This window comes from Pseudoalteromonas galatheae (assembly GCF_005886105.2).
Taxonomy (GTDB): Bacteria; Pseudomonadota; Gammaproteobacteria; order Enterobacterales; family Alteromonadaceae; genus Pseudoalteromonas; species Pseudoalteromonas galatheae.
Window position 1 is genome coordinate 3,895,001 of record NZ_PNCO02000001.1, and the last position, 57,671, is coordinate 3,952,671.

Sequence of the window (57,671 nt, forward strand, 5' to 3'; positions counted from 1 at the left end):
TTGACTGAATATGGGGGGACCATCCTCCAAGGCTAAATACTCCCAACTGACCGATAGTGAACCAGTACCGTGAGGGAAAGGCGAAAAGAACCCCTGTGAGGGGAGTGAAATAGAACCTGAAACCGTGTACGTACAAGCAGTAGGAGCCTACTTGTTGGGTGACTGCGTACCTTTTGTATAATGGGTCAGCGACTTATATTCTGTAGCGAGGTTAACCGTTTAGGGGAGCCGTAGCGAAAGCGAGTCTTAACTGGGCGCTTAAGTTGCAGGGTATAGACCCGAAACCCGGTGATCTAGCCATGGGCAGGTTGAAGGTTGAGTAACATCAACTGGAGGACCGAACCCACTAACGTTGAAAAGTTAGGGGATGACCTGTGGCTAGGAGTGAAAGGCTAATCAAACCGGGAGATAGCTGGTTCTCCCCGAAATCTATTTAGGTAGAGCCTCGGACGAATACTTACGGGGGTAGAGCACTGTTAAGGCTAGGGGGTCATCCCGACTTACCAACCCTTTGCAAACTCCGAATACCGTAAAGTACTATCCGGGAGACACACGGCGGGTGCTAACGTCCGTCGTGGAGAGGGAAACAACCCAGACCGTCAGCTAAGGTCCCAAAGTGTATGTTAAGTGGGAAACGATGTGGGAAGGCTAAAACAGCTAGGAGGTTGGCTTAGAAGCAGCCACCCTTTAAAGAAAGCGTAATAGCTCACTAGTCGAGTCGGCCTGCGCGGAAGATGTAACGGGGCTAAACATACCACCGAAGCTACGGCTGCGTACGTAAGTATGCGGGGTAGGGGAGCGTTCTGTAAGTGGCTGAAGGTGTGCCGGGAGGCATGCTGGACATATCAGAAGTGCGAATGCTGACATGAGTAACGACAAGAGGAGTGAAAAACTCCTCCGCCGGAAGACCAAGGGTTCCTATCCCATGTTAATCAGGGTAGGGTGAGTCGACCCCTAAGGCGAGGCTGAAGAGCGTAGTCGATGGGAAACGGGTTAATATTCCCGTACTTGGTATGAATGCGATGGGGGGACGGAGCAGGCTAGGCAAGCATGGCGTTGGTTGTCCATGTGAAAGGCTGTAGGCTGGTGACTTAGGAAAATCCGGGTTGCTAAGGCTGAGAGTCGAGACGAGCCACTAAGGTGGTGAAGTTGTTGATGCCCTACTTCCAGGAAAAGCCTCTAAGCTTCAGTTCATACTGAATCGTACCCTAAACCGACACAGGTGGTCAGGTAGAGAATACTAAGGCGCTTGAGAGAACTCGGGTGAAGGAACTAGGCAAAATTGTACCGTAACTTCGGGAGAAGGTACGCTCTTGTTTGTGAAAGACTTGCTCTGTAAGCAAACGAGAGCCGCAGTGACCAGGTGGCTGGGACTGTTTATTAAAAACACAGCACTGTGCAAAATCGTAAGATGACGTATACGGTGTGACACCTGCCCGGTGCCGGAAGGTTAATTGATGGGGTTAGCTTAGGCGAAGCTCTTGATCGAAGCCCCGGTAAACGGCGGCCGTAACTATAACGGTCCTAAGGTAGCGAAATTCCTTGTCGGGTAAGTTCCGACCTGCACGAATGGTGTAACCATGGCCACGCTGTCTCCACCCGAGACTCAGTGAAATTGAAATCGCAGTGAAGATGCTGTGTACCCGCGGCTAGACGGAAAGACCCCGTGAACCTTTACTACAGCTTGGCACTGAACATTGACCCTACATGTGTAGGATAGGTGGGAGGCTTTGAAGCAGGAACGCTAGTTTCTGTGGAGCCGACCTTGAAATACCACCCTTGTAGTGTTGATGTTCTAACTTAGGCCCCTGAACCGGGGTTGAGGACAGTGCCTGGTGGGTAGTTTGACTGGGGCGGTCTCCTCCCAAAGAGTAACGGAGGAGCACGAAGGTTTGCTAAGTACGGTCGGACATCGTACGGTTAGTGTAATGGTAGAAGCAAGCTTAACTGCGAGACAGACACGTCGAGCAGGTACGAAAGTAGGTCATAGTGATCCGGTGGTTCTGAATGGAAGGGCCATCGCTCAACGGATAAAAGGTACTCCGGGGATAACAGGCTGATACCGCCCAAGAGTTCATATCGACGGCGGTGTTTGGCACCTCGATGTCGGCTCATCACATCCTGGGGCTGAAGTCGGTCCCAAGGGTATGGCTGTTCGCCATTTAAAGTGGTACGCGAGCTGGGTTTAGAACGTCGTGAGACAGTTCGGTCCCTATCTGCCGTGGGCGTTTGAGAATTGAGAGGGGCTGCTCCTAGTACGAGAGGACCGGAGTGGACGAACCGCTGGTGTTCGGGTTGTGATGCCAATTGCATTGCCCGGTAGCTACGTTCGGAACTGATAACCGCTGAAAGCATCTAAGCGGGAAGCAGGCCTCGAGATGAGTTCTCACTTTGACTTAGAGTCAACTGAAGGGCCGTTGAAGACTACAACGTTGATAGGCGAGATGTGGAAGTGCTGTGAGGCATTAAGCTAACTCGTACTAATTACCCGAGAGGCTTAACCATACAACGCCAAAGTGGTTTATAAGCGACAGAAGTTAATAGACTGAAGTAGACAAAAGAATTTAATAAGCTTTTTCCAGATTTAAGAATTAAACAAGGTGACCAACCTCAGCGGTATCGCGAAATCGGTTCACCTTGCGCAAATGGAATGCTCGTGCGAGGCACGATGTCATTAGACATTTGCACCCAGATTTCCTGATGACCATAGCGTTTTGGAACCACCTGACCCCATGCCGAACTCAGAAGTGAAACAAAACAGCGTCGATGATAGTGTGGGCTTCCCATGTGAAAGTAGAACATCGTCAGGGCCTTATTAAAGAAACCCGTTGCAGCAATGCGACGGGTTTTTTGCTGTTTGGGGCATAGAGATTTGAGATATAAAACCTCGCGAGGTAAACTCGCTCCTACCACAGCATCAGCACTGACCAGTGTGGTCGGAGGTGGTTTACCCACCGAGCTGTTGGGCTCCCCAAACAAAGAGAGTAAAACATCCTAGTTCGTAGCGAGCCAGGGCCTTATTAAAGATCGCGAGGTGAACTCGCTCCTACCACCGCATCAGTACTGAGCTGCATGGTCGGAGGTGGTTTACCCGCCGAGCTATTAGGCTTCCCAAACAAAAAGAATAAAACATCCTTCTTCGTAGCGAGCTAGGGCCTTATTAAAGATCGCGAGGTGAACTCGCTCCTACCACCACATCAGCACTGAGCAGCGTGGTCGGAGGTGGTTTATCCGTCGAGCATTTAAAAGCATATTGTATCAGGTTAAGTCAGATTGATGTTGGGCGGCCTAGTTTATGTGGATGAGAGTTACGAATGTAGAATATTTTATTGAATAAAACAGGATAGTATTTAATTTAATGTTCTTGCTTTTAAGAGCTCATTACTATGTAAAGGTTTGTAGGTGTTGATGAGTGAGTGTTTTTTAATGATGCGGATATTCGCTCACTTTTTTAGTAGTTATTGAAACTTATTTATTTGGTGTAACTTTAAATAAATTGTTAATTTAATTTTGATTAGTTGATTTTTCAATTTGCGTATTTTCTTGGCTGTTAGAGTCGTTAGTTTTTAAAGTTAAAAAATAAAAAGAATACAACTTTAACATCTTTGTGATTTTTAAAATGCTTTTTTTCTTAAGTTTCCAATGTTTGATTTTAAATTCAATTTAACTGCATAGTTATTTTTTGTATAATGGGGAAAAATTATCTTGATTTTTCTATTGTAAAAAAATAGTTTGTTGATTGAGTTATAAATAATAATACTTATAAATGAAGGTATAAAGTAAGAGATGAAAAGAAGTAATCCAGTAATAAAGAGAACACCGGTGTTTTTTGCTGTCAGCTGCGCGCTTGCATCTATCTCGACAAGTGTACTTGCGGAGCAAGGCACTAACGTCGACGAAGTTGAGAAAATTCAGGTTACCGGGTCTCGTATACTGAGAGAAGGTGCGATAGCTCCTGCTCCGGTAACGGTAATTAGCGGTGAATCTTTACTATCGAGCGGTGTAACGAATATTGGTGAAGCGTTAAATGATTTGCCTGCACTTGCAAACACATACTCTCTAGCGAACGGCGGAAGACATATCGGTACTGCTGGATTGAGCATGCTAGATTTGCGTGGTATGGGTACTGCTAGAACCTTGGTACTTGTTGATGGTAAGCGTCACGTAGCAAGCAATCCTGGCTCTTCTGCAGTTGATGTAAACAATATTCCATCAAACTGGATTGAGCGTGTAGAAATCATTACTGGTGGCGCGTCTGCTGTATATGGTGCAGATGCTGTAACAGGTGTTGTTAACTTTATCTTGAAAAAAGACATCCAAGGGTTCGATCTAAGCGTATCTAAAGGTAGTGCTGAAGAAGGCCCTTATGAAAACGAAAAGTTCAGCCTGTCTTACGGTGTAGACTTTGATGGTGGTAAAGGTAATGTTGGTATCTCTGTTTCCCATGTGAAGCAAGATGGTATGACAGCTAAAGATAGGGCACAAACTCGCGCGCCTATCACTAGTGTGTCAAACCCAGCAGATAAAGATTATATAGACGAAAACGATAACTATGTTCACGATGGTGTACCTGATAGACTCACTATTCCTAATGGCGGTTGGTTTGACGATGCTAAAGAAGGTAACTTCTATTTAGTAGAAAATGACCAAGATGTTTGGTATATCTTTAACCCAGATGGCAGTGTCAGACCTCAAAAACTTGGTACAACTTACAGCGATTACGGGAAGTGCTCTGGTGACTGTGACATTCTTGATTTAACTCGTTATACAGAACTACAACCCACTTTTGAAAATACCAATGTAAATATCAAAGCCAACTACGATATTACGACTGATATTAACGCATATGCTTCCGCTAAATATGTTAAATCAGAAGCTGATTCCATTGGTCAACCATCGTTTTTTGAGTATGGAAATAGTCGTGGAACAGGTGCGTTCATTATCAAACGCGATAATGCTTATATCCATGAATCACTTGCTCAATTGATGGATAGTAAAGGTGTGGAACAATTTGCAATGCACCGCTTTATGGAAGATGCAGGGCGTCGATATGAGTTTAATGAGCGTGAAACAACCCGATTTGTAGTTGGTGCAACGGGCGTGGTTGCAGAAGATTGGGACTTCGATGTTTCGGCTGTATATGGTAAAACAGAGACAACTCAGACTAATGCTGGTAATACGATTAAAGCACGTGTTAAACAGTCTGCAGATGCAATTAAGCTAGCAAACGGTGACATTGTCTGTCGTGATGTGGAAGCTCGTGCCGCAGGATGTGTGCCGACGAGCCTCTTTGGTTATGGTGCCGTGAGCGACGAGGCTGCCGCTTGGTTCAATACCACAAGTATTAGTGAATCTACCATCAAGCAAACAGTGTTCAACGCTAACATCAGTAATAGCGCCATCTATGAACTACCTGCTGGCTATGTTGGGGTATCTTTTGGTGTTGAATATCGTAAAGAAGAAAGCGATTCTTTACCTGACGCCTTCGCGGCAACAGGTGCAACATTCTTGACTGCAATCCAAGAGGAGCATGGAGACTTTACGGTAAGAGAAGCATTTACAGAGATTTCGATTCCATTACTATCTGATGTATTGCTAGCTCAGGACTTATCATTTGATTTGGCCGCACGTTTTGCCGACTACTCAACGATTGGTGATACTTTAAGCTGGAAAGCAGGTATCAACTGGACTGTGACAGATGAGTTGCGTATCCGTGCTACGAAGTCTCGGGCTATGCGAGCGCCAAATATTTCAGAACTTTATGGCCCAGTCAGTGAAACGTTCTTTAGTAGCATTACGGATCCTTGTCAAAAGGGAGAAGTACAGGATGCAAACCGTAGAGCAAACTGTGATGCGCTAGGGATCCCTGTAGATTTTGATGCTATAGCGACAGTTTCTTCTATTCCAGGATTATCTGGTGGTAACCCTGAATTAAAAGAAGAAGAGTCAGATAGTGTTACTTATGGTGTAGTGTACACTCCAGAGGCGATAGAAGGTTTCACCGTAACACTAGATTACTGGAAAATAGAAATTGACGACGCAATCGATGCGGTAGCTGGACAAGATATTCTAGACAAGTGTGTTGATTCACTTACAGGTATAGATAACCAATTCTGTGCTTTGATCACCCGCGATGCTGAAGGTGAGCTAAGAAATATTCGCTCAATTACACAAAACGTAGCAAAGCAAAGTGCTGAAGGTGTTGATTTCGAATTTGGTTACGACTTTGATCTACTTGAAGGGCGTATGACAACTAGCTTGATCGGTACTTACCTAATTAGTAGAAAAGAGTATCCATTCCAAGTTGACCCGACTGACTTTATTCAAAATGCTGGCACTGAGGGTGAAGCTGAGTGGCAGGCAATGCTTTCTCTTGGTTACAAAGTAGGTAATTGGCAGTTCGGTTCAAAGACTCGCTACTTAGATGAAGTAAGTCGATATACCGAGCAAGAATTAAAGCTCAATCCAGATCCAAATAGTTTGATGGGCTATGGTACCTATTTCATCACAGATATTCGTGGTGGTTACAGTTTCGAGAATGGCATTACGCTTGAATTAGGTGTCGACAACGTATTTGACAGAGACTTGCCTGGTTACACCACAGGAACTGGTGTTGGAACTGCGAGTTACGATAACATTGGTCGCATGTACTACGGTGCAATCACTTATCAATTCTAATTTGAATGCCATTAAGGCTTAAATATATAGTGTGAACATAAAAGGGTATACATTGGTATGCCCTTTTCTACATTAAGCTATGTATGGTCAGTGGATCAGTTGAGATACTGGCAATCGTAGTGATCTTGAAAGATGCTATTTCTTCAGGTATTGCCCCGGCGGTTTGCCAAAGACTTTTTTAAATGCATTGCTAAATGCGGCGGTAGACTCAAAACCCAAATATTCAGCTGCTTGTTGCTGAGAATATCCATCTTTCAACAGCTCAATCGCTTTGATAGCTCTTAATTTTTGGCGCCAATCACTGAACCCCATCATAAAGCATTTATGAAATAGGCGGTTGAGTGTCCGGGTTGATGCGCCGACCTGTTCACTCCATGTTTCTAAACTTATTTTGCATCCTGGGTTATTGTGCAACTCCGTCACAATGGGCAAAATTCTTGCGTCTTGGGCACTTGGAATAAAAAAATGACAACTTGTAGCCGATGTTAGCCTATCAATAAAGACAGTAATAAATCGCTCTGTTTTTTCGTCTAAATGGTACTCTTCCTGCCAAGTACAGATCTCCAGTATAAATTGCTTCAGGAGTTCATCTACCGCGATTAGCTTCGCTTTATTCCCTAGCAACTCAGTATATTTATTGTCGATATAGACACTACGAAAATCTCCACCGTAGCGACAATACGTTTCATGTGGAAGGCCTGGGGGGAGCCACAAAGCTTGGTCGGGAGGGATCACGAAAGTGCCTTCAGGAGTCACAATTGTGATGACTCCATTACTTGTATATGCAAGCTGCCCCCACTCATGTTGGTGCCGCTGAACATGCTCCCACTCTGCTTTTTTTACCGCTCTTGGCAAGATTGGTCGGCCAAGTGTTGGTTTTAAGAAGCGTTTATATTTGGGCTGAATACGCCAAGGAGAAGTTGTCTGCTTTGATAAAGAACTTGGCATAATTATGTATATCAGAAATTAACGTATGACCATATTATAGCCATAACTTTTTAATAGTTGTGCTTTATGTGGAGATAATCATGAAGAATGCTTCTCAAGGATGGCAAAGTCCTTTTAATTTCTTAGTGCTCGCTACTGTAGTTATGGCCGTCACGTTTGCAGGTTGGATGGCCATGCTCAATAACTTTGCGATTGAAGCCGCAAACTTCAACGGCGCTAATATGGGAATGTTGCAATCCCTGCGTGAGATCCCCGGATTTTTAGCGTTTACAGCGGTATTTGTTTTATTGGTGTTAAAGGAGCAGACCTTCGCACTGATCAGTTTATGTTTGTTATCGCTTGGTGTCGCCATTACGGGCTTGTTGCCTACTATTTATGGTTTGTATGCAACCACAGTGTTAATGTCGATAGGTTTTCACTATTTTGAGACGTTGAACCAATCACTCAGCTTACAATGGTTTAATAAAGATGAAGCACCTGCCAAACTGGGTATCTTGCTCTCTATTAAATCCATTGCTTCTTTAATCACCTATGCGTTGATATGGTTGGGTTTTAGCTACTTCTCTGCAGATTATCAGTGGATGTATCTGCTTATTGGAGGGGTTGGCTTTATCATTGCGCTATTTATGTTTATCGGCTTTCCAACCTTTGAAATGCATACTACGCAACATAAAAAGCTTATTTTGAGAAAAGAGTACAGCCTATATTACGCCTTGATTTTCTTCTCAGGCGCGAGAAGACAAATATTTATGGTGTTTGCGGGTTTCTTAATGGTAGAAAAGTTTGGTTTTGATGTTGCACAGATCACCGCGCTTTACATGTTGAATCATTTGATAAACATATTTGTCGCTCCCAAGATTGGTAAAATGATTGGGCATATTGGTGAGCGTAAAACCCTGACAATCGAATATGCGGGACTAATTTTTGTATTTATTGGTTACGCATTGGTAGAGTCAGCAAGCTTTGCAGCCGCGCTTTATGTCATCGACCATCTGTTTTTTGCGATGGCTATTGCACTCAAAACTTATTTTCAAAAAATTGCTCGTCCAGAAGACATTGCTGCAACAGCTGGGGTTAGCTTTACCATTAACCATATTGCAGCAGTAGTGATCCCTGCAAGCTTTGGCTTAGTGTGGCTATACGATCAATCCTTAGTATTTTACTTTGGTGCTGCGCTTGCAGTGTGCTCATTGGTGTTGAGCCAATTTGTGAATACAGCAAATGTGCAGGAAAAGCTGGCTAAATCAGTGTGATGCTAGAGCATCACACGGAAGTGACGTTGCTGTTTAGATACTGCGACCACACCAAACAACACGCCCTGCAATGCCATGACTGTCGGCATTGTCAGCGGTGATCTCCCAGCTCGGGTAATCAGGGTTATCACTGATCACTTTGAGCTGAGAGTGCTTTTGTTGCACTCGTTTAGCCATTAGACCCTCTTCCGTTTGAACGATATAAACTGCATCTTTACTAGGCTGATTCTGTGAAAGGTCAACGAGTACCATGTCGCCGTCTAGCAACGTAGGCTGCATACTATCACCACGGATAGAGACAAAGGCGAGCTTCTCTGAATATACGCCAAGATGGGAGTTTAGCCAACGACGGTTGAGTGCAAATTGCTCGGTGACTTCCTCATGACCAATTACACTACCCATACCTGCACTAGCCTCAATATCAAGTTTAGGTATTAGGGTAAGCTCATCCTTAAACTGACCTTGTGGTTTATCTATGGGTTGCTCACCGGTAAGTAACCAGTTCAGATCAACGGCAAATAGGCTATAAAGGTGCTCAAGATATATCATTGAAGGGCGACTTAAGCCGCGACAAATACGGTAAATATGGGAAGGGGATTTACCTGTTAGCTGGGCAAATTGGCGCTTATTGCCGCCTGCAAATTGCTCTACTAAGGTTACAAATCGTCTTGAAAATGCCGTACTCATCTCTTAATTATTCTCTTTATAGCGCCTAAACCCGCAAGCATACTGAGCTAAGCCTTAACTGTACAGTCTCGCTGCATTAGTTGGGCATTTTATAAACGAGCATAATCGAGGATGAGAAATGAGCCTAAACAGAGGGGGTTATTTCATTAGACTAAGGTCGTAGAGAGTTGAGTTGTACGAAATTTGTCCATGCTGGTAGGCTAGAATCGCAAGTTAACATTTATTTAAACTCGGCACGACTTGCTTTAGCCGGCAAACAACATGGAAAAAGGTAATGAAATATACAAATTTATTAATTGCACTTCCGCTCTTGGGCGCGATGGAAGTTGCACTGGCGGTAGACTGTAGCAACTTAACGCAATGGCAATCACTGCAAGTATATACAGGTGGCGACGCAGTCACTTATCAATCAACTAAATACACCGCGAAATGGTGGACACAAAACCAAAATCCAGCGCAAAATTCCAATACTTATGATGTCTGGCAAGCCGATGGCAGTTGTGATCCGGTAACGCCATTGCCCCAAGTTTCGGTCACCTCTCCAAGCAGTAACGCACGAGTGTTAGTGGGTTCATCAGTTAGCCTAGCGGCGGCGGTAAGCCATCCGCAAAACACGGCGATCGACAGTGTTGAATTCTATCTCGATGGCACGCTGGTCGCCTCTGACAACAGTGCACCTTATGAAGTGATGTGGCAAGCGCAGGGACTAGGTAATCGCGCATTAACTGTCTATGCAACTGATGTGTCTGGGGCACGAGGTGAATCGAGTGCGGTGAACTTCAGTATCGTGTCTGACGAGGTTCCTCCTAGGGATCCTAATTTTAAAATTGTCGGCTACTTCCCAAGTTGGCAGGGTGCAGTGACTGATATTCAGTTTGATAAACTCACCCATATCAATTACTCATTTTTACTACCCAATGCTGATGGCACACTGAGACCGCTCGAAAATTTAAGCAAAATGACAGCGCTAGTAAATTCGGCTCATGCTAATAATGTGAAAGTGGGAATTGCCATTGGTGGCTGGAATGGCGGTGACGATAGTGCATTTGAGACATTCGCCAGCTCACAGCAAGGTAGAGCCCGCTTCGTGCAAGAGGTCATCGCGTTTGTAGAGCAGCATAATCTAGATGGTGTTGATATGGATTGGGAGTACCCAGATCCTGGCGCTTCGGCAAATAACTATGCATTACTGATGAAGGAACTAAGCGTTGAGTTACGCGCCAGAGGTAAATTCTTGACGGCAGCCGTGGTGGCGCTTGGCTATACCGGTGGTGGTGTGTTGGAATCTGTATTCCAAGATATCGACTTTTTAAATTTGATGGCGTACGACGCGAACAATACTGATCATGCGTCTATGCAATACGCCAAAGACTCAATTGCTTACTGGCAAGGCCGTGGGCTTAGTAAAGAAAAAACGGTATTAGGCGTACCATTTTATGCAAGACCTACTTGGAAAGCGTATCGCACCTTACTGCAAGAGAACCCTGCCAATGCCTGTCGTGATAGTGATGGTAGTAGCTACTACAATGGTATTCTGACGATCCGCGCAAAAACACAGTACGCTAAGCTCAATGCCGGTGGCATTATGAATTGGGAGTTATCCCATGACAGTAATGGCCCTGCGTCGCTATTAACGGCGAAATGGGAAGTCGCAAATGGTGTAACACCAAGCTATCAATGTCAGTAACGCTCAGTGATAATTTAGAACGGTGGCCACCCTACATAGGGTGACCACTCTTTGGTTATAGCGCTTTGAAACGAATAGCAACACCGCCGCCAGCAGCCAGTTTTAATGTGAGCTTGTCGGCACTTGTTACCTTTTTACGGTAAATATTCATTTCATACGGGTTTTGTTTCCATTCGGCTTTATCACCGTCCGCGTAGATTTGCGCTTCAAAGGTCTTGCCGGGCTCAAGGAAATCTAAAGTAACAGGAATTTCTCTCGCTTCCTCGTCAGTTACTGCGCCCAAGAACCAGTCATTACCACTATATTGTTTATGCTTGCGCTCCTTTCTGGCAAAGACAACATAATCACCTACTTCTCCTGCGAGTGCGATACTGTGTTCCCAGTCGGTGGGTACGTCTTTAATAAACTGAAAAGCGTCTGGCTTAGCGAGGTAGTTCTCTGGCAAATCGGCCGCCATTTGAATTGGACTATAAAGTACAACATAAAGCGCTAATTGTTTGGCGAGGGTGGTTTGTGGGCGGTTGGTTTTATCACCAAGGCCATTGAACCCCATGTCAAAAATACCCGGAGTAAAGTCCATAGGACCTGCTAACATGCGGGTAAAGGCAAGCATTGGTACATGCTCCGGTGGGTTTGGTGGCGTGCCCCATGCGTTGAACTCTTGCCCTCTTGCACCTTCTCTCGCGATCCAGTTTGGATAGGTACGACGCAGGCCGGTATCTTTGATTGGTTCATGTGTATTGATACTGATCTTGTGCTTGGCCGCAAGTTTGACATTGTCTAAGTACTCATTTGCCATAAATTGACCGTCGTGCCATTCGAATCTGGCATTGCCCTCGGCATCAATGCGTTTGATGTTGCCACCATCGGCTACGTAACCGGTTTTAACTTGGCGAACGCCTGCTTTTTCGTAGAGTGCGAAAGCCGCCTCCATTTGATTGCGATAGTTGCTGACGTTACCTGAAGTCTCGTGATGACCAATTAGGCGTGCACCTACTCTTTCTCCGTGCTTGGCTACTTCATCAATATTAAAGTCAGCATAGGCGTCGGTAAAGCTAAAGACATCACCGTTGAAGAACCAGTCGCCATCCCAGCCTATGTTCCAACCTTCAACTAATACTCCATCAAAGCCATTGTCAGCGGCAAAGCTCAAATATTCTTTAGTACGCCCTGTAGTCGCTCCATGCTTCTCGCCGCTGCCCCAGGTATTTTTGTTGATGTGCATGCCCCACCAAATGCCGATGTATTTACCCGGCTCAACCCAAGATACATCACCTAGCTTATTTGGTTCGTTGAGGTTTAAAATAAGGTGGGAGTTCAGCAAGTCGGTGGCTTCATCGCCTATTTGCAAGGTGCGCCAAGGTGTATTGAACTTACCATTGGTTTTGACTGCAACGCCATCTGACCAAGGTGTTAGATCGGCAACAAATGTTCCTGGGCGACGCTGGTTTAAGGTCATACCCGCATAGTCAATTAGGGCCGCTTCATGGACACTGATATGAACCCCGTCTTGATTCTTTAAGGTAAATGGGGTGTGCACATGTGGGGCATCGTGCAGTGGTGTGGTGTTGTATACATATTCATAGCGATTCCAGCCACGAGCAGGGATCCACCACGCGGTACTTTTATCACTTTGTGCAAAGGCGAATTCGGTTAATTCTCTGGTGATATAAAGCGCTTGATTTTGAGCAACCTCATAGCGAAAGCCGACACCGTCATCAAATACTTTTACACGCACAGTATATTGCGGCGACTTGTCTGTCTGCTTAGCAAAGGTGACAGCAAGCTCATTGTGCTTATCTTGGATCACTCGGGCTTCACCCCAAGGCTGTTGCCAACTGCTATCAACGCTATTACGCTGATGTGTGGTGATACTTAAGCCATCGCGCATCGATGCAGCTGTTGCGAAATCAAAACCAAGTTTAGACGGTTGAATAATGGTTTTGTCGTTAAAGCTGACTTGGTAGGTGGGCTGGCTATTATCATCACTCAAGGTAAAAGTGATTTTGCCATCTGGCGAACTCATAGCTAAAGATGCGGCAAAGCTCGTAGTCGTAAACAAGCTTAATCCGATCAGGGAAAGTGACATGGGGCGCATAGTTTTTCCTTCTTGTTGTCGGCACGAAAATTCGTGTTCTTTTGCACATAAGCTAAGCTTACTGTTGTATGCTAACGTTCACGTAAAAGTTGCATACGTATTCATGCTGTAAATGCGATGAATGTAATAATTATTCCGCTCGGTCTAGTGTAGACAAGCTAAGAAAAATAATAAGGATAGGTTGAACTGCTTATGCTAAACCTAACAATTTTTGGGCGTATTGCTGTTGTGATGGCAATGCTACAAGCCGGTCTAGTCAATGCCCTTGAAGTGCAAATAGTCGATGCTGATAAACAGCCGCTCGCGAATGCTGCAGTGTGGTTGCAAGGAGAAGGCTTTGATAACAAAAGAACGACGCTAGATTATAAGATGGAACAAAAGGATAAAGCGTTTGTGCCACATATTTTGATGGTGCAAGCAGGCACACAAGTCTCGTTTCCGAATTTAGATCCTATTCTCCATCACGTCTATTCGTTCTCTGCTGCAAAGCCGTTCGAGCTTAAGTTGTATCGCGATGACCCGAAACAGGTATTATTTGATCAAACTGGTGTGGTTGAGCTTGGCTGCAATATTCACGATTGGATGCTGGGTTATATCGTGGTTGTAGATAGCCCATTATTTGCGGTAACGAATAGTAGCGGTAAAGTATCGATCGACCTAGGTGCTCAGCAAGCCAGCGCACTAAAGCTGAATGTATGGCATGAAAGATTCGAAAATATAGACAGAATAGAACAGTATCCACTTTCCGTCGTGAACAACACTCAAGCAATTACCTATCAAATTAAGCAAACACTGGTTGCTCCACTTCAGGATTTCTCCGATGGCTTCGATGATTACTAAGTTGAGCGCCGCTCTGGCATTATTCGCGATAGGGCAAGCAGGTGCCGTCGAGGTTTCTGGGCAAGGGCAACTGCAAACGACTTGGCAGCATGATGATAATCGTAAAGCTTGGTATCAGCCTGGATGGGGCGTTACGCGTTTTGGGAAAGGGGAGTCAGACATTACGCTTAGTCGAGGCGCTATTGATTGGCGTGTAGATTTTGCCAGCGCTTGGTCTTTGCACGGGGTAACACAGTATGTGCCAGACCCAGATGACAAGCTCGGCTTTACAGAACTGTATTTGCAGTATCGAACACTGCCTAAAAATGGTCGCCGCTTTATTGTTCGAGCGGGCGGCTTTTATCCGAAGTTTTCTATTGAGAACCCAGATATTGGCTGGTCATCACCCTATACATACCAGTATTCGGCCATTAACGCTTGGATCGGTGAAGAAGTGCGGGTATTTGGAGGTGAAGTCGCGATTGAGCAGCCGCAGACGCGTCGTAGCCGCGGTCAGGGATTCAAAGCTGTGTTTGGTGTTTTTAAGGGTAATGATCCGGCTGGCACTTTACTGGCATGGCGAGGCTTTACCGTGCATGATAGGCAGTCGGTGTTTAACGAAAGTCTCCCCTTTGCTGCGGTAGAGTCGTTGAATACACCGCAGCTACAACATCAAGCACAGCATGTTGAACCGTTTTCTGAAGTAGATGGCCGATTTGGTTATTATCTTGGGTATCATCGCGACTTTTCAAACCGCAGTGAGATCAATGTTTATTGGTACGATAATAATGGCGATCCAAGTAAGATCAACTACCGAACTGGGCAGTATGCGTGGGACACTAAATTTATTAGTGCAGCTTGGCGTTACAAGTTAACCCCGCAGACGCATATACTCGCACAAGGCATGCTGGGTAATACCGCCATGGGTGTCAATCGCGGCGTTGATAATGACTTTAATAGTTGGTTTTTGTTACTCACACATCAACGTGATGAGTGGCGCTTTTCCATACGGGGGGAGCAGTTCAAAGTTATCGACAAAGATGATTGGCAGTTCGATCCAAACCAAAGTGATGGCCATGCACTGACCGCTACAGTTAAATATCAAATTAATAGCAATTGGTTGGTGGGCGGTGAATTTTTGAATCTGAAAACCACAGTTGCAAATCGCGAGGCCTTTAACGGAAAGCCTAAGCAAAGCGATAATGTGTGGCGACTCAGCGCGGAGTATCGTTTTAATTTATAACAATAAGCGTGACACCCAAGGTGTCACGCTTATCCATGCCATACGATGCGTTAATCCAGTAAGCGATTAATCCCGTTTAATGCTGCAACGCGATAGGCTTCGGCCATTGTTGGATAGTTAAAGGTAGTATTGATAAAGTACTCGATATTATTACCCATTCCTTTTTGTTCCATAATGGCTTGGCCGATATGGATGATCTCGGATGCACGTTCACCAAAGCAGTGAATACCTAATATTTCTTTGGTTTCTGCATGGAACAAAATTTTCAAGCTGCCGACTTCAGTGCCGGTGATCTGTGCACGAGCCAAATGTTTAAACTGGGCGCGGCCCACTTCATAGGGAATGCGCGCAGCGGTAAGCTCTTGCTCGGTTTTACCAACAGAGCTCATTTCGGGAATGGTGTAAATGCCGGTAGGGATATCAGTGATCAAACGATCATCACAGGCTCCATGCACAATCGCATTGGCCGCAATACGCCCTTGATCGAACGCTGCGCTTGCTAGGCTTGGATAGCCAATCACATCTCCTACTGCGAAAATATTATCCACTTCAGTTTGGTAGTGTTCGTTGACTTTAAGCTGGCCGCGGCTATCAGCCTTTAGACCTACACTTGCAAGGTTGAGTGTTTCGGTATTACCGGAGCGGCCATTGGCCCATAAAATGCAGTCTGCGCGTACTTTCTTGCCAGACTGTAGATGCACAATAACCCCTTTGTCATGAGTCTCTACTTTCGCAAACTCTTCGTTATGGCGAATAACAATGCCATTATTCCAAAAGTGGTAACTGAGTGCGTCAGAGATCTCGGCATCCATGAAGGCCAATAAGCGGTCGCGGGTGTTGATAAGGTCCACCTTTGCGCCCAGTCCTTTAAAGATTGAGGCATATTCACAGCCTATGACCCCTGCGCCGTATATCAATACGCGCTGAGGATTATGCTCAAGGCTTAAAATAGTGTCGCTGTCGTAGACGCGAGGATGGTTAAAATCAACGCCTGGTGGGCGGTATGGGCGCGAGCCTGTGGCTATTACAATGGTTTTGGCAGTGAGTAGCTCTTGTGAACCATCTTGATGGATGATTTGTACCGTATTTGCGTCAACGAAGCTGGCATCGCCTTGAAACAAGTGAATGCGGTTACGACCATAAAAGCTAGAACGTAATGTTGACTGTTTTGAGATCACATCACTAGCATGGTGCAAAATATCTTGAAAGGTATGGCGCTGCGGGCGCTCAGTAAAACGATAAAGTGGATTCGCTTTATACTCAATTAAACGACTGACAGAATGGCGAAGCGCTTTTGAGGGAATGGTGCCCCAGTGCACGCAGCCACCGCCAACTGCATGCTGGCGTTCGATAACCGCGACTTTCTTACCACTTTTAGAGAGGTTCATGGCGGCGCCTTCGCCGCCAGGTCCGGTGCCTATAATAATGGCATCGTATTGATAGGATTGTGGAACAGTTTCGGTTTTTTCTACAGCTTTTTTGCTCACGGCCTCACCCCTTTAGTTATTGAGGCCGCTGAACATTATGCCGTTTTCAGTAGCCTCGAATTTAGTGCAATCCAAGCTTGTTTTTGGCTTTCCCAAGCTTGTTCTAGCTCTTTATATTGTTGCATCAGTGCGGAATGTTCGCACTGTGCAAGTACTGCTTCTTTCTTCGCTTCGAGTACCTGTTTCTGCACAGTACAGTAGTTTTGAAGCTTTTTAAGAAGTAAATCATACTCTTGTTGTAACAATGTAAGCTTATCTTGCGCTAAAGGCAATTTTGCGAGACTGACTTTAGTCTTATTCAATAAGGTCTCCGCCTTAGCTTTTTCAATGCGTTCAACCGGGGTGCGTTTTAGCTTACTGGCAAGGCCCAGTGCTGCAAAAGTACGGATCAGCCATTTTGTTGGGTCGTAGTGATACCAGCGAATACCATTACGGTAGTCGCTCGCAAAAATATGATGGAAGTTATGATAGCCTTCACCGTAAGTGAATAGAGCTAGCAAGCCATTGTCTCGCGCGGTATTTTTTTCGGTGTAAGGACGACTACCCCAAATGTGCGCCAGTGAATTGATAAAGAAAGTAAAATGTTGACTGAGTACGAGTCTGAGTACGCCTGCAAGTAACAACATACCAAACACATTTCCGAGTAATAAACCTAGCACTAGCGGGATGCCGATATTTGTAAGTAACACCAATTTCATATAGTGCTTGTGTTGCCACATCACGATAGGGTTACGTTGTAAGTCTCTGGCGTTATTATAATCACCGTAAGTCTCGCCTTGATAATCTCTTAGCATCCAACCGATATGGCTATACCAGAAGCCTCGTGTTGCGGCGTACGGATCTTTTACTGGGTCATCGACTTGGCCGTGGTGCACACGGTGATCGCTACTCCAATGTAATATACTGTTTTGTAACGCGAATGCGCCACCCAACGCAAAAATAACTTGAATCACAGGATGGGCGTCATAGGCTTTATGCGCCCATAAGCGGTGATATCCAGCGGTGATCGACAGACCGGCGTAAAACATACAGGCAACAAAAGCTACCCAGTGGCTGGTGGTATAGCCGTATTCAAAGCCATACCAAGGCACCAAAGTGATCGCAGCTAAAAACGATAAGCTAAAGAACAGCACATTGGTCCATAAAATGGGTGGTTTTTTCATCAATTAATCTCAAAATCTAATTTCAGCGTACAACTGTACGCTAAAATAGTATTTCATTCTTGCTGCGTCAAGGTTTAGACTGCGGTTTATTATTCTTATTTTTCGAAGCGAATTGGGGAAAGTCCATGGCTGGTGTACGCGCTCAACAAAAACAGAAGACCCGTCAAGCGCTTATCGAAGCGGCATTTAATCAACTAAGTGCTGAGCATAGTTTCTCGAATTTAAGTCTGCGTGAAGTCGCAAGAGAGGCGGGTATCGCACCTACTTCTTTTTATCGTCATTTTAAGGATATGAACGAGCTCGGGCTGACTATGGTAGATGAAGCGGGTTTAACCTTGCGACAATTAATGCGCCAAGCAAGGCGTCGCATCGCTAAAGGTGGTAGCGTGATCAATACTTCTGTGCACACCTTTATGGAATTTATTGAGCAGTCGAGCAACCAATTTCGTTTATTACTGCGTGAACGTTCGGGTACTTCCCCTGCGTTTCGTGCCGCCGTAGCTAGAGAAATCAAACATTTTATCTTAGAGCTTGCTCATTACCTTGAAACAGAAACGGGAGTAGATACCCATCACGCCCACATGCAAGCTGAAGCAATGGTCACCTTAGTATTTAGCTCTGGTGCTGAGGCTTTGGATCAAGATCCCCCACAACGCGCTGAATTGACCGAGCGTTTGAAGTGGCAGTTGCGGTATATCGCAAAAGGTGCCTCTGGTTATGCAAAACATCCAGAACCAATAAAAAAATAGCCTAAATTGGCTATTTTTTTATTGGTAATTAAAATTCAAAATTATCCTGCTCATTTCATATCCTATCTGTGTTCACTCCTAATCTTGAAATATATTTTCTAAATCTGGTGTTTTTTTAATTTAAATTGCCAATAAATTGAGGTTTGAACTCTATTTTTGGGATAATTTATGCTTGATTGTCGCTTTTAAAGCATGTTAAAACATAACCAATTCATCAACAGGAACACTTAGCTCAATGAAAATGACTGCGCGTATTTCACTCCTTCTTAACCTCCTACTGGTAAACCAGAGGGGTGGGGTGTAATTGCGCAAATTGAGCGACATTTACTGTAGACACCCCGCACTTGCGGGGTTTTTTTTGGCTGAGGATAAGGGTATGCAAGATAAAGTCTGGATTTTCGATACAACATTAAGGGATGGTGAGCAGGCGTTAAAAGCCAGCTTAACAGAAGAAGATAAAATACAGCTGGCGCATACCATTAGTCGTCTCAATGTGGATGTCATGGAAGTGGGTTTTCCAGTATCAAGTCCGGCGGATTTTCGTGCGGTACAACGCATTGCCGCCGAGGTAAAAGGTCCAGCGATTTGTGGCCTTGCGCGTGCGGTTAGTAAAGATATCGACGCGTGTGGCGAAGCCCTTAAAGGCGCTGAGCAGCGCCGCATTCACACTTTTATTGCAACCAGTCCTCTGCACCTAGAACATAAGTTAAGAATGAGTCTAGATGATGCGACTAACATGGCGATTAAGGCCATTTCTCAAGCCAGAAAGTACACTGATGATGTTGAGTTTTCATGTGAAGATGCTGGCCGTACGCCACACGCTGATCTGTGTCGTATTGTCGAAGCGGCAATTAATGCCGGTGCATCTACGATTAACTTGCCTGATACCGTAGGTTACGTCACGCCAGACGAGTATGCAGCGATGATTTACCATATTCGTAATAATGTGCCTAACATCGACAAAGCCAGACTAAGCGTCCATTGTCACAATGATTTAGGGCTTGCGGTGGCAAACTCAATCGCGGCGGTACAAGCCGGTGCAAGACAAATCGAATGTACTATCAATGGTATTGGTGAGCGTGCTGGTAATTGCTCACTAGAAGAGGTGGCGATGATCATGAAGATGCGCCAAGACCACCTAAAAGTACATACCGATATTCGTAGCGAAGAGATTTATCGCGCGTCGCGCCAAGTTGCTAAAATCTGCAATATGCCGGTGCAGCCAAACAAGGCAATTGTGGGTGAAAATGCCTTTGCACATAGCTCGGGTATTCACCAAGACGGCGTCTTAAAAGCACAAAATACCTATGAAATCATGGCACCAGAAACCGTTGGCGTGCCGAGTAATCAGTTAAATATGACTTCACGCTCTGGTCGACATGTTATCGAGCATCGTCTTACCGAGCTTGGCTATCAGAAATCGGATTACGATATGGATAGCCTGTATGAAAGCTTCTTGGCGTTAGCCGATCAAAAGGGCACTGTTTACGACTATGACCTTGAAGCGATGATTTATTTCAACCAAATCAAAGATAAAGACGAGCGCTACCAATTACAGTTCGTTAATGCATCTTCTAACTCTCAATCTATCGCGAGCGCGACTGTGGGGATTGCCTTGAATGGTGAGCTTAAGCAAGAAGCGGCAACCGGTAACGGCCCTGTGGAAGCGGCGTTTGTAGCTATCGAGCGTATCACTGGCATGGCGGTGGAAGTGGTGGAATATAACCTTGATGCGACGGGTAAAGGAGCAAGTTCACTGGGCCAAGTCGATATTATTGCCAAATTTGATGGTAAGCAATATCACGGTGTGGGACTTGCAGCCGACATTGTCGAAGCGTCAGTGAGAGCCATGATCCGAGTATATAACCTAATTGATAGAGCACAAAAAGTGTCTAGCCTAAAACAACAAAGGAAAGCAGGATGAGTCAAACAAACTACAAAATCGCAGTACTAGCTGGAGATGGAATTGGTCCAGAAGTGATGCAAGCCGCCGAGCTGGTATTAGATAAAGTGGCGACTAAGTTCAACTTTGCTTTAGAAAAATCACCACAAGCGATTGGTGGTGCGGCTATAGACCAATTTGGTGAAGCTTTACCTGCGGCGACATTGGCCGCATGTGAAGCCGTTGATGCGATTCTATTTGGCTCTGTGGGTGGGCCTAAATGGGAGCATTTACCGCCAAATGAGCAACCAGAACGGGCATCTTTATTACCGCTTAGAAAGCACTTCCAGCTTTTTTGTAATTTGCGTCCTGCGCAGCTATTACCCGCATTGAGCGCAGCCTCTCCACTACGCAGTGACATTAGCCAGCAAGGTTTTGATATTTTATGCGTCCGTGAGCTTACTGGCGGGATTTATTTTGGCGAAAAAGGTCGCCAAGGTGAGGGCGAAAGCGAGGCGGCGTTTGATACGCAAACCTATTCGCGCAAAGAAATCGAACGCATTGCCCGTTTTGCTTTTGATGCCGCGAGACTTAGAAGCAATCATGTGACATCTGTAGACAAAGCCAACGTGCTGGCAACCAGTGTACTGTGGCGTGAAGTGGTCAATGAAGTCGCAAAAGAATACCCAGATGTGACGCTTGATCACATCTATATCGACAACGCTGCGATGCAGTTGGTAAAGCAACCAAGCCAGTTTGATGTCTTACTGTGCGACAACCTGTTCGGTGACATCCTTTCTGATGAATGTGCAATGATCACCGGTTCCATGGGGTTATTACCATCGGCAAGTCTAAATCAATCGGGTTTTGGCTTATATGAGCCAGCGGGCGGCTCAGCACCAGATATCGCCGGTAAAGGGGTGGCAAACCCAATCGCACAAATCTTAAGTGCCGCGCTGATGCTACGTTATTCATTGGGGCAAGACGAAGCGGCACGCGCAATTGAAAAGGCAGTAGCAGAGGCGGTGAAAGATGGTGTAGGTACATCGGATATCTATCCTCAAGCAGGGTTTACTACTATGGATGTCGCGCAAGCGATCGTCGACAGGGTTTAATAAAGGTAAGAGCAAGTGGCAAAAACATTATACGATAAAATTTGGCAATCTCATGTGGTTGCTAAATTAAACGAGCAAACCGATCTCTTGTACATTGACCGTCATCTAGTACATGAAGTCACTTCACCGCAGGCGTTTGCGGGATTAAGAGAGCAGAATCGTCCGGTAAGATGTCCAGAAAAAACCTTTGCGACAATGGATCATAATGTCTCGACTAAGAGCCGTTCGATTGATGCTGCCAGTGAGGTGAGCAAAAACCAGCTGCAAGCGTTGGCACAAAACTGTGAAGAGTTCGGCATTGTACTTTACGATTTGAATTCCATTAACCAAGGCATAGTGCACGTAATGGGACCTGAGCAAGGGATCACTTTGCCGGGTACAACGATTGTATGTGGCGATAGCCATACCTCAACGCATGGCGCATTTGGAGCGCTGGCTCACGGTATTGGTACATCAGAGGTTGAACATGTGCTGGCCACGCAAACATTACAACAGAAAAAAGCCAAATCGTTAAAAATTCAGGTGAATGGCGTATTGCGCCCGACCGTGACTGCAAAAGACTTGATCCTCGCTGTAATTGGGCAATTAGGCACAGCTGGTGGCACTGGCTATGTGGCTGAGTTTTGTGGGACGGGGATCGAAGCGCTGTCGATGGAAGCGCGGATGACGCTGTGTAATATGAGTATTGAAATGGGGGCGAAAGCTGGCTTGATCGCACCTGATGAGAAAACCTTTGCGTATTTACGTGGTCGCCCATTTGCACCTCAAGGCGAAGACTTTGACGCTGCGGTGCACTACTGGAAAACCCTGCATAGCGACGCAGATGCTGAATTTGATCGTGTTGTGGAGCTGGATGCTGACAGTGTGCAACCTCAAGTAACCTGGGGGACAAGCCCAGAGCAAGTCATTGGGATTAATGATCTAGTACCTAACCCTGACGATGAACCTAATTTAGTCAAAGCGGATGCGATGCGCAGTGCGCTGAAATATATGGGCCTCACAGCAGGACAAAGGCTAAGCGATGCCAAAGTCGACACCGTATTTATTGGCTCTTGCACCAATAGCCGTATTGAAGATTTACGTGCAGCGGCACAAGTGGTGGCGGGCAAGCGCGTAGCAGCAGGCGTTGAAGCGCTTATCGTCCCAGGATCTGGATTAGTAAAGCAGCAAGCCGAACAAGAGGGCTTAGCCGATATTTTCAAAGCTGCGGGATTTGAGTGGCGCGAACCGGGCTGCTCTATGTGCTTGGCAATGAACGATGATCGCCTTGGTGCAGAAAAACGCTGTGCATCGACCTCAAACCGTAACTTTGAAGGGCGCCAAGGGCGAGGCGGTCGTACGCATTTGGTGAGTCCAGCAATGGCTGCCGCAGCGGCAATTGCAGGTCACTTTACTGATATTCGAGGGGAGGCGTCATGAGCGTGTTTCACAAGGGCCTAGTTGCGCCACTAGACAAAAACAATGTTGATACAGACCAAATTATTCCCAAGCAGTTTTTAACTTCAACCAGCCGCGATGGATTTGATAAAGCGCTGTTTTATGATTGGCGCTATCTTGAAGATGGCCAGCCAGATCCGGACTTTGTGCTTAACAATCGACAATATCAGGGCGCGTCAATCTTGTTAACCCGTGACAACTTTGGTTGTGGCTCGTCTCGTGAGCATGCCCCTTGGGCACTAAAACAATATGGTTTTACCGTGATCTTAGCCGAGAGCTTTGCCGATATCTTTTTTAACAATTGTGGTAATAACCAAATGCTTTGCATTGCGTTGCCAGCCAGCACGTTAGATACGCTCTTCGATGCATGTGAGCAACAATCACAAGTGCATTTGAGTATTGATCTAGAAGCGCAGCAGATCAGCGGATCAGGTATAGCACCAATTGACTTTGAGGTGCGAGAAGACATCAAAGCACGCCTCTTGAGTGGTCTTGACTTTATCGGTGAGACTGAATTATTGAATGCCCAAATTGATGCCTTTGAGCAGCAGCTTGCTACGATAAGGCCTTGGCAATAATAGCTGTTTACTCAATTTGGTCGAATAATTTTGCCTCAAAGCCAGAAGCTGATTAAGCTCTGGCTTTATTTGTTTTAGGTGTCTCCAATGAAAAATTTAACTTTAGCGTTACTCGCGACCTTAAGCTGCGCAGCCTTCGCGCGTCCTGCCCCGCTGGTTTCCATCCCAAGCCATGATGCATTTTTTGACGCTATTAAAGCGCACTGTGGCAAAGCCTACGAAGGTAAAGTAACGGTAGATAATCAAGGTCCAAGCAGCTTTAGCGATGCGCGTCTTGTGATGCACGTTCGTAAATGTGGCGACGCTGAGCTGCAAGTCCCATTTCATGTAGGAAAAGATGCTTCAAGAACTTGGATCATCACCAAAACAGGGAGTGGTTTGAGCTTAAAGCACGATCACCGCCATGAAGATGGCAGCGACGATGTTTCTACTATGTATGGTGGTCATACCCTAGATGCGGGATTTAATACCGTGCAGTCGTTTCCAGCTGATGAATATTCAAAACAGTTATTTGTCCAGCAAGGGATCCCACAGTCAGTCGGAAATACATGGCAGATGTATATCTATCCAGAGCAGTTTACCTATCGTTTAGTGCGTGAAGGGCGAGAGTTCCGAGTGGACTTTGATTTAACAAAACCGGTAACCGCACCAAAAGCGCCTTGGGGATATAATACCAATTGAATTAATTCTCTAATCAATTTGAAGGGTGAAATAGCATATTAGCTTCGTTAAAAATTTCTCATTTAGAACAACTAAATAGCAAAATTTTTGCCTTGCCTATATGGAGATAGGTACCTTAGCGGTAGCAGGACGCGAGAGCGGTGCTACTAAAGCTATTTCCCCGCTTCAAGATAGATCATTTATTTAATACAACTGGTATAAAGACTAAACCCAGAGCGGGTCACTGAAATTTATAGCGTTAACAAAAATGTGTGGCTATTTGGCCACACATTTTACGTCTACTGTTAAGTCATTCTGGTAAGGTCTTGGCTCTAATGGCATCTTATCAAAGCTTTGGACGCCTCCGAGTAATGTCAATTGTGGGTTACTGCCTTGGCATAAGCGTTTGGCATGGCGCAGCAAAAATACGCTTTGTTGCCTAAAATGCGCATAACTATCTGGCTTAATTGCCAGTCGAAAGTGGTCATCGTTATACGTGGTTTGCTCATAATGTACTTTATGGTCAAAGTCATAGAGCTTTTCAGGTTCGCCTCTTGGAACCGGTGTATATTGGCACGCCGAGAGCAGTGCTGCACCTACGACTAGGGAACTTAGCTTTAATGAATTTAGTCTCAATGATAACTTACGCATAACTGTCCTTTTAGTCTGCTACATTTACAGTATATCACATGGGAGATTAGCCACTTGCTTAACCAACTTAAAAAACTATTTCAAAGCTTGCAGGAGTCGTCACCGAAACAAGAAATCGACTTTAATACCGCGCTTGCTGCATTATTGGTCGAAGTAATGCGAGCGGACGGCAAACTACAACAGTCGGAGTTCGATAAAATTGCGGAGCTGCTCAAAACACGTTGTGAATTGCCTGAACCACAAGTCAGTGCATTGATAACGCAAGCACAGCAATTAGTAGAACAGGCAGTAGATATGTATTCTTTTGCCAAACAAGTGAATAACCACACCAGCGACATTGAACGTATCGAGGTCATTGAGCTGTTATGGCACGTTGCTTATGCTGATGGTGAGCTGGATAGCCACGAGGACTACATCATTCGTAAAATAGCCGGGCTATTTTATGTTGCTCATGCTGATTTTATTGCCGCGAAGTTACGAGTACAGCAATCAGTTAATGCATAATGCAGTGTTAGTGAGCCAGAAACTCTTTTTGGCAGCTATGTACAGCCTCTTTTATCATAAAGTTAACCAAGGTTGGTGAGATCTTGTATAGTTTGGCAATTTCTTTTTGCTTGAGCCGACCAGAGCGATAAAAACTAATGATATTCTGATGTCGCGTCGACAGTTTTCGGATGGTTGAGTCCATGCGTCTATTCAGTTGCGCCGACTCGACTTTGTTTTCGATATCTGAGTCTTTGTCTGACATGTATTCTACATGTGTTGCCTCAAGTGCAACTAAACTTTCTCTACTTTGCTTGCGTAGCATATCAATTGCGATATTTCTTGCCACTTGGAAGCAAAAGCTGGTGGCATTATTGATTTGCGCATTTTGTGTATGTGACATGCTACTAAGGCGAATAAAGGTGTCCTGTAATGCATCTTCAGCAAGGTAAGGGCACTTTAAAATACTGTTGAGATATGCAAGCACTTTCCCTTTGTTGTCTGAAATAACGTTAGCCCACTTGATAGCAAACTTGGACACAGATCACACTCCTATGTTAATTGTATTTTACCAGTGCAAATGATAACGCTTATCATTTGTTGTGCGATCTTATTTTCTGTTATAGGTTCGTGTCAAGTTAAATTAAAGTAATGACGCATTTTTATGTACGCTTTATTAACATTTAGCCTGGTTTAAGCTATCTAGGATGTGACTGTTGAATTTATAGTCATAGTTTTCTAAGTTTTTATTTGTTAAACCCTAGATTAATATTCGCTTTTTGCTGTCTTTACTGGTTGGTGTAAATAGAATGTTTTTACTTTGTTTGTGTTGAAAGTGAAAGTCGGACTTTTATCACTTGATAAGTCGTGATGGATCCAGAGGGAAGGCCGCAGCTTTTACAAAAAACCAGAAAGGAAATAGGCTCAAACAGAGCACCCAATTTATCGGGTTATGGAAAAATAAACTGGAGTTTAAGCATAGGGACGTAAGAGAGTTAAAATTAGCTCACATCCAGCCTTGAGATCAGTTACCCTGTAGGGAATGCAAATCGGATGTATATACGAGCATGAAAGTATTCGAAAAAATTTATCATAGGGCTGCCGAGCGTAAAGGCTCTGAGGCGGCGCTAAAAGCTAGGCTTAGCCAGCCATTGAGCACCGAATCGCTATTGGCATTAAGTGATGATCAATGGCTAGAAGAATTTACTCGCAAGATATTTCAAAGTGGGTTTTACTGGGCGGTGGTGGATAATAAATGGGACGGTTTTAGAGAAGTGTTTTGGCAATTCTCAGTCGAGAAGCTGTTAATGATGTCTCCTGAAATGTACGAGCAACGTAGTCAGGATGAACGGATCATTCGTAATGCTAAAAAGGTAAAAAGTATCGCTGACAATTGCCATATGATTTTTGAAGTGCAACAACAGCATGGCCGTTTTAGTGAATTCGTCGCAAACTGGCCGGAAGACAATATTGTTGGTTTGTGGCTGTACTTGAAAAAGCATGGCTCGAGACTCGGTGGGAATACCGGTCCTTACGCGCTTCGTGTGTTAGGTAAAGATACGTTCTTACTGAGTAAAGATGTCGAAACGGTACTGCGTGCTGAGGAGATAATCGACGGTGGCTTGCAAAGTAAGAAGTCACTGCAAGCGGCGCAGCAGTTTTTCAATGAAATGCGTCAATATAGCGGGCTTAGCTTACAAGCGTTAAGCCAAATTGTATCAATGAGTGTTGGTGATAATATTCGCTAGTAAAATGTGCTAAAAATGGAGATGGCCGCATGGTATTTTTTCAGCCCTATCAAGGCTCTGCTCTGCTCTTTAAGGAGCAACCAGCAAGATTTAATCAGCCCACATTACTACTATCCAATACGCCGCTGCTAGATAAGCTTGAGCTAGATAAATACGACACCACAGCGCTTGCTGAGCTATTAAGTGGTCAACGTCCTTTAGGTAACATTGAGCCTACGAGCTTAGCCTACAGTGGTCATCAGTTTGGGCAATTTAACCCGTTACTTGGTGATGGTCGAGCGCATTTAATAGGTGGGGTGAAACTCGATGACGGACGTCAATACGACCTGCACTTGAAAGGCTCTGGAGCGACGCGATTTTCTCGAGGCGGTGATGGATTTTGTGCGCTAGGGCCCGCGGTACGTGAGTTCATCATGAGCCAAGCTATGGTTGGCTTGGGTGTTCCAACTACGGAATGCCTTGCTGTTGTAACCACTGGACACCATGTTTACCGTCAAGGTGAAGCATCTGGCGCGGTTGTATGCCGTGTGGCAAAAAGCCATATCCGCATCGGTTCCTTACAATATCTGGCTACACAGCAAAATAAAGATGAGCTTTGGAGCCTGCTTAACTTGCTGGGCGAGCAATTATTTGAGGGATTTAAAGTTGAGACCGAACAGGATGTACTCGAATTGTTCCGTGAAGTGTGTGAACAGTTGGTTGACTTAGTCGTCGAGTGGATGCGGGTTGGCTTTATTCACGGCGTGATGAATACCGACAATATTTTGCTCAGTGGCGAAACGATAGACTTTGGCCCCTGTGCAATGATGGAAAAGTTTGATTTTAACGCCGTGTTTAGCTCTATCGACCGTCAAGGCCGTTATGCATTTGGTAATCAGCCAAACATCATGAATTGGAACTGTGCGCGACTTGCCGAGGCCTTATTGGTGTTATGGCAGGATGAGCAAGCGGGAATTGAAGCATTTAGTCAAATTTTGGCGGAGTTTTCTGAATCGTTTAATCGCAAGTACAAAGATATGTGGGCGGCTAAGCTTGGTATTGATGAATGGAGCGACGCAGACGACATTCTCCTTAGTGATTTACTCAAGTTGATGACGGAGCACGAACTAGACTTTACCAATACCTTTGCGGCACTAACCAATAGCTTGCTTGGTCATCCCAACAAAGCCTTAACTGTGCCAACGGAGTTGGAGGGCTGGCAGCAGCAATGGGCGCAAAGGCATGCTCTTGATGACGTTGCGGCTAACTTGATGAGTCAAGCTAACCCGATACTTATCCCTCGTAATGCGTTGGTGGAGGCTGAGATTGCGCTATTTAATCAGCAAGGCATGAGTCAAACACTAGAGGATTGGCTAACTGCGTTGACGTCGCCCTATGATTACAAAGACTATCCTGAGTCGTGGACCAGCGCCTCTACACCGGCCCACTATCAAACTTTTTGTGGAACCTAAATGGCAGAACAGCAGCTTTCTTGGCAAGAAATTAAACGTAAAGTCCTTGAGCACAAACGACCGCTTATTAAGGCGCATATCATCGCCTTGTTTGCCGCGTTAGTGAGTGTCCCTATCCCTTTGATGATGCCGTTGCTGGTCGATGAAGTCTTACTAGACACACCTGGCAGAGCGGTAGCTTGGATGAACTCAGTCTTACCCGAACAATGGCATGGCCCTAGTGGCTATATTGTGGTTATTTTGTTGGCTGTCATAACCATGCGCTTGGCCAGCTTGGTGCTAGGAGTGATGCAGTCACGCCAGTTTACTATTATTGGCAAGGACATTAGTTATCAAATCCGTGAGCGTTTACTTACGCATTTACCTAAAGTTCAACTGAAGGAGTACGAAAGCCAAGGTGGTGCAGCAATTAGCTCTCGCTGTATTACCGATGTAGAAACTTTGGATAAATTTATCAGCCAAACCTTGTCACGCTTTTTAATCGGTTTACTTACAATCATTGGCACTGCGGCGATTTTGCTTTGGATTGATTGGATGTTGGGGCTGGTTATCCTATTGCTTAATCCGGCGGTCATCTATTTTTCTCGACAGTTTGGCAAACATGTTAAAGAGCTGAAAAAGGAAGAAAACGCTGCATTTGAAGCATTACAAACTTCGTTAGTTGAGACGCTAGATGCTATTTCTCAATTAAAAGCTGTTCGTCGAGAGGGGAACTACTTTGCACAAGTTAAAGTAGCCGCCAAAGATCTCAAACATTACGCGGTGCAGTCGCAATGGAAAACGGATGCGGTTAACCGCTTAAGCTTCACCGTATTTTTGGTGGGGTTCGAGTTTTTCCGTGCTGTCGCTATGTTTATGGTGGTGTTTTCTGATTTAACGGTCGGCCAGATATTTGCGGTATTTGGTTACCTTTGGTTCATGATGGGGCCTGTGCAGGAAATTCTTGGTATTCAATATGCGTACTATGGTGCCTCAGCGGCACTTAGCAGGTTAAATCAGGTTTTTAACTTTGCGACAGAAGCACAATATCCCGCTACGAAAACCGTCTTTGATTCATCTCAGGTTGATATCAAATTTGCCAATATAGACTTCGCTTACGTTGCAGAGCAACCCGTGCTCAAACAGGTATCTTTGCATATTCCAGCAGGGAAGAAAGTAGCGTTAGTAGCGGTGTCTGGAGGTGGTAAATCTACTTTGGTGCAACTGCTGTTGGGACTGTATGAAAAGCAAAGCGGCGAGATTCATATAAATGACACACCAGTAGAGCAAATTGGTTACGAAGCCGTGCGAGATAATATAGTGACCGTACTGCAGCAGCCGATACTCTTTAATACTAGCATCCGTGAAAATCTAGCAATGGGACGAGAGGTATCTGACCAAATATTGTGGCAGGCACTCCGCGTTGCAGAGCTAGCCGACACTGTACTTACACTAGCCGACAAGCTAGATGCACAAGTTGGTCGTAACGGTATTAAATTGTCCGGAGGACAGAAGCAAAGGTTAGCTATTGCAAGAATGGTTGTTGCCGACCCTAAAGTGGTGGTGCTGGATGAAGCAACCTCGGCACTTGATATTGAGACTGAGGCAAAAATTCACCGCAATTTGCAAGCGTTTTTGGCTGATAGAACGACTTTGATTATTGCACATCGACTGAGCGCAATAAAACAAGCCGACTTAATTTATGTGTTAGATGATGGTGAAGTGTCCCAATACGGAGAACATAAGGAGTTGTTAGAGGAACAGGGTCTGTACCAAATCCTATTTGGCCATCAAAATTAATTGAGAAATAGCAAAAATTCCTTATGTAACGTTAAGTAAACATTAATAGACGAGCTAATATTATCTATGCAACGTAATCAGTAGACGCATTTTCTGATAGACTATCCGAGTCAATACTCAATGCGTTAACTAACAGAGATGGGAAGGAATGATGAAAATTAAAACTTTGAGCTTACTAGTTGCGATGGCAGTAACAGCCAATGCAAATGCAAATACCACAGAGCCAACTGAAGGCGTATACCTTGGTGTATTTGGTGACTATTATGACGCTGACTGGCAAAATCACCGCGATATGGCTGGCTTAGATGTAGAAGAGTCTACTGGTTGGGGTGCTGAAATTGGCTACCGCTTTGATAAATACTGGAGTGGTCGTCTTGAGTATGCAGATATGGACTTTGATCTTGGTGGGATCAGCAATGGTTCACTAGACGCAGAGCGTTACGGTATCGACGGTTTGTACCACTTTGATGGTGGTCCATTCTATGGCCTAGTGGGTATCAAAAAGATGAACCTAGATGTAATCTCAGATAACACTTTTGCTAACGTGGGTGCTGGTGTTCGTCATTACTTCACCGATCACTTGTTTGTGAACGCAGAAGCGGCAGTCTACCAAGGCCTTGAAGCTGGTTTTACAGATGTAGGTGGTAAAATTGGTATCAACTACTCATTCGGTAGCACGAGTAAAACGGAAGAGGTTGCGCCAGCCCCTGCTCCTGTTGTTGCAGAAGCACCGCAAGACAGTGACAAAGATGGTGTTGTGGATAGCGAAGATAAATGTGCTAACACACCAATGACGGATGCTGTTGATGCCTCTGGTTGTACTTTGTACGAGACTAAGGAAGATAAAGTAAGTCTGCTAGTCCGCTTCCCGCATGACGATGCAACTTTCTCACAGCAATATGTTGATGATATCAACGCGGTTGCTAAGTTCTTGAAAGAGCATAAAAATGCAGATGTTGTGATTGAAGGTCACGCGTCAGCTGTGGGTGATGCTGATTACAACCAAAAGCTTTCTGAGCGCCGTGCGAAGAACGTTGCTGAGAAACTCGTTGATATGGGTATTGATTCAATGCGCATTACCACGGTTGGTTACGGTGAAGAGCGTTTGAAAAACCCAGCAAACACGCTAAAAGCACATGCGGAAAACCGTCGTGTAGAAGCGCACGTTTCTTCTAAAGAAAAAGTAAAAGTTAAGCGTTAATTTTCACTTAGCTTATGCAAAAAGGCTCCTTCTGGAGCCTTTTTTGATCCAATTGTTAGTACCTTTTCGCAAAATTAAAATGATTCTCGTTTGACTAATATTCATCAAAATATACTTGTTTCGGCATGCTTATTCATTGTATTTATAGTGACTATAAGGCGAGGTATCGCATGCAAGATTTTCATCTATACTCAAAGACCTTATAATTGTTCATTATATTTTATGGTCAAGGGAATGGTTCAGCCGATTGTATCAATAATCGCAGCCAGATCATTTACTTGTCTGTCCACGTCACCAAGAGGGCAATATTGTGCTTCAAGAATATCGTAAACACGTAGAAGAGCGTGCCGCGCAAGGTATCGTGCCTAAGCCGTTAGACGCGCAGCAAACTGCTGACCTTATCGAATTACTAAAAACTCCACCTGCAGGTGAAGAAGAGTTCATTGTTGATCTATTTATCAACCGTGTACCGCCAGGTGTAGATGATGCCGCTTACGTAAAAGCAGGTTTTTTGGCTGCAGTAGCGAAAGGCGAAGCTGAATCTCCACTTATTTCAAAAGAATATGCAGCTGAGTTACTTGGCACTATGCTAGGTGGTTATAACATCGCGCCAATGATTGATCTGTTAGACGATGCAGCACTTGCACCTATCGTTGCTAAAGGTTTATCTCATACACTACTGATGTTTGACGCATTCTACGACGTAGAAGAAAAAGCAAAAGCTGGCAACGAGTTTGCTAAACAAGTTATTGAATCATGGGCAAATGCAGAATGGTTCCTTGAGAAGCCAGCCGTTGCAGACAAAATTTCTGTAACTGTATTCAAAGTAACAGGTGAGACAAACACAGATGACTTGTCTCCAGCACCAGATGCTTGGTCTCGTCCAGATATCCCGTTACACGCACTAGCTATGCTTAAAAACGAGCGTGACGGTATCAACCCTGACAAACCTGGTGAAGTAGGTCCTATCGCACAGCTTGAAGCGCTTAACGGCAAAGGTTTACCTCTAGCATACGTGGGTGATGTTGTTGGTACGGGTTCATCTCGTAAATCTGCAACTAACTCTGTACTTTGGTTCATGGGTGATGACATCCCATTCGTACCAAACAAGCGTGTTGGCGGTGTGTGTCTAGGTGGTAAAATTGCACCTATCTTCTTCAACACCATGGAAGATTCAGGTGCACTACCTATTGAACTTCCAGTTGATGAATTGAACATGGGTGACCAAATCGACATCTTCCCATACGAAGGTGTAGTGAAGCGTCACGGTACAGACGAAGTTATCTCGACGTTCTCACTAAAGTCAGACGTAATTCTTGATGAAGTACGTGCTGGTGGTCGTATTCCACTTATCATCGGTCGTGGTCTAACTGATAAAGCTCGTGCGTCACTGGGCCTTGAAGCTGAAGATATCTTCCGCAAGCCTAAGTTAGTAGAAGATTCTGGTAAAGGCTTTACGCTTGCACAGAAGATGGTTGGTAAAGCATGTAATATGGCAGGTGTACGCCCAGGCCAATACTGTGAGCCAACAATGACAACGGTAGGTTCTCAGGATACTACGGGTCCAATGACGCGTGATGAGCTTAAAGACCTTGCTTGTCTAGGCTTCTCTGCTGATCTTACGATGCAGTCATTCTGTCATACCTCAGCTTATCCTAAGCCTATCGATGTAAATACACACCACACACTTCCTGATTTCATCATGAACCGTGGCGGTGTATCACTACGCCCTGGTGACGGTGTTATCCACTCGTGGCTAAACCGTATGCTACTTCCAGATACAGTAGGTACAGGTGGTGACTCACATACTCGTTTCCCGTTAGGTATTTCATTCCCAGCAGGTTCAGGTGCGGTAGCGTTTGCAGCAGCAACGGGCGTAATGCCGTTGGATATGCCTGAGTCAATCCTTGTTCGTTTTAAAGGTGAAATGCAGCCGGGTATCACATTACGTGACCTAGTACACGCTATCCCTTACTATGCAATTCAGCAAGGTCTATTGACGGTTGAGAAAAAAGGTAAGATCAACGAGTTCTCTGGTCGTATCCTTGAAATCGAAGGTGTTGAGCACCTAACGGTTGAGCAAGCGTTCGAACTATCTGACGCATCTGCAGAGCGTAGTGCGGCAGGTTGTACCGTTAAGCTTTCACAAGCGTCTATCGAAGAGTACCTAAACTCTAACATCGTGATGCTTAAGTGGATGATCTCTGAAGGTTATGGTGATGTACGTACTATTGAGCGTCGTATCACTAAGATGGAAGAGTGGTTAGCAAACCCTGAGCTAATGACTGCTGACGCGGATGCAGAATACGCGCACACCATTGAGATTGATCTTGCTGATATCAAAGAGCCAATCCTTTGTGCACCGAATGACCCTGATGACGCTCGTCTACTTTCAGCGGTAACCGGTGAGAAAATCGATGAAGTGTTCATTGGTTCTTGTATGACTAACATTGGTCACTTCCGTGCAGCTGGTAAACTACTGGATAATTTCGGTGGTCGTCTACCAACGCAACTATGGGTTGCTCCACCAACGAAAATGGACCGCGATCAGTTAACTGACGAAGGTTACTACGGTATTTATGGTCGTGTAGGTGCACGTATCGAAACTCCTGGATGTTCACTATGTATGGGTAACCAGGCGCGTGTTGCTGATAAAGCAACGGTTGTTTCTACCTCGACTCGTAACTTCCCTAACCGTTTAGGTACAGGTGCAAACGTATTCCTTGCATCAGCAGAACTTGCAGCGGTAGCTGCTATTCTTGGTAAACTACCAACGCCTGCTGAATATCAAGAGTATGCAGAGAAGATCAATGCAACGGCTGCGGACACGTACCGTTACTTGAACTTCCATAAGATGCCTCAGTACACTAAAAAGGCAGACTCAGTGATCATTCAACAAGCGGTTTAATTACTCGCTCTAGAATATATTGAAAGAAAAAAGCCAGCGCATGCTGGCTTTTTTTATGCACATAAAACGCTCATCTTAAATGGTGTTATCAAGCATTATTTTAAACCTAGATAAGTAATCTATTAAAGTGGCTATAACTGGGTTTTTATTGCGTTTTACTTGTTAAAATCCCGTTTTTTTAAACAGTAATTTTCTCTGGTTTTATTAGAATTGTCGGCAAATTCTCATCAATGGGCGAGAGGATCATGACAACAGTAAACAACCAGAATTTATTACAACTACGCTTTTTGCCGCAGTCACATATCGACGCAGTTAAGCCTTTTTTCAATCAACTTCCAGATAACCCTTATGCCGATGGTGCATTCAGAAAGCGCCGCTATTCAGTGGTTAAATTCACTGGCGGTGAAGTGACATTGCAGCCGACTAAGGCTTTCGTTCAAGACGATTCAATTAATACTTTCCAAGGTAATATTGAGCGTGTTTACGAAAACCTTGAGCTGGACATGTTAAACACCGATGGCTTTAAGCATATGCTTGCTGAATTCAAAGCCATGACAGGAATTGCAGACGATACCAGCATAGAAGTTCATCAGTTTCGCATGTTAGCGATTGAAAGCGATACCCCTCCTGCGCCTGAAGGTGTACACCAAGATGGCTTTGACCATGTGTGTGTTTGTGGTGTTTCTCACGAAAATATCGTCGGTGGTGAGTTATTGGTTTATGAACATAAAGAAGCCGAACCTTGCTTCAAAATGGAAATCAAAGATGGTTTATTTGCACTGGTGAATGACCGTGAAGTGTGGCATAACGCAACGCCGATGAACAAGCTAGATGCCGAGCAAGTCGGTTACCTAGACTGCTTCGTATTTACAGCCTAAGAGGGTAGTATGGATTTAAATCAAGTGCGTCGTCAGTTCCCTGCGCTTATGCAAAGTATCGGTGGAACCGCGCCAATTTTCCTTGATGGTCCGGGTGGCTCTCAAGTACCGCAATCCGTATTGAGCGCGATGTCTGCTTACCTTGGTTATTTTAACTCTAACTTAGGTGGTGCATTTTTCTCGAGCGATAAGACCGTCAGTTTGATGAGTGAAGCGCGCCAAGCGGTTGCGGACTTACTCAATGCGCCAAGTGCAGATCAAATTGTATTCGGTGCCAACATGACTAGCTTAACCTTCAGCTTTAGCCGTGCGCTATCTCGCGAATGGCAAGCGGGTGATGAAGTCATTGTGACTAATGCCGATCACTATTCAAACGTTTCTTCATGGCGTCAAGCCGCCGAAGATAAAGGTGCGAAGGTACATGCGGTGCGTATTAATGAAACCGATTGCACACTTGATCTTGCGCATTTTGAATCACTACTAAATGCCAAGACTAAGTTGGTTGCGGTGACGTATGCATCAAATACAACGGGCTCAATCAACGATATCAAACGCATTGTGGAGCTTGCGCACCAAGTTGGTGTATTGGTATATGTTGATGCTGTGCATTATGCACCTCATGAGCTAATCGATGTACAAGGTTTGGATTGCGACTTCCTTGCGTGCTCTGCTTATAAGTTCTTTGGTCCGCATGTGGGTATTGTGTATGGTAAGCGTGAGCATTTAGAAGGTTTTACTCCGTACAAGGTGGAGCCGGCAAAAGACATTATTCCTGGCCGCTGGGAAACTGGTACGCAGAGTTTCGAAGGGCTAGCGGGTGTTGTTGCGGCGATTGACTACATTGCTTCACTTAGTGGAATGAGTTCAGATACCTCACGTCGTGAGAAACTGGTTGAGGCGTTTGCACGCACAAAAGCGCATGAGATGCAGCTTAGCCAGCACTTTTTAACGCGTTTAGCCGAGTTTAAAAAGATTAAGCTTTTTGGTATCGAGTCACTTGAGAGACTCGCTGAGCGTACACCAACGTTTGCTTTGACATTTGATGGCATCGAGCCACGTGCCGTGTCGGAATTCTTAGGTAAAAAGCACATGTGTGTATGGGATGGCAATTTTTACGCCCAAGGGCTTTGCGAGCAACTTGGCGTGATGGATAAAGGTGGTGTGGTGCGCATTGGTTGTATGCATTACAACACCATAGAAGAACTAGATAGCTTGTTTGATGCATTTAGTGAGCTATTAGCATAATACAAAGTGGGAGCTACGGCTCCCACTGCTAATTTAGGTTTCTTGCTCTTCAATAAATGCATTGAGCTTAGCAATACGATGACTCATGCCTTCAATAAGCTTATCTTTGATTTTTTCTCGGATCACATTGGGCAAGCGTGTTAGTGCATCTGGGGTTATCGCCAATATAATGCTGTCTTTTAACGCTTGTGCGCTGGTGCTGCGCTCTCTGTTAGTGATAAATGCGCCTTCACCTAAAAATTCTCCAGGACCAACCTTACCTAAATCATGGGCGGCATCCTGTTTAAAAATCAAAAACTCACCGCTTAACACAATATACAGGCGATTGTCTTTTTCAAAGCGTTTGAAAGCATGACGCTCTTGCTGCACCAGATATAAGTGGCCAAAAGACTCGAGTAACACTTGGCGTTCGGCAAGCGTAAACTCTTTAAAAAACGCTACGCGATTAATGATCTCTAGTTGTTTAAATAGTGGGACATTTTCAAGTAACTTCATGCAGACTATTCGTAAATCAAACTTATTCTTGAATATTGCGTTCTTTTAACTTGCGCGTCAACGTATTGCGCCCCCAACCTATCTTTAATGCCGCATCTTGCTTATGACCATGGCAGGCATTGAGTGCGGATTTGATCAGTCGTGTTTCTAATTGTGCCTGTACATCTGGCCAAATATGGTCTTTTCCTTTACGTAACTCTGAGTCTAACCACGTTTGGAATGCGTCCAGCCAATTACCATGCTCTAAGGTGTCAATCTGTTGTGGCTTTTCTAGCTCTTCGGGCAGATCCGCGGGGGTAACAAGTTCGCCCGGCGCCATTACGGTTAACCAACGGCAGGTGTTTTCCAATTGCCTAACGTTGCCAGGCCAGTGATATGCTTGCATTTTTTGCAGTGCATGTTTGGAGATGATTTTTGGCTCGGCTTTTAGCTCTTTGGCGCTTTTTGCAAGAAAGTGATCGCACAGTGCGGCGATATCTTCAGGGCGTTCACGTAAGGCTGGTAGTTTTAACCTGACGACATTTAGGCGGTGAAACAAGTCTTCACGGAATTTACCTTGCTTTACCAGTGTCTCTAAATCTTGATGGGTAGCAGCGACAATACGGACATCGACTTTCACGCTGTTGTGGCCACCAACCCGATAAAACTCACCATCGGCAAGTACACGTAATAGCCGAGTTTGTACGTCCAGTGGCATATCACCGATTTCATCTAAAAATAAGGTGCCACCATCGGCTTGCTCAAAGCGGCCACGGCGCATGCTGTCAGCACCAGTAAAAGCGCCTTTTTCATGGCCGAACAACTCAGACTCGACGAGATCTTTGGGGATGGCGGCCATATTGAGCGCGATAAAAGAAGCGTCTTTGCGCGGACTGTGATTGTGCAGCGCGCCTGCCACAAGCTCTTTACCCGTACCTGATTCGCCGTTAATCAATACGCTCATGCTTGACGCGGAAAGTTTACCGATAGCACGGAACACTTCCTGCATAGCAGGGGCTTCACCAATTATGTCGGGACTATTGGCTTTTTCACTGTGTCGCTTTTGTTTTTTAGTTTGCTGGCCTGCACGAAATGCACGTTGCACAAGGGAAACAGCTTCATTTAAGTCGAAAGGTTTGGCGAGGTATTCAAACGCTCCCTTTTTAAATGCGTTGACCGCAGAGTCTAAGTCCGAGTGCGCGGTCATAATGATCACCGGTAGGCTAGGGTAGAGCCCTGCAATTTTATCTAACAAGGCCATGCCATCGATACCAGGCATGCGTACATCTGAAATCAGCACCGCGGGTTGCTCATATTCCAGTGCCGTCAATACATCTTGACCACTGGCGAAGCTCTCGGTTTCAAACTCAGCTCGCTTTAATGCCTTTTCTAAAACAAATCGGATTGAAGCGTCATCATCGACTAACCAAACTGATTTCATTGCACGTTTCCTGTTTCGGTGTTGTCAAAGGGAAGGTAGATACTGAACTCAGTGTGTCCTGGCCAGCTATCGCATTCGATAAACCCTTGATGTTGCTCTACCAAAGTTTGCGCGATAGAGAGTCCAAGTCCAGATCCACCTTCTTTATTCGTGATCATCGGAAAGAATAATGTCTCTTTTACCTCATCGGCGATCCCCGGACCGTTGTCGCTGATACGGATGAGCAATGCTTTTTTCAATAGTCGCTCACCATGATGAAGACGGTGTTTAATGCGCGTTGTTATAGTGATCGTACCATCATGCTGTAGCGCTTGTTGAGCATTGCGCAGCATATTCAGCAGAACTTGCTGAATTTTGGCTTGATCTATCACGATGGCTGGAATACTGGGATCATAATCTTTTACCAAGGTGATATCCGCATCGCGCTCCAAGGTGGTTAACTTAATCACCGATTCTAACGCCTGATGGATATTACACGGTTCTTTTTGTGGTAGCTGATTGGGTCCAAGCAATCTATCTACCAATTCGCGCAATCTATCTGCTTGCTCAATAATGAGCGTGGCACATTCTTCCCGTTCTTGTTGATCAGTTTCGTATTGCAATAATTGCGCCGCACCGCGGATCCCACCAAGTGGATTTTTTATTTCATGAGCAAGACCGCGAATGAGGTTTCGAGCCGCTTGAAATTGGTGCATTTGATTGGATGCTTGGTCATAACGCAGGGCATCATCAACACGGCGACATTCCACTAAAATATACGCCTTGTCCGCAAGGTAAACTCGTCTGGCATGCAGACTTAGTGTTGCAACACGATTATCTACGAATACCACGTCTACCCTGTGTTGCTGACAGTCTACGCCATCTTGTAGCACGTATTTAGAGAGCCTCGGTAAGTCAATATGATGATGATTAAACACGCTATCAATCGCCAGTCCGACAAGCCGTTTAGTGCTGAGTCCAAGTAGTTCACTGCTGCTGTAATTGGCATAGTGGATCATTAAATTTTGATCGAGCACTAAAATCGCGGTTGAGAGAGATTGCCAAATTTTATCCAAGTCAATCGAGTTATGTTGATCCATTTATGTTCACCGTGCACCAATATGGTGCAATGAGAATAGCACAGCTTTGTATGCTTTGAAGTAAATTATCACCTAAGCTCAGAAACTAGGGGTTTTCGAACTCGTATCCTAAACTTGTTATTAATAAAGCATGCCAACTTTAAGGTGCCGAGATTATTAGGGCCTGTTGATCTTTCAAGTTTGTTTTTGCAGCAGTTTGATTGGTATTTATACAAGGCAGAGCCAGCGTAGCATAGTCATTCTATGTAAGTCTGGCGATAAAGACTTTGTGCTCCTGCAAAGTCACCTTACCCCACATCCTTGTGGGGCAACACAGAAGAAATGCTAATCAAGCGCTGCCCTATGGGTTCACCTGAGTGTGCTTTGTTCATTGTTGCTCAACTTTTGCTTAGATTACTAGGCGGCAAGTCGAGCGTCGCGATCAAAACACACTCAGGAGAACAAAAATCAAACAGCAAAGGTCAACAGGCCCTAGTGCTTTGTGTCAAAAAATACATCTAGCTTGTGCCTGCGGGGGGAGCCTTTTTATCGCTATTTGTATGAGCGGTTGTGACTTTCAAGGCACTAGGTATGTTACCGAGTATACAGGCTGCTTCCCTCCTCACACCGCTAATTTACATCGAGCGACGAATGGCGAGAAAACCACCCTTACAGGTGTAATGCGAGTCGTTCAACCTAGCTGGCGAGATAAATATTTATTGCAAACAAAGGCTGAAGTCTACTATCAAGTCCAGGTGGGTGAGCAAAGGTTGTGGATTGACCATCTTGAGTTGTCAAATTCAGCCTCTCTAATACCAGAGGGGATAAGCATGGCGTGTTTACAATTACTAGTTGAAAGCCAGTGTAAGTAGAAAATAAACCATTAATTATTCACGGTATTTCGGTGCAAAAAGAATTTCTGGGTATCGCTTTGGGCAACTAACGTTCCCTTTTGGTTAAACACTTTGATAACCAAAGAATGTTCGCCGCGATTGATGCCACGTAAAGCGAACTGGGTATTCGTTTGTTTTGGACCTGTCGCTACACCGTCGAGAAACAGTTGGACACTCAACCCTTGGGTAAATCTTGGTTCTACTGTGCCCGTCACGTATACGCTGCCACTATTGTCGCGGATTGTCTGTTCATGCTCTGGAGAAGTGATTTTGGCTGTATATCGGATAGTTGGCGCGGTATCAACTTGCTCGAGGATTTGGGTATCAACACTTGGCATGGTTAAGGCGTTAGCGTTAAGTTTGACTTCTTTTGATCCAAGTCGTGGGACATCCGAATAAACCCAATGGCCATTTTTGTCTTTCCAGCGATAGATTTTTGGATTGGATTCTGCTGCAGCATCAATGCTTGTTAGGGCTAGCGTCATGCTAACCGACATTATAAGAAACCACTGACGCACCACAACTCTCCACAGTAAACCACTGTTCATACTTTAGTATAGAGCAGCTGGAATTGCGAGTTACAAATGAATAATTCCCATAATGAGAACATAAAATGGACTTTATTTAAGTTTTTGAATTTCATCAAAAAAGCCCGTAATTACGGGCTTGAGAACACATATGATTAAGAGTGCCAGAAACGCATAACGAGTTTTGGCTCTACAAGCTCAATACCGCAGCACTGAGCGCAGTAGTTGGATAGCGATTAAACGCTGTAATACATTTCGAACTCAACTGGGTGAGTTGTCATGTTTAATTTTTCAACTTCTTTCGACTTAAGTGCGATATATGCATCGATTAGGTCATCAGTGAATACGCCACCTTGAGTTAAGAACTCACGGTCAGCATCTAGAGAAGCAAGCGCTTCATCAAGTGATGCAGCAACCGTTGGGATTTCTGCTGCTTCTTCTGCTGGTAGGTCGTACAAATCTTTATCCATTGCATCACCAGGGTGGATCTTGTTGCGGATACCGTCAAGACCTGCCATCAACTGCGCTGCGAAAGCTAGGTATGGGTTAGCCGCAGGATCTGGGAAGCGTACTTCGATACGACGACCTTTCTCTGATGGGATCACAGGGATTCGGATTGATGCTGAGCGGTTACGTGCTGAGTATGCAAGCATAACTGGCGCTTCAAACCCTGGTACTAGACGCTTATAAGAGTTTGTTGCTGGGTTAGTGAATGCATTGATTGCTTTAGCATGCTTAATGATACCACCAATGTAGTAAAGCGCTTCTTCAGATAGACCGCCGTACTTGTCGCCTGCGAAGATGTTTTTGCCGTCTTTAGCAAGTGATTGGTGGCAGTGCATACCTGAGCCGTTATCACCAACGATTGGCTTAGGCATAAAGGTTGCTGTTTTACCGTATAGGTGCGCCATGTTGTGGATAACGTACTTCATCTCTTGGATTTCGTCTGCTTTGGTTACCATAGTATTAAAGCGAGTCGCAATCTCATTTTGACCAGCAGTTGCTACTTCGTGGTGGTGTGCTTCAACAACGTGGCCCATCTCTTCAAGTACTAAACAAGTAGCTGCACGCCAATCATTAGACGAATCTACCGGTGCTACTGGGAAGTAACCACCTTTTACGCCAGGACGGTGACCTGTGTTACCACCTTCGTAGTCTTTGTCTGAATTCCAAGACGCTTCTTCTGAATCGATTTTGTACATTGAACCAGACATATCAGTTTTGTACTTAACATCGTCAAACAAGAAAAACTCTGGCTCTGGACCGAATAATACGGTGTCTGCAATACCCGTTGAACGCATGAACTCTTCAGCGCGTTTAGCTACTGAACGTGGGTCACGCTCGTAGCCTTGGTGTGTGTTTGGTTCAACTACGTCACAACGAACGATAAGTGTTGTTTCTTCTGCGAATGGGTCTAGCTTGACACTTTCTGCGTCAGGCATAAGTACCATGTCGGATTCGTTGATGCCTTTCCAACCAGCGATAGATGAGCCGTCAAACATTTTGCCGTCTTCAAAGAAGTCTTCATCGGCTTGATGATGTGGGATCGATACGTGTTGTTCTTTACCTTTTGTATCTGTGAAACGTAAATCGACAAATTTTACGTCGTGCTCTTTAATAAAATCTAAAACCGATTGTGACATGTGTCCTCCGACTCGTTGGGTTATTTTTTGCTGCAATGTACTGCAATTGCACACAAGTAAGCTTGATCTGTGCCATATTTTTAAGTTTTTGATAAATATTGATTTTTAACTTTTGGGAAATTTAAGGATTAGCTTGTTGCACTAATTTGGTGCGTAAATGTTTCATGATGGTGCGCAATATTGGTGCAAGCAATTCCCTGTGATAGTCACTTTATCTTCGAGTAAGTGTTTGGAGTATTGGTATAGATTATGAAGCGCAACAAAGCAAAAATTAATTTAATTCGATAGCTGGGATCAGGGGTCGTGTTTTAATAAAAAAAGCAAGGCGCCTTGAGGGAGGCGCCCTGCCTTCAGGGAGTTAATTTTATCGAAGCTAGTTACTTCTCAGCGAGTATAATGCGGGCTTAGTAACAACCCCGCTGGCGGCTAATATTTTTGCCAAGCTTGATAGGACAATACCGCGACTGGCTGCATTGAATTAAGGCCTTCGTCTGCGCTCGGTCCACGACCTAAGTGAAAAGTAAATCCTAGCATCGGCATAAATTCAGGGGTGATGTAAGTGGTATTGACTTGTGGCGTTTCAACTTTACTTCTAATCACCTCTTCGGAATAGCCAAATAGGGCGGTTTGCGACTCCGGCGTTTTTTCATTTTCATAGATCTCAAGCAGCATAGGTATCGGAGTGAAATCATCAAACTCCACCCTATCCTTGATATAGTGCACTGCTTTTGAAACGTAAAGCTGCTCTGCATTGGGGTAAGGCAACGGCGCAGAGAGAATAGTAAAGTTTAAATTAAACATCGCCACGAGCGTACCTAGTGTGAGTGCTAGCGTAGAGATAATCGTGATGGTAAATACTTTTACTTTACTCAGAGAGTACAGACTGGCACTCATGTCTTTGACAAGCATATTACTTTCCTCGTTTCCATCATGGACTAGAACGTGTCAACGACTGCGTTGGCGTTAGTGTGTGATTGAGGGGCTAGTATTTTGCCATCTAGAAGGTGTAGTTTGCGTGTCGCCATATCGGCATATCTAGGGTCGTGCGTCACCATACATAATGTCGTCCCTTCTAGGTTTAGCGTTTTCAACATGTCCATAACGGCATCACCATTTTTTGAGTCAAGGTTACCTGTAGGTTCGTCAACAAGCAGTAATGCGGGGTTACCGACGAGTGCGCGGGCAATAGCAATCCTTTGCTGTTGCCCACCTGAAAGCTGGTTTGGGCGATGTTTTGCGCGGTGTGCCATATCTACTTTTGTCAGACAGCTCATTACTGCGTGATCAATATCGGCATTGCTCATTGGGTTTTTACGATAACGTAATGGCAGCGCGATATTATCGTATACTGTCAGCTCATCAATTAAGTTAAATGACTGAAAGATAAAGCCAATTTTTTCGTTTCGAATATGTGCAGCCGCCGCTAAAGTTAATTGGCTAACCTCAAGATCTTCAATTTTATAGCTACCATCTGTTGGCATGTCTAACAGGCCAAGTATTGACAGCAGGGTAGATTTACCGCATCCAGAAGGGCCACAAATTGACACGAAATCGCCCTTATATATTTCCAAGTCAATCCCACGCAATGCGTGAGTTTCCATTTCTTCGGTACTAAAAACTTTGGTGATCCCTGACATGGTTAAAATAGTTTCTTTCATAATCGTATCCTAATGATGATTTATTATTGAATGATCCGTACTTGTTTAGCGTTTTTATAAGTACTTGTATCAGAGAGTATGATTTGCTGATTTGGGGTGACACCGCTTTCAATTTGCAAAAATTTGCCTGCATCAATACCAAATGACACTAACTGAGGGGTTGCGATGTCATTGTTTAACACAAAGAGCGTTTGCTGGCTGTGTGATTGGGTGTTACTTGGACGCTCAACATACAGTGCGTTCTTCAACTGATGTGTGCTAATTTGCGCATCTACGTTAAGTTCAGGACGCGCAGAATCTGGAACGCCATTGACAAAAGTGAGCTCGACTTCAATGGTGCCCTCTTGTACTTGCGGGCTGATCCTTGTGACTTTTGCAGGGACTTGTTCGCGGCGTGTATTGACCATAGCAAATTGACCTACCAGAATTTGTTCTGCTTTAGACTGAGATACTCTAACCAGTGCTTGAAGGTCGTTGGTACTGCCAACTTGAGCAAGTTCTTGGCCGGCTACAACACTTTGTCCAAGTTCAACTGCGAGCCGTTGCAACACACCTTCTGTACCTGCTCGGACTGTTAGTTTCGCTTCTCTTTCTTTTAACCGGGCGAAAAGAGACTGAGCTTGGTTGATCAGTTCTTGCGAGATGGTTAAATCTTCTGAATGTAATAGCTTTAGCTGTTCTATACGTGTTTGCTGTAGTTGTACTCTTTCTGACAGCTGCTGTTCTTCAAGCTCTGCGGTTTTTACATCAATGGCGGGAACAACACCTTGGTCTCTGAGTGTTTGCTGAGCTTCTCGGCGCATGACTAACGATTGATGCTCACTGGTAAGTTCGGCAAGGGTGGCGACTTCCATTAATAACTCGCGCTGGTTTGCGAGCTTTTGTCTGCGAAAGTTTGCTTGTTGACGGTTCAGCTCCATTTCAGCACTTTCTAATTGCTGTAAGAGATCAGGGTCTTGCATCTTCAAAATGATGGTGTCAGGCTGAACTTCACCACCGGGGCGTACTAAGATTTCATAGACCGTAGCTGGGTCTTGTGTGGTGATCAGTTTTTGTTTATTAGAGCGAAGCACACCATAGCCGTCAACGCTAACATCTAAATCACCTTGCTTAACTTGTCCAACAATGATGGCTTGTCTTGGTAACTTGAACTCGTCCGATGTTGAGAATAGCTTAAGGCTAAGCCAAGCAAATATCAGCACTAGGGGGATAGCGACAATAAGCCCTACTTTGTGTAGCGGCCTTGCTTGTTTTTGTTTTATTACATCCATCATCAGTTACCTTACTGTAATCGGTTAACCAATAAGAGCAAACGATATGCCAAATTTTATCCTATTGTTTTTATTGGTATTTAATTTTTTTGCTTTACCGAAAGGTCCGATTGTGGACGTGAGAGTTCAAAAACTGGACTGAGTATATTGGGTCAGTTAAGTGGCACAGGAAAGGCGAGTTGGCAAACCGCTCCCTGTTTATCCTGACGATTGCTCAGGCTAATGGAACCAGACATTTGCTCGACGAAATAGCGACTAAGGTAAAGGCCAATACCTTCCCCCGTTTGTTTGGTGGAGTAAAATGGCACAAATAAGTTATCGTGGTTGGCAACGCCGGTACCTTCATCAAGCACCTCCAAGATAGCAATATTGTCTTTGGTATACAGCTTCAGTGTAAGCACAGAGCCCGCGGGGCTCGCTTCTATGGCGTTCTTGATGATATTGATTAGCACTTGATTAAATAGGGTTGGGTCAACATGGAAGTAGACCGGAGAAAGTTCAATTTGCCACGCTACATCGGTGAAAAGGCCTTGAATGGTTTTGCTCACTTCTAACCCCGACAGACGTTTTATCTCTACTTTTATTGGCTGGTTGAGCTGGCTGTATTTATGGATAAAATCCTGCAAATGGAAGCACCGCTCAAGTACGATATTAAAGGCTTCGTGATCCCTTGGGTCTTTTGCGCGAGTTTGTAGGCGTTCCAGTATGGCAGACACCGGGGTGAGGGAGTTTCTTATTTCATGACTAATTACTCGGATCAAGCGTTGCCAAGCTTGAAGCTCCTGATCGCGCAGTGCTTGCTGAATATCGATACAAACAACAAGATGATATGACCGGCTTTGCTGAGTAAAAGTGCTGTGCCTCACTTGCCAGCGTTTATTGTTCTGTATATCGATGAAATGCCACTGTGGAGAAGGAGTTAACCCTATTGCCTCTGGGTGGCTATATCGTAAGGTTTGCCATGGCTTTTGAAATAGGTGAAAGCAGGCGTCATTGCCAAAGCACAGTTGCATACGCTGGTCGAAAATAAGTATCGGGGTATTTAACACACTGATAAGTTCAGCAACGAGAAATGATTGCATATCGTCGTCGGTTTTTTCATTTTGTAGCATATCGGATATAGCATTCAGCTGATTGTGCAGCTGGGCGACAACGCCCGAAGAAAATGTCGGCTTGGCTTTTAGGCTAAAGTCGCGCTTGAGCCACGCTTCGGCTTGGTAGCTACAGCGCTCAAACGATAGCTTACAACGATCATAAAGCTGCTTTAGCAAAAAACCTTGGCAGAAGACTAGGGCAGCGATTAAGAGTAAGGTGGGTAGAGGCATGGAAATAGGTATGTTAATCCCCATTTGCCAACTGACGACACAAACTCCCGCAATTTCAATGGCGATGAGTAGTAAAAACTTAACTACGAAATAGCGCGCCAAGGGTTCTTTAAATAAGTGCATATTTTTCGAGGCGTCGGTAGAGTGATTGCTTGGTGATCCCTAGTAATTCAGCAGCTTGTTGTTTGTTTCCTGCCGTATTAGTCAAAGCCTGAGCAATCAGTTGTTGTTCTGCTTGCTCCAACGTGATGAGTGGGAGCTTGTTCGCACTTGGTTGTGAAGGCGTGCTCATATGTAATTGCTCGGGGCCGATTTCACCCGTTTGCGTTAATAACACTGCGCGTTCGAGCAAGTGCCCAAGCTCTCTGGTATTACCCGGCCAATCGTACTGTTTTAGCTGATTTAGTGCTGTGGGTGTAAGCCTGCATTGTGTTTTTCCATACCGCTGACCATGGGTTTTGATAAAGTGTTCCGCTAATAATTCAATGTCTTCAGGACGTGTACGCAAGGGGGGAATTTCGATTGTGAAGGTATTGATGCGGTAGAAAAGATCTTGGCGAAACTCAGCTTGAGCGATTAACAGCTCTAAGTTTGCATTCGTTGCACTAATGAGCCTCACGTCTGCGACTTCAGTGACGCTTGAGCCGACGGCTTCATATTCTCGAGACTCTAGCACTCGCAGCAACTTACTTTGTTGTGCAAGCGGAAGAGTGCCGATTTCATCCAAAAATAAGGTACCAAGATCCGCTAATTTAAACCGTCCTGCACGGTCTGATTTGGCGTCAGTAAATGCGCCTTTGGTATGGCCAAAAAGCTCACTTTCAAACAGTTGCTCAGGGATGGTTGCCATGTTAACGGAAATAAATGGCTGCGCTGCACGTTGCGAGTGTTGATGTATCCACTGGGCTATTAAGCTTTTGCCAACTCCATTCTCTCCAGTTAACAGAATATTGGCATCCGTGGGAGCCATGACTTCTAATTGCGTCATCAGGTGTTGCATGGCTTTGCTGCGCCATAACACAGGTTTAGCATCTCCAGCGAGCGCATGCTGAAGAGCTTGGCTTTTATTTTTTAGCTTATTGAGCTGTAACTGGCCCCTAATAACTTGTTCAAAGCGCTGGTTTTTCCATGGTTTTTCTAGAAAGTCTACGGCGCCTAATTGCATGGCTTGGACCACAAGCTCAGTATGTGACCATGCGGTCATAGCCACAATAGGGATGGTATTGCCAAGTTGCTGTTGCTGTCGTAGAAACCTGAGTCCTTCTTGCCCCGATGTAGAGTCTAACTCAAAGTTCATATCGAGTAGGATCAAGCTAGGCTGGTGTTGTTCAAGAAAGCTGAGTGCTTGCACTGGATTTTCAACTTCTTCGACGGCTAGACCTAAATCTTCCAATACAAATCGCGCAGCTAATCTAACTTCTCTGTTGTCTTCTATTAGCAATATTTGTGGTTTAGCACTCAAAGTAAGCTTCCTTGATTTATTATTTTCCTAATCATTCTATTACTCTCCGCGAAGTGCATGTAATGCGGGGCGGGCAATAATATTTCTCGAAGATAGTAGCGTAACACCCGTGACTAAAGTGATTACAGTGGCAAGTGAAATTAGCCAATGGACAGCACTATCTATTGTAATAGGTACAAGCGTATCTTGAAGTGTTGAAATACTCAATAACACTATGATAGAAGCGCACGCCGCTGCAGTAATAGGGCGCAAATTATCTCGTAATACCAGTTTAAATACGGCAATCGGTGTTGCACCAACTGACATTCTCACGCCTAACTCAAACCGACGTAACGCCACGCTGTACTTACATACACCGTAAATACCAAGTGCCGCAAGCGCAAGTGCAAATATCGATAGCATCAAAGTAAACATACTAATGACACGAGCTTGCTGTAAGTGCGTAGCCAAAAGCATGGTCGTGGACTGAAAGTTATAGACACGCATTTGCGGGTGGATACCTGTGAGTGCCTGATTTATTTCTGCTCGACTAATGGTGGCATGTGCGTGAGTTTCAATTAACACAAAGGGGTAACCAGTTGGCACTGAGGGGATGAAAACCCTTGCAATATCAGGTTGTTTGGGAAGATAAATGTCCTCGACAACACCAACTACTTCAACGCTTTGTTGGCCATTTCGGGGGTATAGTTTAGCGCCCAATACTTGTCCTTGCTGGCGTAATTGCGTAGCTAGGGTCTGATTGACAATGACAACAGGCGCATTATTAATGGCTTCCTCATGAGTAAAGGCCCTACCGTCGATAAGTGTTGCCCCAAAGGCGTCAAAGTATGGCCAAGTACCAGTGGTACTTTGATATTCAAACGAATTTTTTTCGATACCAGGTTCAAATTGCATTTGACGATTTGAAAAGCCCGGTAGCCAATAGGAAAAAGGGGGATAACCGCCAATGCCTACTTTGGTTACCTGCGGTAACTTTGCTAACGAGTCAACGGCGGATAGAAGCAGTTGTGAGCGCTCCCCGCGGCTCATCTGTTGTAGCAAAGTACCTAAGTTTAGTGCTACTTGATAGGTATTTTGTTCTCGTATTCCCGTATCACGTTGCAAGTTTTGCCAGCTTGTTTGGAATATCCCCAGACAAATAGTGAGCAGTGACAGGCAAACAAATAATTGAAATGAGATTAATAAGGTGCGGGTCATCGCGGAAATCTGAACGCCAGTACCTTTACCACTACTTTGCAGCTGTTGAATAATATGACGGTAGTTAAGCTGACGGCTTACTATCCAAGAAAGTAGCAAACATAATAAGATACTGACAGTAAAGGCGAAAGCAATAGTATGCGCTTCGAGTTGCAGCTCTTGCAAACGAGCGAGCGGGCCGACAACCCCTGATTTTAGTAGCCTTATGATCCCCTCAGCGATTAAAAGCGATAATGCTGCTGCGCTGATAAATAACAGCCCTAATTCTATCGCAATGTGGAAAAATAGATGATTAGGCTTGGCACCTAAAGCGGCTTGAACGGCAAAGCTTTTTTGTTGCTCGGCGGCACGTGAAAGCACTAAATTACAAATATTACTTAATGCGATTAATAGTAATACAGAGCTTCCGAGTAGCATCATTATACTCACTTGTGATGCTTCACCAATAATACGAGTTTTCATCGGTACAAATTCAAGTTGTACTTTACTATTAGCGAAAGTTTGCTCGCCAGCAGTTTGTTGTTGTAGTTGTTCATTCAGCCAGTTTTCAAGAGAAAGCTTTGCGCGACGTGCATGTTGTACATCATGTAACTTTAGCAATTGATATGTCTGGATATTATTCCTTTGCCATGTTGGTGTTGGAGAATCATTATAGTCATAACTGATCCATACATCGGTGTGCCAGTTAGGTGTGGATAATACCGGCTCAATGAATCGCTCGTCGGTGACGCCAACAATTTTAAAGCTCACCCCTTTAAATACCAATGTTTGGTCTAGAACGTTTGTATTTCCGCCGAAATAACGTTGCCACACTTGGTGTGAAACGATCGCGACAGGTTGTTGGCTACCTATCCCTTCATCTACTGAAAAGTACCGTCCCAATGCCAGTGGTACATTGAATATCGACATAAACTCGGGGGTGATCGCGCCAGTATTAAATGTTGGGCTGCTCGGTAAACTTTGTTCAACATCAATACTGATATTCTGAATGGCCATCACTTCGATATCAGAAAATTGTGCTTGCTTGTCATACGCCTCTAAGCTGCCAGCATGAGGAATAAAATTGCTTTGCTTCACTTCATTATTGTCATCTACCAACGCGCCACGCATTAATACCAAGCGCTCTGCATCTGGATAAGGAAGCGGAGCTGCGAGCAATTGATAGTTTAGGTTATACATCGCTACCAGCGCACCGAGTGTCAGCGCGAGCGTAATTATTATTGTTAGGGTGTAACTGACATGGCTGCGAAGTTTTTGCCAGGCCATTTTAAGTGAATGCGTTACCATATTTACTCCAAATCCACGCACCTTGTGTATCGGTATGCTGTGATAGTTATTCTACTCTACAGGGGAGCAGCAACGCCTATGCCAAACTTACCTTATTGATATTAATGATATTTGTCTTTTATTTACAAGTGTTCAGTCCATAATCGGACGATAAAAGACCATAAATGGACTATAGCTGCGATCAGACCGTACAGAAGCCAGACTAGGTTGTTGATTTATACACGGACCGATCAGGATTATTGAAAAAAATGTTGGATAAACTTTCATCTGTCACATTAATAGTAGATAATACGCGACCTTTAATTCTCAATCGGGCAATCTCAACGCGCATTTTTGCGTAGATCGACTAGGATCACTGAGGGCCAACTTCACTGAGTAATAATATGAGCATCGAAAAGTTAAGAAATATCGCGATTATCGCGCACGTAGACCACGGTAAAACAACGCTTGTAGACAAGCTACTTGAGCAATCAGGTACACTACAGCAGCGCGGTGGTAATGAAGAGCGAGTGATGGATTCAAACGATCTTGAAAGAGAGCGTGGTATCACCATCCTTGCAAAAAATACCGCAATCAAGTGGAACGACTACCGTATCAATATCGTAGATACTCCGGGACACGCCGACTTCGGTGGTGAAGTAGAGCGTGTTCTTTCGATGGCTGACTCAGTATTACTACTAGTTGATGCACAAGAAGGTCCGATGCCACAAACGCGTTTCGTAACGCAAAAGGCGTTTGCTCAGGGTCTTAAGCCTATTGTTGTAATCAACAAAATCGACAAGCCGGGTGCTCGTCCTGATTGGGTAATGGACCAAGTTTTTGACCTATTCGATAACTTAGGTGCAACTGACGAACAGCTAGACTTTAAAGTGATCTACGCATCAGCAATCAACGGTTGGGCAACACTTGACCTAGATGAGCCGTCTGACAATATGGAACCAATGTTCCAAGCTATCGTAGACGAAGTTGAAGCGCCTAACGCGGATCCTGAAGGTCCGTTCCAGATGCAAATTTCTCAGCTTGATTACAACTCATACGTAGGTGTTATCGGTGTTGGCCGTATTAAACGCGGTTCAGTTAAGCCTAACCAACAGGTGACTATCGTCGGTGCTGATGGTAAAACACGTAACGGTAAAGTAGGTCAAGTACTTGGTTACTTAGGTCTTGACCGTCATGAGGTTGAGCAAGCAACTGCAGGTGATATCATCGCAATCACAGGTCTTGGCGAACTGAAAATTTCTGACACTATCTGTTGCCAGAACAATGTTGAAGCATTGCCTCCGTTATCTGTTGATGAACCAACAGTAACAATGACTTTCTCTGTAAACACGTCTCCATTCTCAGGCCAAGAAGGTAAATACGTCACCTCGCGTAATATCCTTGAGCGTCTAGAAGCTGAGCTTGTGCACAACGTTGCACTACGTGTTGAAGAAACCGATAACCCAGATAGCTTCCGTGTATCTGGTCGTGGTGAACTTCACTTGGGTATTCTGATTGAGAATATGCGTCGTGAAGGCTACGAGATTGCAGTATCTCGTCCAGAAGTAATCCTACGTGAAGTTGATGGTCAGCTAGAAGAGCCGTACGAAACAGTAACCATTGACTGTCAAGAAGAGCACCAAGGTTCTATCATGGAGCAGCTTGGTCTGCGTAAAGCAGAAATGACTGACATGTCTCCAGATGGCAAAGGTCGTGTGCGTATGGACTTCATGATGCCTGCACGTGGTCTAATTGGTTTCCAAACTGAATTTATGACGTTAACATCTGGTTCTGGTTTGATGTACCACACGTTCTCACATTACGGTCCACACAAAGGCGGTAACATTGGTCAGCGCAAGAATGGTGTACTAATCGCGAATGCAGCAGGTAAAGCGCTAACAAACGCACTATTTAACCTACAAGAGCGTGGTCGCCTATTCATTGGTCACGGTGTTGAAGTGTACGAAGGTATGGTTATTGGTATTCACAGCCGTGATAACGACCTAACGGTAAACGCGCTTAAAGGCAAGCAGTTAACCAACGTACGTGCATCTGGTACTGATGAAGCACAAAACCTTGTGCCACCTGTTGTTATGTCACTAGAGCAAGCGCTTGAGTTCATCGATGACGACGAGCTTGTAGAAGTAACACCTGAAAGCATCCGTATTCGTAAGAAGTTATTGACTGAAAGCGAGCGTAAACGCGCTAGCCGCCAAGCTAAATAATAGTTAACCTGGACTTGGGATAACAACTTATCTCGAAAGCAGGTTACTTAGAATACAAAAAACGCCGCAAAAATTGCGGCGTTTTTTTGTATTCCATTTTCCAAACCTAAAACAAACCGTATTCTTCCGTTTCTTCGGGCTCATAGCTTTGTAAATGTTCAGGGCGGAAAATGGCACTGGGGTCAATCAATACGCTGTGGCGTTTTCCCATCTTGACCAAACCTTTCATTAACTTTTTGGTTTGAGCATCTATCTCAAAACCGATACTGGTCATTTCCTGCAGTGATTTAATATCGCTTTCGTCACAGTGAACGTTATCTTCGACCTTGTCGACTAGCAAACCGATATGCGGACTTTGGCCATCTTGAGTGGTAAAAACAATAATGGGTTTATGGTCGAGCATGATTTGGTCACGGGCGGATTCAAAAAGTCGCATCAGCTTATTAAAGGTGGTGCTCTTTTCACGAGCGAGCGTTTCTATGGCCTGTTGTTTTTGCCCTTGTGCGCACATCATCAACAGTTTATCTGCTAATGAATGGAGTTTTTCATGTGGTTCTTCGAAGCGTTTTAGGAGCGCTTTTAGGTCGTCATTTTCAGTTTTGAAGCCGTAAAACCACTGACCAAAGGCGCATTGTTTAGGATCTTTAGCTTTAGTGAAGGGAACATCATTAAAAATACTTGCTTCTAGAGCGTGTAGCCATTCTTTATGGTCTTCTTCTCGCTTTTTAAGCATGTCTACAAGTTCTTGGTTAGTCTCATAAGAAGAACGTTTATTGAGGATGATCCCTAAATCGAATATGGGAGTGGGTATTCCCATATAATCCTTAACACCAAGGAAGCTTGGGTTGTCATTAGGTAGGTCTGTTAAGTTTTCTTCGTAGCGCTCAGTTAATAGAATATCGAGGATTTGCAGTGATATTGTTTTTTTCCCGACGCGAAAGTTAATTAAATCCATGTTAGCCTCGCATATGGTCAGTATCAACTAAGCATAGAACATTATTGGAAAAAGGAACGGTAAACTGGCAATTTCTTTTGCGCTGGCTGGAGCATAAATACCTCTTGAATAACGGCGTTATGCTCCAACTCCTGTTGTAATGCGGTTAGTAGGCAGTCACTATCAATGGGCAGGTCACATTGCTGGATTGCAGTCGTTAATAAGTAGGCATTGAGATAGCCTTCGAATACCTGCTCATTTTGGGACAGGGTGGTATTACGAATTGCCTCGCGAAAAGTGTCACAAAGCTTACCTTTACAAACCGCAGGATCAGGTACCACTTCGGTGACCAATACCTTTGGCGTGCCATTTAGTCTGGCAAACAGCTCATTGGAGGAGGCAAATGAAACCGTAGCGTATTGTGTTTCAAGGCCAACCTCTATGGCACGATTAATAAACTTGGACAGTGGCGTGTAGGTGCCGACCATAGCTAGGCCCTCTATTTGATGCCGCTGCGCTTGTCCAAGGGCTCGCTCTATATCATCAGTATTGCGCCTAAAACGTGTTATCACAACGGGCTTTAATCCACGTTCAGAAAGCGCTCTGGTGAGGCTCTTTTCTACGGTTAGACCAAATTCATCGGCTTGAATGAGTAAACCCACCCGCTGTAGTTTTTGTTCATCGATAAAGTAGCGGATGATATCTTGTGCTTCTTTATTGTAGCTAGTGCGAAGGTTAAACACTTTGAAAGTATTAGGATCTTGAAGAAACTCAGCGCCAGTATATGGCATAAGAAAGGGGACCTTAGAGTGCTCCAAAATAGGCTTTATGGCATAAGATGTGGGCGTGCCCATAACACCAAATAATGCATCGACTTTATTTTCATAAACGAGCTTACGAGCATTGGTTACGGTTTTGTGTGGCTCATAGCCATCATCCAACACCTGCAACTCAATTGCAGCGGCGTTATCGGCTTTATGCTGGTTATAAAAGTTAAAATGTAGCTCGGCACCAGCCCTTAGTTGTTGACCTATCTCTTTTGCAGGCCCAGAAAGTGCGGTGGACATACCAATTTTCACAACAGGTTGAGCGGAAGCTGTAAAATTTAGTACAGCAGAAGCAAAAACGAATAGTAAAAATTTAACACCGAAAATACTCATATACTTGCCGCACTGTCTCTCTAAGCGTTGTGGTGAGGGCTTTTTTACCAGATAACCCAAGCAAATTAAGTACGACTTGGGTCGAATGTTGCTGTAATATTAGACGAATTACTAATGCTTTGGAAACTTTAGTTAAGTTTTTAAGCAATCGAGGATCGGTTGTGATCAGCTGCCATAAAAAAGGACATACTTGTTGCTCGACCGGATTGCTGTTACGTAGATAGCACAAATAATCCAGCTGTTCACTAGTTATGCTTTTAAAGGGCATTGTAGCTAATATAGCGGCAACCACCTCAGTATCAAGTTGTTGATAGTGCGAGCGTAACTGATAGAAAAAAGCTTGTTTAAATACTTGAGTATAGGTGTTGTCTAATTCGCCTCTGACTTTTTTAAGCATCAAAACTGCGTACTCGCCACTGGCTTTATCTTGCTTAAACCCTAGTTTCATTGGCTGATAGTGACGCTGTGACCAAAACGAAAGCAACGGCGCTGTAAGACCAAAACTGGTTCCTATGTAACTGATATCTTTTGATAATGTGGTTTCAAAAGAAGCCAGTAGGCGGCGGCCAATTCCTTGCTGTTGTACATCTGGGTGTACGGCTATTCTAACGACTCTAGCGCTTTTTTCGGTGACAAAGCGGTTGTCACCAAAGCTTGTCGTTAGCTGCTGCGCCATGAGATGGCCTGCGGGCCTTCGCGTTCCTACCAGAATATCTCCTGCGAGATCTGCAGCGAGTCCGCCTTCGATAACAGCAAGGCAAATGCCTACTAGCTCGTTATTGCAAAATGCGCCCTGTAAGTGGAGATCGGGTGCATCTAATAATTGCCTTAAATCATCCACGCTGGTTTGATAATGTGCTAATACGAGTAGTGAAAATACTTGCTCAAGTAACGAGCTATTTTCTAACAACTCACTCTGTGCGATAGCACGCATTGTGGTTGGCGAGGTGAGTTGGGGTGATGTCGCTTTACACTCGAGTACAAATAAATCCCTGATCTGCCGCTCCAACGGATCATCCGATGCGTAGCGAATAGGAGTCGACAAGGTGAAGTTAAGATAACTTGGGTAATGTGATTCCAAGTAGCGCTTAAACCGCAATGTGTAGCCTCTACCATTACCCTCATAACCAACTATGGTACTGGAAAAAATGCAGCGAAAACCAAATTGAGCGACTTGTATTAAAAATGGAACTGGCAAGGCGGCTGCTTCATCCACCAAAATAACCGTATTGCTATCAAGCGTAGAGGCTTGTTGTAGTAACGCATCTGGTGCCAGATAGCTGAGATTAGCCAGCTTCTTTGTTTTTACCTCAACCTCGGTATTGAGTGCTTGAGCAAGCATGTCAAAGCAACTATGTAGAGCATGGAAATGGCGGCTACAAATAACAAATTGTTGTGTAGGGTGCTTTGATGCCAAGAGGCCCAATAGCGCGCTCTTCCCCCGACCTCTATCTGCGCTCAGTAATACAGGTTTTTGCCGGTTTTCCAATGCTGTGGAGAGTTGTGCCAGTACGTTTTGTTGCTCTTCAATACCGCAAACCGCTGAACTTGCAGCAAGATACGCTGAGGGCAGTTGAACCCCAAAGTGCTCGCTGATATGCCAAGCTGGTTGTTGCTGCCAGAGTTGCTGCCACCTTTTTAAAAAGTAGCTATGTTTGGGTATTTGCCCCTCAGAGCACCAGCGGGTAATTGCAGGGTCTAGCCAGTGGTCGAGTGCATCTAATTCGGGAAGTAACAACAGCAGTAAGCCGCCTGCCTTTACAGTGCCCGCCGCAGCTGCGATTTTGTTAGGCACAATACCACTAAAGCCGTCGTAGACTAAGTTGCTAAATTCTTGTCCGAGTATTTGGTGTAAATGCTCAGGCCAAACGGCATTTTCTAATGCCTTACTGCTACTTAGGATAAGATTATCGTTTGAGTTTGCTAGTAGCTGCTGACACTGCGCGTAGCACCAAGCTTGGCTGCCGGTGATAAGCAAGAGTTGCCGATGGCGCGCATCGGCAAGCTGAGAGCGTAATAGCGGCAGATTAGAGTGCTTGAAGTCTTGCATAGGCGGTTACTAACCACTTACTACCAACATCATCAAAGCTAACTTGAATGCGTGACTGAGCACCAGCACCTTCATAGTTAAGCACTGTGCCTGCACCAAATTTGGCATGCAGGACACGCTGGCCTAAATTAAAGCCGCTATCTTCAAAAGTCGCATGACTGATTGATGGGCTGAATCGACCCGAGTTAGCAGGGCGAGAAATTTGTGTTTTAATCCGAATTTCTTCCATGCAGTCTTCAGGAATTTCACGTAAGAACCT

Annotated in this window: 42 protein-coding genes and 2 rRNA genes (2 of these 44 running past the window's edge); 22 read left to right on the forward strand and 22 right to left on the reverse strand. The window is 44.7% G+C overall.

Annotated features, from left to right (window positions below; translation table 11 throughout):
- From CWC29_RS17330 to CWC29_RS17340, 3 genes are all read left to right on the forward strand, one after another.
- Positions 1-2,505: ribosomal RNA gene (locus CWC29_RS17330) — 23S ribosomal RNA — on the forward strand (it extends 380 nt beyond the left edge of the window).
- 191 nt (positions 2,506-2,696) lie between these two features.
- Positions 2,697-2,810: ribosomal RNA gene (gene rrf, locus CWC29_RS17335) — 5S ribosomal RNA — on the forward strand.
- A 976-nt stretch (positions 2,811-3,786) separates the two neighbouring features.
- Positions 3,787-6,678 (forward strand): TonB-dependent receptor domain-containing protein, encoded by a 2,892-nt coding sequence (locus CWC29_RS17340; protein ID WP_128725672.1) that lies wholly within the window; start codon positions 3,787-3,789, stop codon positions 6,676-6,678.
- A gap of 135 nt (positions 6,679-6,813) precedes the next feature.
- Here CWC29_RS17340 and CWC29_RS17345 read toward each other — a convergent pair whose 3' ends face one another.
- Complete coding sequence (locus CWC29_RS17345; protein WP_128725671.1) at positions 6,814-7,626, reverse strand: AraC family transcriptional regulator; 813 nt, start codon at positions 7,624-7,626, stop codon at positions 6,814-6,816.
- Between the two features lie 80 nt (positions 7,627-7,706).
- Here CWC29_RS17345 and CWC29_RS17350 point away from each other — a divergent pair, with 80 nt between their 5' ends.
- Positions 7,707-8,879, forward strand: a complete 1,173-nt coding sequence (locus CWC29_RS17350) for an MFS transporter (protein ID WP_138523691.1) — start codon at positions 7,707-7,709, stop codon at positions 8,877-8,879.
- 33 nt (positions 8,880-8,912) lie between these two features.
- On the opposite strand, the gene CWC29_RS17355 is transcribed toward CWC29_RS17350, so the two are convergent.
- Positions 8,913-9,566: an XRE family transcriptional regulator gene (locus tag CWC29_RS17355; RefSeq protein ID WP_138523693.1), complete on the reverse strand. Its 654-nt coding sequence runs from the start codon at positions 9,564-9,566 to the stop codon at positions 8,913-8,915.
- 274 nt (positions 9,567-9,840) lie between these two features.
- Between CWC29_RS17355 and CWC29_RS17360 the strand changes: the two genes are divergently transcribed.
- Positions 9,841-11,253: a glycosyl hydrolase family 18 protein gene (locus CWC29_RS17360; protein WP_138523695.1), complete on the forward strand. Its 1,413-nt coding sequence runs from the start codon at positions 9,841-9,843 to the stop codon at positions 11,251-11,253.
- Positions 11,254-11,308: 55 nt separating this feature from the next.
- On the opposite strand, the gene CWC29_RS17365 is transcribed toward CWC29_RS17360, so the two are convergent.
- Positions 11,309-13,342 carry a glycoside hydrolase family 97 protein gene (locus CWC29_RS17365; protein WP_209319176.1) on the reverse strand — a complete coding sequence of 678 codons (2,034 nt, stop codon included), beginning with the start codon at positions 13,340-13,342 and terminating at the stop codon, positions 11,309-11,311.
- A 201-nt stretch (positions 13,343-13,543) separates the two neighbouring features.
- Here CWC29_RS17365 and CWC29_RS17370 point away from each other — a divergent pair, with 201 nt between their 5' ends.
- Together CWC29_RS17370 and CWC29_RS17375 are read left to right on the forward strand one after the other, a co-directional pair.
- Entirely contained in the window at positions 13,544-14,191 is a 648-nt protein-coding gene (locus CWC29_RS17370) for a methylamine utilization protein (protein ID WP_138523699.1), read from the forward strand.
- A complete protein-coding gene (locus CWC29_RS17375; protein ID WP_128725665.1) occupies positions 14,172-15,413 on the forward strand; it encodes a porin family protein in 1,242 nt (413 codons plus the stop codon). Before CWC29_RS17370 ends, CWC29_RS17375 begins: the two co-directional genes overlap by 20 nt.
- Positions 15,414-15,463: 50 nt before the next feature.
- Here the strand turns inward: CWC29_RS17375 and sthA are convergent, their stop codons facing one another.
- Positions 15,464-16,900 (reverse strand): Si-specific NAD(P)(+) transhydrogenase, encoded by a 1,437-nt coding sequence (gene sthA, locus CWC29_RS17380; RefSeq protein WP_138523701.1) that lies wholly within the window; start codon positions 16,898-16,900, stop codon positions 15,464-15,466.
- 35 nt (positions 16,901-16,935) lie between these two features.
- Complete coding sequence (locus CWC29_RS17385; RefSeq protein WP_010374369.1) at positions 16,936-18,063, reverse strand: acyl-CoA desaturase; 1,128 nt, start codon at positions 18,061-18,063, stop codon at positions 16,936-16,938.
- A gap of 125 nt (positions 18,064-18,188) precedes the next feature.
- Between CWC29_RS17385 and fabR the strand changes: the two genes are divergently transcribed.
- The 6 genes from fabR to CWC29_RS17415 all read left to right on the forward strand — a co-directional run bounded on the left by fabR (position 18,189) and on the right by CWC29_RS17415 (position 24,505).
- Complete coding sequence (gene fabR, locus CWC29_RS17390) at positions 18,189-18,812, forward strand: HTH-type transcriptional repressor FabR (RefSeq protein WP_010374371.1); 624 nt, start codon at positions 18,189-18,191, stop codon at positions 18,810-18,812.
- Between the two features lie 376 nt (positions 18,813-19,188).
- Complete coding sequence (gene leuA, locus CWC29_RS17395) at positions 19,189-20,736, forward strand: 2-isopropylmalate synthase (protein ID WP_095728646.1); 1,548 nt, start codon at positions 19,189-19,191, stop codon at positions 20,734-20,736.
- Entirely contained in the window at positions 20,733-21,809 is a 1,077-nt protein-coding gene (gene leuB, locus CWC29_RS17400; protein ID WP_138523703.1) for a 3-isopropylmalate dehydrogenase, read from the forward strand. The genes leuA and leuB overlap by 4 nt, the downstream gene beginning before the upstream one ends.
- 15 nt (positions 21,810-21,824) lie before the next feature.
- Positions 21,825-23,228 carry a 3-isopropylmalate dehydratase large subunit gene (gene leuC / locus CWC29_RS17405; protein WP_138523705.1) on the forward strand — a complete coding sequence of 468 codons (1,404 nt, stop codon included), beginning with the start codon at positions 21,825-21,827 and terminating at the stop codon, positions 23,226-23,228.
- Entirely contained in the window at positions 23,225-23,824 is a 600-nt protein-coding gene (leuD, locus tag CWC29_RS17410; RefSeq protein WP_138523707.1) for a 3-isopropylmalate dehydratase small subunit, read from the forward strand. The genes leuC and leuD overlap by 4 nt, the downstream gene beginning before the upstream one ends.
- An 87-nt stretch (positions 23,825-23,911) precedes the next feature.
- Entirely contained in the window at positions 23,912-24,505 is a 594-nt protein-coding gene (locus tag CWC29_RS17415; protein WP_138523709.1) for a hypothetical protein, read from the forward strand.
- A 255-nt stretch (positions 24,506-24,760) separates the two neighbouring features.
- On the opposite strand, the gene CWC29_RS17420 is transcribed toward CWC29_RS17415, so the two are convergent.
- On the reverse strand, positions 24,761-25,135 hold the full coding sequence (locus CWC29_RS17420) for a hypothetical protein (RefSeq protein ID WP_128725657.1): 375 nt from the start codon (positions 25,133-25,135) through the stop codon (positions 24,761-24,763).
- 54 nt (positions 25,136-25,189) lie between these two features.
- Here CWC29_RS17420 and CWC29_RS17425 point away from each other — a divergent pair, with 54 nt between their 5' ends.
- Entirely contained in the window at positions 25,190-25,639 is a 450-nt protein-coding gene (locus tag CWC29_RS17425) for a tellurite resistance TerB family protein (RefSeq protein WP_128725656.1), read from the forward strand.
- 7 nt (positions 25,640-25,646) lie between these two features.
- On the opposite strand, the gene CWC29_RS17430 is transcribed toward CWC29_RS17425, so the two are convergent.
- Complete coding sequence (locus CWC29_RS17430; protein WP_128725655.1) at positions 25,647-26,159, reverse strand: RNA polymerase sigma factor; 513 nt, start codon at positions 26,157-26,159, stop codon at positions 25,647-25,649.
- A gap of 526 nt (positions 26,160-26,685) precedes the next feature.
- On the opposite strand from CWC29_RS17430, the gene CWC29_RS17435 reads away from it, so the two are divergent.
- From CWC29_RS17435 to CWC29_RS17465, 7 genes are all read left to right on the forward strand, one after another.
- Positions 26,686-27,366, forward strand: coding sequence for a DNA-3-methyladenine glycosylase I (locus CWC29_RS17435; RefSeq protein WP_138524458.1), 681 nt, complete (start codon positions 26,686-26,688; stop codon positions 27,364-27,366).
- Positions 27,367-27,395: 29 nt separating this feature from the next.
- Positions 27,396-28,817 carry a protein adenylyltransferase SelO gene (locus CWC29_RS17440; RefSeq protein WP_138524456.1) on the forward strand — a complete coding sequence of 474 codons (1,422 nt, stop codon included), beginning with the start codon at positions 27,396-27,398 and terminating at the stop codon, positions 28,815-28,817.
- The gene (locus CWC29_RS17445) at positions 28,818-30,596 is read left to right on the forward strand and encodes an ABC transporter ATP-binding protein (protein WP_138524454.1); all 1,779 of its coding nucleotides are present in this window, start codon (positions 28,818-28,820) and stop codon (positions 30,594-30,596) included.
- Between the two features lie 151 nt (positions 30,597-30,747).
- Complete coding sequence (locus tag CWC29_RS17450; RefSeq protein ID WP_138524452.1) at positions 30,748-31,797, forward strand: OmpA family protein; 1,050 nt, start codon at positions 30,748-30,750, stop codon at positions 31,795-31,797.
- Between the two features lie 310 nt (positions 31,798-32,107).
- Positions 32,108-34,705, forward strand: a complete 2,598-nt coding sequence (gene acnB, locus CWC29_RS17455; RefSeq protein WP_138524450.1) for a bifunctional aconitate hydratase 2/2-methylisocitrate dehydratase — start codon at positions 32,108-32,110, stop codon at positions 34,703-34,705.
- A gap of 245 nt (positions 34,706-34,950) precedes the next feature.
- A complete protein-coding gene (locus CWC29_RS17460) occupies positions 34,951-35,583 on the forward strand; it encodes a 2OG-Fe dioxygenase family protein (RefSeq protein WP_138524448.1) in 633 nt (210 codons plus the stop codon).
- 9 nt (positions 35,584-35,592) lie between these two features.
- The gene (locus CWC29_RS17465) at positions 35,593-36,828 is read left to right on the forward strand and encodes a cysteine desulfurase-like protein (protein ID WP_138524446.1); all 1,236 of its coding nucleotides are present in this window, start codon (positions 35,593-35,595) and stop codon (positions 36,826-36,828) included.
- A 33-nt stretch (positions 36,829-36,861) separates the two neighbouring features.
- Here CWC29_RS17465 and CWC29_RS17470 read toward each other — a convergent pair whose 3' ends face one another.
- The 11 genes from CWC29_RS17470 to CWC29_RS17535 form a co-directional block, all read right to left on the reverse strand.
- A complete protein-coding gene (locus CWC29_RS17470; RefSeq protein ID WP_128725648.1) occupies positions 36,862-37,323 on the reverse strand; it encodes a cyclic nucleotide-binding domain-containing protein in 462 nt (153 codons plus the stop codon).
- Positions 37,324-37,345: 22 nt separating this feature from the next.
- Entirely contained in the window at positions 37,346-38,743 is a 1,398-nt protein-coding gene (gene ntrC / locus CWC29_RS17475) for a nitrogen regulation protein NR(I) (RefSeq protein ID WP_128725647.1), read from the reverse strand.
- Positions 38,740-39,822, reverse strand: coding sequence for a nitrogen regulation protein NR(II) (gene glnL, locus CWC29_RS17480; RefSeq protein WP_128725646.1), 1,083 nt, complete (start codon positions 39,820-39,822; stop codon positions 38,740-38,742). Before glnL ends, ntrC begins: the two co-directional genes overlap by 4 nt.
- Positions 39,823-40,684: 862 nt before the next feature.
- Entirely contained in the window at positions 40,685-41,191 is a 507-nt protein-coding gene (locus tag CWC29_RS17500) for a DUF4124 domain-containing protein (protein ID WP_128725644.1), read from the reverse strand.
- Between the two features lie 266 nt (positions 41,192-41,457).
- Positions 41,458-42,864 (reverse strand): glutamate--ammonia ligase, encoded by a 1,407-nt coding sequence (glnA, locus tag CWC29_RS17505; protein WP_128725643.1) that lies wholly within the window; start codon positions 42,862-42,864, stop codon positions 41,458-41,460.
- A gap of 426 nt (positions 42,865-43,290) precedes the next feature.
- Positions 43,291-43,773: a hypothetical protein gene (locus CWC29_RS17510; protein WP_235956602.1), complete on the reverse strand. Its 483-nt coding sequence runs from the start codon at positions 43,771-43,773 to the stop codon at positions 43,291-43,293.
- Positions 43,774-43,799: 26 nt separating this feature from the next.
- Positions 43,800-44,522 (reverse strand): ABC transporter ATP-binding protein, encoded by a 723-nt coding sequence (locus CWC29_RS17515; RefSeq protein WP_128725642.1) that lies wholly within the window; start codon positions 44,520-44,522, stop codon positions 43,800-43,802.
- Positions 44,523-44,545: 23 nt separating this feature from the next.
- A complete protein-coding gene (locus tag CWC29_RS17520) occupies positions 44,546-45,796 on the reverse strand; it encodes an efflux RND transporter periplasmic adaptor subunit (RefSeq protein ID WP_235956603.1) in 1,251 nt (416 codons plus the stop codon).
- Between the two features lie 149 nt (positions 45,797-45,945).
- On the reverse strand, positions 45,946-47,241 hold the full coding sequence (locus CWC29_RS17525; protein ID WP_138524606.1) for a sensor histidine kinase: 1,296 nt from the start codon (positions 47,239-47,241) through the stop codon (positions 45,946-45,948).
- On the reverse strand, positions 47,228-48,580 hold the full coding sequence (locus CWC29_RS17530) for a sigma-54-dependent transcriptional regulator (RefSeq protein WP_138524608.1): 1,353 nt from the start codon (positions 48,578-48,580) through the stop codon (positions 47,228-47,230). Before CWC29_RS17530 ends, CWC29_RS17525 begins: the two co-directional genes overlap by 14 nt.
- Positions 48,581-48,619: 39 nt before the next feature.
- Positions 48,620-51,064, reverse strand: coding sequence for an ABC transporter permease (locus CWC29_RS17535; protein WP_235956604.1), 2,445 nt, complete (start codon positions 51,062-51,064; stop codon positions 48,620-48,622).
- Between the two features lie 383 nt (positions 51,065-51,447).
- Between CWC29_RS17535 and typA the strand changes: the two genes are divergently transcribed.
- On the forward strand, positions 51,448-53,268 hold the full coding sequence (typA, locus tag CWC29_RS17540) for a translational GTPase TypA (RefSeq protein ID WP_138524610.1): 1,821 nt from the start codon (positions 51,448-51,450) through the stop codon (positions 53,266-53,268).
- A 106-nt stretch (positions 53,269-53,374) separates the two neighbouring features.
- Here typA and CWC29_RS17545 read toward each other — a convergent pair whose 3' ends face one another.
- From CWC29_RS17545 to uvrD, 4 genes are all read right to left on the reverse strand, one after another.
- Positions 53,375-54,223, reverse strand: coding sequence for a CZB domain-containing protein (locus CWC29_RS17545; RefSeq protein ID WP_138524612.1), 849 nt, complete (start codon positions 54,221-54,223; stop codon positions 53,375-53,377).
- 41 nt (positions 54,224-54,264) lie between these two features.
- A complete protein-coding gene (locus tag CWC29_RS17550) occupies positions 54,265-55,269 on the reverse strand; it encodes an ABC transporter substrate-binding protein (RefSeq protein ID WP_235956605.1) in 1,005 nt (334 codons plus the stop codon).
- 73 nt (positions 55,270-55,342) lie between these two features.
- Positions 55,343-57,412 carry a GNAT family N-acetyltransferase gene (locus CWC29_RS17555; protein ID WP_138524616.1) on the reverse strand — a complete coding sequence of 690 codons (2,070 nt, stop codon included), beginning with the start codon at positions 57,410-57,412 and terminating at the stop codon, positions 55,343-55,345.
- Positions 57,390-57,671: the 3' end of a DNA helicase II gene (uvrD, locus tag CWC29_RS17560; protein ID WP_128725636.1), read on the reverse strand. Its footprint extends 1,884 nt past the window's final position; 282 of the gene's 2,166 nt are visible here — the last part of the coding sequence; its start codon lies off the right edge, out of view; its stop codon occupies positions 57,390-57,392. The genes CWC29_RS17555 and uvrD overlap by 23 nt, the downstream gene beginning before the upstream one ends.

Coding starts and splice junctions, on each gene's coding strand:
- CWC29_RS17340 (WP_128725672.1), top strand. CDS start 3,787: ATGAAAAGAAGTAATCCAGTAATAAAGAGAACACCGGTGTTTTTTGCT.
- CWC29_RS17345 (WP_128725671.1), bottom strand. CDS start 7,626: ATGCCAAGTTCTTTATCAAAGCAGACAACTTCTCCTTGGCGTATTCAG.
- CWC29_RS17350 (WP_138523691.1), top strand. CDS start 7,707: ATGAAGAATGCTTCTCAAGGATGGCAAAGTCCTTTTAATTTCTTAGTG.
- CWC29_RS17355 (WP_138523693.1), bottom strand. CDS start 9,566: ATGAGTACGGCATTTTCAAGACGATTTGTAACCTTAGTAGAGCAATTT.
- CWC29_RS17360 (WP_138523695.1), top strand. CDS start 9,841: ATGAAATATACAAATTTATTAATTGCACTTCCGCTCTTGGGCGCGATG.
- CWC29_RS17365 (WP_209319176.1), bottom strand. CDS start 13,342: ATGTCACTTTCCCTGATCGGATTAAGCTTGTTTACGACTACGAGCTTT.
- CWC29_RS17370 (WP_138523699.1), top strand. CDS start 13,544: ATGCTAAACCTAACAATTTTTGGGCGTATTGCTGTTGTGATGGCAATG.
- CWC29_RS17375 (WP_128725665.1), top strand. CDS start 14,172: ATGGCTTCGATGATTACTAAGTTGAGCGCCGCTCTGGCATTATTCGCG.
- CWC29_RS17385 (WP_010374369.1), bottom strand. CDS start 18,063: ATGAAAAAACCACCCATTTTATGGACCAATGTGCTGTTCTTTAGCTTA.
- fabR (WP_010374371.1), top strand. CDS start 18,189: ATGGCTGGTGTACGCGCTCAACAAAAACAGAAGACCCGTCAAGCGCTT.
- leuA (WP_095728646.1), top strand. CDS start 19,189: ATGCAAGATAAAGTCTGGATTTTCGATACAACATTAAGGGATGGTGAG.
- leuB (WP_138523703.1), top strand. CDS start 20,733: ATGAGTCAAACAAACTACAAAATCGCAGTACTAGCTGGAGATGGAATT.
- leuD (WP_138523707.1), top strand. CDS start 23,225: ATGAGCGTGTTTCACAAGGGCCTAGTTGCGCCACTAGACAAAAACAAT.
- CWC29_RS17415 (WP_138523709.1), top strand. CDS start 23,912: ATGAAAAATTTAACTTTAGCGTTACTCGCGACCTTAAGCTGCGCAGCC.
- CWC29_RS17420 (WP_128725657.1), bottom strand. CDS start 25,135: ATGCGTAAGTTATCATTGAGACTAAATTCATTAAAGCTAAGTTCCCTA.
- CWC29_RS17435 (WP_138524458.1), top strand. CDS start 26,686: ATGAAAGTATTCGAAAAAATTTATCATAGGGCTGCCGAGCGTAAAGGC.
- CWC29_RS17440 (WP_138524456.1), top strand. CDS start 27,396: ATGGTATTTTTTCAGCCCTATCAAGGCTCTGCTCTGCTCTTTAAGGAG.
- CWC29_RS17445 (WP_138524454.1), top strand. CDS start 28,818: ATGGCAGAACAGCAGCTTTCTTGGCAAGAAATTAAACGTAAAGTCCTT.
- CWC29_RS17450 (WP_138524452.1), top strand. CDS start 30,748: ATGAAAATTAAAACTTTGAGCTTACTAGTTGCGATGGCAGTAACAGCC.
- CWC29_RS17460 (WP_138524448.1), top strand. CDS start 34,951: ATGACAACAGTAAACAACCAGAATTTATTACAACTACGCTTTTTGCCG.
- CWC29_RS17465 (WP_138524446.1), top strand. CDS start 35,593: ATGGATTTAAATCAAGTGCGTCGTCAGTTCCCTGCGCTTATGCAAAGT.
- CWC29_RS17470 (WP_128725648.1), bottom strand. CDS start 37,323: ATGAAGTTACTTGAAAATGTCCCACTATTTAAACAACTAGAGATCATT.
- ntrC (WP_128725647.1), bottom strand. CDS start 38,743: ATGAAATCAGTTTGGTTAGTCGATGATGACGCTTCAATCCGATTTGTT.
- glnL (WP_128725646.1), bottom strand. CDS start 39,822: ATGGATCAACATAACTCGATTGACTTGGATAAAATTTGGCAATCTCTC.
- CWC29_RS17500 (WP_128725644.1), bottom strand. CDS start 41,191: ATGTCGGTTAGCATGACGCTAGCCCTAACAAGCATTGATGCTGCAGCA.
- glnA (WP_128725643.1), bottom strand. CDS start 42,864: ATGTCACAATCGGTTTTAGATTTTATTAAAGAGCACGACGTAAAATTT.
- CWC29_RS17510 (WP_235956602.1), bottom strand. CDS start 43,773: ATGCTTGTCAAAGACATGAGTGCCAGTCTGTACTCTCTGAGTAAAGTA.
- CWC29_RS17515 (WP_128725642.1), bottom strand. CDS start 44,522: ATGAAAGAAACTATTTTAACCATGTCAGGGATCACCAAAGTTTTTAGT.
- CWC29_RS17520 (WP_235956603.1), bottom strand. CDS start 45,796: ATGATGGATGTAATAAAACAAAAACAAGCAAGGCCGCTACACAAAGTA.
- CWC29_RS17525 (WP_138524606.1), bottom strand. CDS start 47,241: ATGCACTTATTTAAAGAACCCTTGGCGCGCTATTTCGTAGTTAAGTTT.
- CWC29_RS17535 (WP_235956604.1), bottom strand. CDS start 51,064: ATGGTAACGCATTCACTTAAAATGGCCTGGCAAAAACTTCGCAGCCAT.
- typA (WP_138524610.1), top strand. CDS start 51,448: ATGAGCATCGAAAAGTTAAGAAATATCGCGATTATCGCGCACGTAGAC.
- CWC29_RS17545 (WP_138524612.1), bottom strand. CDS start 54,223: ATGGATTTAATTAACTTTCGCGTCGGGAAAAAAACAATATCACTGCAA.
- CWC29_RS17550 (WP_235956605.1), bottom strand. CDS start 55,269: ATGTCCACCGCACTTTCTGGGCCTGCAAAAGAGATAGGTCAACAACTA.
- CWC29_RS17555 (WP_138524616.1), bottom strand. CDS start 57,412: ATGCAAGACTTCAAGCACTCTAATCTGCCGCTATTACGCTCTCAGCTT.